The organism is Bacillus luti (assembly GCF_009739945.1).
GTDB lineage: Bacteria > Bacillota > Bacilli > Bacillales > Bacillaceae_G > Bacillus_A > Bacillus_A luti.
Genome location: NZ_CP040336.1, coordinates 5,037,501 through 5,087,500 on the forward strand (window position 1 = coordinate 5,037,501; position 50,000 = coordinate 5,087,500).

General features: G+C 36.7%; 50 protein-coding genes, 2 tRNA genes and 2 rRNA genes (1 of these 54 only partly in view). 1 reads left to right on the plus strand and 53 read right to left on the minus strand.

Annotation, left to right across the window (positions count from 1 at the left end; translation table 11 throughout):
- Positions 1–315 precede the first annotated feature (315 nt).
- From lysS to metG, 42 genes are all read right to left on the minus strand, one after another.
- Entirely contained in the window at positions 316–1,815 is a 1,500-nt protein-coding gene (gene lysS, locus EUC40_RS25485) for a lysine--tRNA ligase (RefSeq protein WP_048526409.1), read from the minus strand.
- Positions 1,816–1,974: 159 nt separating this feature from the next.
- Entirely contained in the window at positions 1,975–2,973 is a 999-nt protein-coding gene (dusB, locus tag EUC40_RS25490) for a tRNA dihydrouridine synthase DusB (protein ID WP_000912269.1), read from the minus strand.
- A gap of 23 nt (positions 2,974–2,996) precedes the next feature.
- Positions 2,997–3,200 (minus strand): helix-turn-helix domain-containing protein, encoded by a 204-nt coding sequence (locus tag EUC40_RS25495; RefSeq protein ID WP_000387027.1) that lies wholly within the window; start codon positions 3,198–3,200, stop codon positions 2,997–2,999.
- A complete protein-coding gene (gene folK / locus EUC40_RS25500) occupies positions 3,152–3,667 on the minus strand; it encodes a 2-amino-4-hydroxy-6-hydroxymethyldihydropteridine diphosphokinase (RefSeq protein ID WP_001059452.1) in 516 nt (171 codons plus the stop codon). The genes EUC40_RS25495 and folK overlap by 49 nt, the downstream gene beginning before the upstream one ends.
- A complete protein-coding gene (gene folB, locus EUC40_RS25505) occupies positions 3,664–4,026 on the minus strand; it encodes a dihydroneopterin aldolase (RefSeq protein ID WP_000358058.1) in 363 nt (120 codons plus the stop codon). Before folB ends, folK begins: the two co-directional genes overlap by 4 nt.
- On the minus strand, positions 4,027–4,887 hold the full coding sequence (gene folP / locus EUC40_RS25510) for a dihydropteroate synthase (protein WP_156576857.1): 861 nt from the start codon (positions 4,885–4,887) through the stop codon (positions 4,027–4,029).
- Positions 4,862–5,734 carry an aminodeoxychorismate lyase gene (gene pabC / locus EUC40_RS25515; protein WP_071710658.1) on the minus strand — a complete coding sequence of 291 codons (873 nt, stop codon included), beginning with the start codon at positions 5,732–5,734 and terminating at the stop codon, positions 4,862–4,864. Before pabC ends, folP begins: the two co-directional genes overlap by 26 nt.
- Positions 5,728–6,315: an aminodeoxychorismate/anthranilate synthase component II gene (pabA, locus tag EUC40_RS25520; RefSeq protein ID WP_000602302.1), complete on the minus strand. Its 588-nt coding sequence runs from the start codon at positions 6,313–6,315 to the stop codon at positions 5,728–5,730. The genes pabC and pabA overlap by 7 nt, the downstream gene beginning before the upstream one ends.
- Before the next feature lie 5 nt (positions 6,316–6,320).
- On the minus strand, positions 6,321–7,718 hold the full coding sequence (gene pabB / locus EUC40_RS25525) for an aminodeoxychorismate synthase component I (RefSeq protein ID WP_156576858.1): 1,398 nt from the start codon (positions 7,716–7,718) through the stop codon (positions 6,321–6,323).
- 222 nt (positions 7,719–7,940) lie between these two features.
- On the minus strand, positions 7,941–8,864 hold the full coding sequence (cysK, locus tag EUC40_RS25530) for a cysteine synthase A (RefSeq protein ID WP_071710661.1): 924 nt from the start codon (positions 8,862–8,864) through the stop codon (positions 7,941–7,943).
- A gap of 112 nt (positions 8,865–8,976) precedes the next feature.
- Positions 8,977–9,852 carry a redox-regulated molecular chaperone HslO gene (gene hslO / locus EUC40_RS25535; RefSeq protein WP_071710662.1) on the minus strand — a complete coding sequence of 292 codons (876 nt, stop codon included), beginning with the start codon at positions 9,850–9,852 and terminating at the stop codon, positions 8,977–8,979.
- A gap of 6 nt (positions 9,853–9,858) precedes the next feature.
- Positions 9,859–10,647: a type III pantothenate kinase gene (locus EUC40_RS25540; protein ID WP_149178472.1), complete on the minus strand. Its 789-nt coding sequence runs from the start codon at positions 10,645–10,647 to the stop codon at positions 9,859–9,861.
- A 243-nt stretch (positions 10,648–10,890) separates the two neighbouring features.
- Positions 10,891–12,792 carry an ATP-dependent zinc metalloprotease FtsH gene (ftsH, locus tag EUC40_RS25545; RefSeq protein ID WP_156576859.1) on the minus strand — a complete coding sequence of 634 codons (1,902 nt, stop codon included), beginning with the start codon at positions 12,790–12,792 and terminating at the stop codon, positions 10,891–10,893.
- An 85-nt stretch (positions 12,793–12,877) separates the two neighbouring features.
- The gene (hpt, locus tag EUC40_RS25550; protein ID WP_000981842.1) at positions 12,878–13,420 is read right to left on the minus strand and encodes a hypoxanthine phosphoribosyltransferase; all 543 of its coding nucleotides are present in this window, start codon (positions 13,418–13,420) and stop codon (positions 12,878–12,880) included.
- Positions 13,417–14,847 carry a tRNA lysidine(34) synthetase TilS gene (gene tilS / locus EUC40_RS25555; protein ID WP_071710664.1) on the minus strand — a complete coding sequence of 477 codons (1,431 nt, stop codon included), beginning with the start codon at positions 14,845–14,847 and terminating at the stop codon, positions 13,417–13,419. Before tilS ends, hpt begins: the two co-directional genes overlap by 4 nt.
- A 253-nt stretch (positions 14,848–15,100) precedes the next feature.
- Positions 15,101–17,572, minus strand: a complete 2,472-nt coding sequence (spoIIE, locus tag EUC40_RS25560; RefSeq protein WP_156576860.1) for a stage II sporulation protein E — start codon at positions 17,570–17,572, stop codon at positions 15,101–15,103.
- A gap of 259 nt (positions 17,573–17,831) precedes the next feature.
- Positions 17,832–17,903: transfer RNA gene (locus EUC40_RS25565), tRNA-Glu, on the minus strand.
- A 13-nt stretch (positions 17,904–17,916) separates the two neighbouring features.
- Positions 17,917–17,990: transfer RNA gene (locus EUC40_RS25570), tRNA-Met, on the minus strand.
- Positions 17,991–18,150: 160 nt separating this feature from the next.
- A complete protein-coding gene (locus EUC40_RS25575) occupies positions 18,151–18,636 on the minus strand; it encodes a S1 domain-containing RNA-binding protein (protein ID WP_000021451.1) in 486 nt (161 codons plus the stop codon).
- An 87-nt stretch (positions 18,637–18,723) separates the two neighbouring features.
- Entirely contained in the window at positions 18,724–19,083 is a 360-nt protein-coding gene (divIC, locus tag EUC40_RS25580; RefSeq protein ID WP_001208736.1) for a cell division protein DivIC, read from the minus strand.
- Positions 19,080–19,733: a spore cortex biosynthesis protein YabQ gene (gene yabQ / locus EUC40_RS25585; protein ID WP_151624090.1), complete on the minus strand. Its 654-nt coding sequence runs from the start codon at positions 19,731–19,733 to the stop codon at positions 19,080–19,082. The genes divIC and yabQ overlap by 4 nt, the downstream gene beginning before the upstream one ends.
- A complete protein-coding gene (yabP, locus tag EUC40_RS25590) occupies positions 19,730–20,038 on the minus strand; it encodes a sporulation protein YabP (RefSeq protein WP_001059102.1) in 309 nt (102 codons plus the stop codon). The genes yabQ and yabP overlap by 4 nt, the downstream gene beginning before the upstream one ends.
- Positions 20,039–20,096: 58 nt before the next feature.
- The gene (locus EUC40_RS25595) at positions 20,097–20,372 is read right to left on the minus strand and encodes an RNA-binding S4 domain-containing protein (protein ID WP_001234875.1); all 276 of its coding nucleotides are present in this window, start codon (positions 20,370–20,372) and stop codon (positions 20,097–20,099) included.
- 14 nt (positions 20,373–20,386) lie between these two features.
- The gene (gene yabN / locus EUC40_RS25600) at positions 20,387–21,847 is read right to left on the minus strand and encodes a bifunctional methyltransferase/pyrophosphohydrolase YabN (protein WP_156576861.1); all 1,461 of its coding nucleotides are present in this window, start codon (positions 21,845–21,847) and stop codon (positions 20,387–20,389) included.
- 12 nt (positions 21,848–21,859) lie between these two features.
- Positions 21,860–23,461, minus strand: a complete 1,602-nt coding sequence (locus tag EUC40_RS25605) for a putative polysaccharide biosynthesis protein (RefSeq protein ID WP_156576862.1) — start codon at positions 23,459–23,461, stop codon at positions 21,860–21,862.
- 231 nt (positions 23,462–23,692) lie between these two features.
- Positions 23,693–24,229, minus strand: a complete 537-nt coding sequence (gene spoVT / locus EUC40_RS25610; protein WP_000648302.1) for a stage V sporulation protein T — start codon at positions 24,227–24,229, stop codon at positions 23,693–23,695.
- 136 nt (positions 24,230–24,365) lie between these two features.
- A complete protein-coding gene (gene mfd / locus EUC40_RS25615) occupies positions 24,366–27,896 on the minus strand; it encodes a transcription-repair coupling factor (RefSeq protein WP_071710669.1) in 3,531 nt (1,176 codons plus the stop codon).
- Positions 27,897–28,001: 105 nt separating this feature from the next.
- On the minus strand, positions 28,002–28,226 hold the full coding sequence (locus tag EUC40_RS25620; RefSeq protein ID WP_000399443.1) for an anti-sigma-F factor Fin family protein: 225 nt from the start codon (positions 28,224–28,226) through the stop codon (positions 28,002–28,004).
- A gap of 70 nt (positions 28,227–28,296) precedes the next feature.
- On the minus strand, positions 28,297–28,857 hold the full coding sequence (gene pth / locus EUC40_RS25625) for an aminoacyl-tRNA hydrolase (RefSeq protein ID WP_000767701.1): 561 nt from the start codon (positions 28,855–28,857) through the stop codon (positions 28,297–28,299).
- Between the two features lie 73 nt (positions 28,858–28,930).
- On the minus strand, positions 28,931–29,884 hold the full coding sequence (locus EUC40_RS25630) for a ribose-phosphate diphosphokinase (RefSeq protein ID WP_000107420.1): 954 nt from the start codon (positions 29,882–29,884) through the stop codon (positions 28,931–28,933).
- A gap of 18 nt (positions 29,885–29,902) precedes the next feature.
- Positions 29,903–31,282 (minus strand): bifunctional UDP-N-acetylglucosamine diphosphorylase/glucosamine-1-phosphate N-acetyltransferase GlmU, encoded by a 1,380-nt coding sequence (gene glmU / locus EUC40_RS25635; RefSeq protein ID WP_000071037.1) that lies wholly within the window; start codon positions 31,280–31,282, stop codon positions 29,903–29,905.
- Positions 31,283–31,605: 323 nt separating this feature from the next.
- Complete coding sequence (gene spoVG / locus EUC40_RS25640) at positions 31,606–31,899, minus strand: septation regulator SpoVG (protein ID WP_000454042.1); 294 nt, start codon at positions 31,897–31,899, stop codon at positions 31,606–31,608.
- A gap of 137 nt (positions 31,900–32,036) precedes the next feature.
- The gene (locus EUC40_RS25645; protein ID WP_000869819.1) at positions 32,037–32,411 is read right to left on the minus strand and encodes a RidA family protein; all 375 of its coding nucleotides are present in this window, start codon (positions 32,409–32,411) and stop codon (positions 32,037–32,039) included.
- Between the two features lie 122 nt (positions 32,412–32,533).
- The gene (gene purR / locus EUC40_RS25650; protein WP_000702470.1) at positions 32,534–33,382 is read right to left on the minus strand and encodes a pur operon repressor; all 849 of its coding nucleotides are present in this window, start codon (positions 33,380–33,382) and stop codon (positions 32,534–32,536) included.
- A gap of 54 nt (positions 33,383–33,436) precedes the next feature.
- A complete protein-coding gene (ispE, locus tag EUC40_RS25655; protein ID WP_156576863.1) occupies positions 33,437–34,306 on the minus strand; it encodes a 4-(cytidine 5'-diphospho)-2-C-methyl-D-erythritol kinase in 870 nt (289 codons plus the stop codon).
- A gap of 196 nt (positions 34,307–34,502) precedes the next feature.
- Complete coding sequence (gene sspF, locus EUC40_RS25660) at positions 34,503–34,682, minus strand: acid-soluble spore protein SspF (RefSeq protein ID WP_079999435.1); 180 nt, start codon at positions 34,680–34,682, stop codon at positions 34,503–34,505.
- Between the two features lie 91 nt (positions 34,683–34,773).
- Positions 34,774–35,034, minus strand: a complete 261-nt coding sequence (veg, locus tag EUC40_RS25665) for a biofilm formation stimulator Veg (RefSeq protein ID WP_000044345.1) — start codon at positions 35,032–35,034, stop codon at positions 34,774–34,776.
- Between the two features lie 238 nt (positions 35,035–35,272).
- The gene (gene yabG / locus EUC40_RS25670; protein WP_001173739.1) at positions 35,273–36,136 is read right to left on the minus strand and encodes a sporulation peptidase YabG; all 864 of its coding nucleotides are present in this window, start codon (positions 36,134–36,136) and stop codon (positions 35,273–35,275) included.
- A 110-nt stretch (positions 36,137–36,246) separates the two neighbouring features.
- Positions 36,247–37,125 carry a 16S rRNA (adenine(1518)-N(6)/adenine(1519)-N(6))-dimethyltransferase RsmA gene (gene rsmA, locus EUC40_RS25675; protein ID WP_000651550.1) on the minus strand — a complete coding sequence of 293 codons (879 nt, stop codon included), beginning with the start codon at positions 37,123–37,125 and terminating at the stop codon, positions 36,247–36,249.
- Positions 37,122–37,679, minus strand: coding sequence for a ribonuclease M5 (gene rnmV / locus EUC40_RS25680; protein WP_000692830.1), 558 nt, complete (start codon positions 37,677–37,679; stop codon positions 37,122–37,124). Before rnmV ends, rsmA begins: the two co-directional genes overlap by 4 nt.
- Positions 37,680–37,895: 216 nt before the next feature.
- Entirely contained in the window at positions 37,896–38,663 is a 768-nt protein-coding gene (locus EUC40_RS25685) for a TatD family hydrolase (protein ID WP_156576864.1), read from the minus strand.
- Positions 38,664–38,829: 166 nt separating this feature from the next.
- A complete protein-coding gene (gene metG, locus EUC40_RS25690) occupies positions 38,830–40,812 on the minus strand; it encodes a methionine--tRNA ligase (RefSeq protein ID WP_242660448.1) in 1,983 nt (660 codons plus the stop codon).
- A gap of 520 nt (positions 40,813–41,332) precedes the next feature.
- Between metG and EUC40_RS25695 the strand changes: the two genes are divergently transcribed.
- The gene (locus EUC40_RS25695) at positions 41,333–41,617 is read left to right on the plus strand and encodes a transition state genes transcriptional regulator AbrB (RefSeq protein WP_000843036.1); all 285 of its coding nucleotides are present in this window, start codon (positions 41,333–41,335) and stop codon (positions 41,615–41,617) included.
- Positions 41,618–41,637: 20 nt separating this feature from the next.
- Here EUC40_RS25695 and rsmI read toward each other — a convergent pair whose 3' ends face one another.
- The 11 genes from rsmI to EUC40_RS25750 all read right to left on the minus strand — a co-directional run.
- Complete coding sequence (gene rsmI / locus EUC40_RS25700; RefSeq protein WP_156576865.1) at positions 41,638–42,513, minus strand: 16S rRNA (cytidine(1402)-2'-O)-methyltransferase; 876 nt, start codon at positions 42,511–42,513, stop codon at positions 41,638–41,640.
- Entirely contained in the window at positions 42,482–42,772 is a 291-nt protein-coding gene (locus tag EUC40_RS25705) for a GIY-YIG nuclease family protein (protein WP_156576974.1), read from the minus strand. The genes rsmI and EUC40_RS25705 overlap by 32 nt, the downstream gene beginning before the upstream one ends.
- Positions 42,759–43,499: a tRNA1(Val) (adenine(37)-N6)-methyltransferase gene (locus EUC40_RS25710; RefSeq protein WP_071710674.1), complete on the minus strand. Its 741-nt coding sequence runs from the start codon at positions 43,497–43,499 to the stop codon at positions 42,759–42,761. The genes EUC40_RS25705 and EUC40_RS25710 overlap by 14 nt, the downstream gene beginning before the upstream one ends.
- 120 nt (positions 43,500–43,619) lie before the next feature.
- Entirely contained in the window at positions 43,620–43,970 is a 351-nt protein-coding gene (gene yabA / locus EUC40_RS25715; RefSeq protein WP_000412062.1) for a DNA replication initiation control protein YabA, read from the minus strand.
- Between the two features lie 14 nt (positions 43,971–43,984).
- Positions 43,985–44,812 carry a PSP1 domain-containing protein gene (locus EUC40_RS25720; protein WP_000272429.1) on the minus strand — a complete coding sequence of 276 codons (828 nt, stop codon included), beginning with the start codon at positions 44,810–44,812 and terminating at the stop codon, positions 43,985–43,987.
- A 5-nt stretch (positions 44,813–44,817) separates the two neighbouring features.
- Positions 44,818–45,801: a DNA polymerase III subunit delta' gene (gene holB, locus EUC40_RS25725; RefSeq protein WP_156576866.1), complete on the minus strand. Its 984-nt coding sequence runs from the start codon at positions 45,799–45,801 to the stop codon at positions 44,818–44,820.
- A gap of 35 nt (positions 45,802–45,836) precedes the next feature.
- Positions 45,837–46,463, minus strand: coding sequence for a dTMP kinase (gene tmk / locus EUC40_RS25730; protein ID WP_071710676.1), 627 nt, complete (start codon positions 46,461–46,463; stop codon positions 45,837–45,839).
- A 1-nt stretch (position 46,464) separates the two neighbouring features.
- Complete coding sequence (locus tag EUC40_RS25735; protein WP_156576867.1) at positions 46,465–47,886, minus strand: aminotransferase class I/II-fold pyridoxal phosphate-dependent enzyme; 1,422 nt, start codon at positions 47,884–47,886, stop codon at positions 46,465–46,467.
- Between the two features lie 71 nt (positions 47,887–47,957).
- Positions 47,958–48,137 carry a sigma factor G inhibitor Gin gene (locus tag EUC40_RS25740; protein ID WP_071710678.1) on the minus strand — a complete coding sequence of 60 codons (180 nt, stop codon included), beginning with the start codon at positions 48,135–48,137 and terminating at the stop codon, positions 47,958–47,960.
- Between the two features lie 190 nt (positions 48,138–48,327).
- Positions 48,328–48,443, minus strand: a 5S ribosomal RNA gene (rrf, locus tag EUC40_RS25745).
- 48 nt (positions 48,444–48,491) lie between these two features.
- A 23S ribosomal RNA gene (locus EUC40_RS25750) occupies positions 48,492–50,000 on the minus strand; it runs 1,413 nt beyond the window's last position.

Here is a 50,000-nt window from a genome sequence, read left to right on the forward strand (position 1 = left end):
AGTTTTCAAAGAACTTCTTTGTCGCTCAGAAGCGACTTTATTAATATAACATTTTGTTATATTTTCGTCAACAACTTTTTTTAATAAGTTGTTTTTCGTTTGTTTTGCTTGTTACCTTTCGTGGCAACGAATATAAATATACCAGTTCGATTATTAAAATGCAATAGTTTTTCTAATAAAATTTTTAACTTAGTAAAAAAGTATAAAAACAGCATATTTCTTCTATATAAATATAATTTTCCACACTATCAAGATTTACTATCTCCAGGTAACTCATATTCAAATAAAAAAAAGCTTCGGAGAAATCTCCAAAGCTTAGTCTTGTTTATGACGCATAGCAGGGAATAATAATACATCACGAATAGATGGTGCATTCGTTAATAACATAACAAGACGATCAATACCAATTCCTAGTCCACCTGTAGGAGGCATACCATACTCAAGAGCTTCGATATAATCATCATCCATCATGTGAGCTTCATCATTACCTTGTTCGCGTTCTTTTAATTGCGCTTCAAAACGTTCTTTTTGATCGATTGGATCATTTAACTCAGTGAATGCATTTGCATGTTCACGTGCAACGATAAATAATTCGAAACGATCTGTGAATCGTGGATCTTCATCATTCTTTTTCGCAAGTGGCGAAATTTCTACCGGATGACCGTAAATAAATGTTGGTTGGATTAATTTATCTTCTACTTTTTGTTCGAAGAATTCATTTATAATATGACCAACTTCCATTGTATCTTTAATATCTACATTATGTTCTTTTGCAAGTTCACGCGCTTCTTCCACACTCATTGGATTCCAGAAATCTGCTCCAGAATGTTCTTTAATTGCATCTACCATATGAAGACGTGTCCATTCTGGTTCTAGATTAATTTCATAATCACCGTATTGGATTGTTGTTGTACCTAGTACTTGTTTTGCAATATGAGCAACCATATTTTCTGTTAGTTTCATAATATCTTTATAATCAGCATACGCTTCATACAATTCAATCATCGTAAACTCAGGGTTATGACGAGTTGATACACCCTCATTACGGAATACACGACCGATTTCATAAACTTTTTCTAATCCACCCACGATAAGGCGTTTTAAATGAAGTTCAATTGCGATACGCATATATAATTCCATATCTAACGCATTATGGTGCGTAATGAAAGGACGAGCAGAAGCTCCACCTGCAATTGCATGCATCATAGGTGTTTCCACTTCAAGATAACCGTTGTCATCTAAGTATCTTCTCATTTCACGAATGATCTTACTGCGAGTAACGAATGTTTCACGGCTTTCCATACTTGTAATTAAGTCTAAATAACGTTGACGGTAGCGTTGTTCAACATCTTTTAATCCGTGGTATTTATCCGGTAGTGGACGAAGAGATTTCGTTAATAGTGTAAAGCCCGTTGCTTTTACTGAAAGTTCTCCAACGTTCGTTTTGAACACTTTACCTTCAATACCTACTAAGTCACCTAAGTCTGCTGTTTTAAATAATTCGTACTCTTCATCTCCAACAGCATCTTTACGAACATAAATTTGAACTTGTCCATGTAAATCTTGAATATGTGCAAATCCGGCTTTTCCTTTACCGCGTTTTGTCATGATACGACCAGCGATAGAAACAGAGATTTCTTTCTCTTCTAATTCTTCTTTAGAGAACTCTCCATATAAGCTTAATAAGTCATTTGTTGCATTTGTACGTTCAAATCGTTTACCGAACGGATCGATTCCTTGCTCACGTAAGTTATGTAGCTTTTCACGACGAACAAGCAATTGGTCGTTTAATTCTTCGTGGTTCATGTTATCCATGGTATTGATATCACTCCAGCTCTATTAATTTTTACAATATATACAGTATAGCATTTTCTACTCAACTAGAAAAACTGCCAGCAACTAACTGGCAGTTCTTCTTTCTTTCACGTAATTATAGGAAGTGTATAGAAGAATGTCAATCTTCCCTATCTATTATTAACCAACGTGAATTGTTTGTTGTTTTGCTTCTACTTCTTCTACAAACGCACCTAATACATTCGCAAGGTCTTCACGCGTATTACAAGCATTGATACCATTACGTACAGTTGCATTACCACGAATACCTTTTAAATACCAAGCTGCATGCTTTCTCATCTCTCTTACAGCGACATTTTCGTTCTTTAAATCGATAAGACGATCTAGATGCAACATACATACGTCAATTTTCTCGCGCACTGTCGGTTCCGGCATTAATTCACCCGTCTCTAAATACTTTACCGTACGATAAATCATCCACGGATCTCCAAGAGCAGCGCGACCAATCATAACACCATCTACGCCAATTTCATCAATCATACGCTTTGCATCTTGTGGCGTTGCGACATCACCATTTCCGATAACCGGGATATTTACAGATTGCTTTACTTGTTTAATAATATCCCAATCCGCTTTTCCTTCATACATTTGTACTCGTGTACGCCCATGAACTGCTACCGCTTGTCCACCAGCACGCTCAACAGCTTTTGCATTCTCGATTGCGAAAATATGATCCTCATCCCAACCAATACGCATTTTAACTGTAACTGGTTTTTTAACAGCATCTACAACTGCCGCTACCATTTCATATATTTTATTTGGGTCTAAAAGCCACTTTGCTCCCGCATCACACTTAACGATTTTCGGTACTGGGCACCCCATATTAATATCAATGATGTCTGCTGTCGTATATTGATCTACGTATTTCGCAGCATCTACAAGAGTTTCTTTCTCTCCACCAAAAATTTGTAAACTTAATGGCTTTTCTCTCTCATCGATGTATAACATATCTAATGTTCTTTTATTGTTCAGTAGTATTGCCTTATCACTTACCATTTCGGCACAAACTAGACCTGCACCAAATTCTTTTACTGTCAAACGGAATGCAGAGTTACACACTCCCGCCATCGGTGCTAATACAACCGGATTTTTCATCTCAATATTTGCGATCTTTAACACTCGATTTACTCCTTCCTTCATGGTCACTTTGGCATTAGCTCATCTATCGAGACCTTTAACGCTTTAGCAACTTCCACTACAAAATCTTGGGAAGGCGATCGATTACCTCTCTCAACTTCACCTAAAACAGATACAGATACCCCTAATTCTTTTGCAAAACCTTCTTGCGTATAACCTTTTAGCTTTCGAAAAGCACGAATGCGTCTTCCCCATTTTTCTGCTTCCATACCGTTACTCCCTCTCGCCTTTTCATTTCTTCTACTTGTGAACGTGAAATGTCTTGTTTTATATCTTGATTAATCTCTAACAACGGAACGATAACAAAAGCTCTTTCGAACATCCGCGGATGCGGAACAATAAGATTCTCTGCTTCAATATTTTCTTGATTATATAGTAAAATGTCAAGGTCGATAGTCCTCGGGCCCCACCTGATTTCCCTTTTTCTTCCTAGGTTGTTTTCTACTTTTTGCGTTACTTTCAATAATTCTTGCGGTGATAAATTGGTAGAAATTTTTATAACTAAATTTAAAAAGCAACTTTGGTCAGTATAGCCAACCGGTTCCGTTTCATATACAGACGAAACATCCTCAACTTGGATATAAGGATTTTTATTTAGAAACTGAATCGCTTCAGTTAAATACGTATAACGCTCTCCAATATTTGAACCTAATGCAATGTACGCTATGTTATTCATGGACGTTCTCTCGTAATTTCCACTGCTACAGCGCGATAATGCCCAGGTATCGGCGGATCCGGTTTAATTACTTTAATTGTACAACGCAAAATACTCTCATATTGTTTCAATATATCTGTAGCGATATTTTCAGCAATACTCTCTACAAGCTTATACGTTCTATCTTCAACAACTTTTCTACACAGTTCGAAAAGTTCTCCATAATTGACCGAATGCTCTAAGTCATCACTTTCTCCCGCCTGTTTCAAATCCAATTCTACTGTTAAGTCGACTTTAAATCTCTGACCTAATTTATTTTCTTCTGGGAATACACCATGATAACCGTAAAACTCCATATCATGGATATAAATTTTATCCAATTACTTCGCCCCCTTACCAATCATCGCATCCATCATCTTAGCCATACGTGCCATTTCCTTCACATCATGAACACGAACAAACTCACAACCTTTTTCAATACCAAGACAAACAGTAGCTCCCGTTCCCTCAAGACGTTCCTCTACCGGTAAATCTAGCACATGCCCAATAAAGGACTTTCTTGAAGTACCTAAGAGAACTGGGTAACCTAGTATGTTTAACTGTTCTAAATTGCGCATCGCCTCTAAGTTTTGTTCAGGCGTTTTAGCAAAACCGATGCCCGGGTCTAAAATAATATTCTCATCTCGCACACCAGCATCTTTAGCAATTTTAATACTATCATGCAAATCGGCAATCATATCCGCCATTAAATTACGATAATTCATATTATCGCGGTTATGCATCAAGATGATAGGCACATTATAATGAGCTGCAACTTCAGCAATTTTCGGTTCCGCCTTCGCTCCCCAAATATCATTAATAATATGAGCGCCAGCTTCAATTGCTTGCTTTGCAACCTCAGCTTTATATGTATCGATAGATATAGGCAATTTCACCTCTTTTGAAACCGCCTGAATCATTGGAACAACTCGCTTAATTTCTTCTTCTACTGATACTTTAGCAAAACCTGGGCGAGTAGATTCTCCACCAATATCAATAATATGAGCACCTTCATCTCGCATTTCTCTGGCATGACGCACTGCAGCCTCTACCTCATTGTAACTCCCACCATCCGAAAATGAATCTGGCGTTACATTTAAAATCCCCATAATTAATGTTTTTTCATTTAAATTCAATGTATATTCACCGCAGCGTAAATCATAATCCCACTTCAAATTACACATCTCCTCTTCGTAATTCATTTCTGCTCCACAATTTCTCTCTCTGCATTTCATAAAGATTCATCAATCTTTTTGTAACCACTCCCACTTTACCCGGGAAATCTCGCCCTTCTATACGACAAAGCGGAATAACTTCTTGAATGGAGTTTGTTACGAAGATTTCATCTGCGGAAAGTAATTCATCTTTCTTAAAGAAACCTTCCTTCACTTCTATACCAAATTCCTCTGCAATCTTTATAATAAACGCACGAGTGATACCATTTAAAATCCCCGTTTTTAGCGAAGGTGTATACAAAATATTATCTTTCACAAAAAAGAGATTCGAAACAATACCCTCTGCAACATAACCTGCTTCAGTAAGGAAAATACCTTCCTTATTCACAACATTTCCAATTTCACGCTTCCCTAAAATGTTATTTAAATAATGATGAGATTTCAAGCGCAATGCCCCTTCCGGCGTATTGCGCACCTGCTTTAAAATAACCCCTTCTTTTTCCACTATATCTCCTGGGGCTGCTAAAGGTTTTATAAAAACAATAACAGACGGTTCTTCATACATTGCTGTTTGCAATCCTATTTCATCTATACCCGCCGACACATTAAAGCGTACGTACGCGTGTTCCAATCCATTCTGAACGAGTAAATTTTTCAAAATAAACATTACATCATCTTTTGTCATTGTCCATTTGATTTGCAATGTATCCAGCGCATCTATTAAACGGTTATAATGGTCATCCAACAAAAAAGGATGACCATTATAAATGCGAAACGTCTCAAAAACTCCAAGGCCATATAAATAACCATGGTCATAAGGAGAGATTTTCGCTTCACTCGCTTCTACATACTCACCATTTACGTAAATTAGCATGATGCCACACTAGGACTGTATTTACGAATAAAATTCTGTAGCAACTCTTTCCCATGAGAAGTCATAATAGATTCCGGGTGGAACTGCACACCTTCGATCGGCAATGTTGTATGACGAAGCGCCATAATTTCCCCTTCCGCCGTCCAAGATGTTACCTCTAAACAATCTGGTAACGTCTCTTTCTTAACAATTAAGGAATGGTAACGCGTCGCAGTAAACGGATTAGGAATATCCGAGAAAATCGTCTTTCCGTCATGATGCATAAGCGAAGTTTTTCCATGCATTAATCGTTCCGCACGAACAACCTCCCCACCAAACACTTGCGCAATGGATTGATGCCCAAGACAAACCCCAAAAATCGGAATCTTTCCAGCAAAGTATCGAATAACCTCCATACTAATTCCTGCTTCATTCGGACTACATGGACCTGGCGAAATCATTAAAAAGTCTGGTTTCATATTCTCAATATCTGAAATAGTCACTTCATCGTTACGTTTAACAACAAGCTCTTGTCCAAGTTCTCCAAGAAACTGCACTAAATTAAATGTAAAAGAATCATAATTATCAATCATTAATATCATTTCTCTCACCTAACCGTTTCTTCGCTACGTTCTTTTGCACGCCATAAAGCAATCGCCTTTTTTAACGACTCTTTATATTCATTCTTCGGATTCGAATCAATTACAATTCCCGCTCCTGCTTGTACATGCGCTTTTCCATCTTTAGCAAGAAGTGTCCTAATTACAATATTCAATTCTGTATCTCCAGAATAACCGATCCAACCGATTGAACCTGTATAAATCCCTCGGCGAACAGGTTCTAACTCTTCAATAATTTCCATCGTACGTATTTTCGGGGCACCAGTAATTGTCCCCCCTGGGAATACAGCCTTCACTAAATCAAAAGCATCTTTATCTTCTTCCACCTCACCACGCACATTAGAAACAATATGCATAACATGTGAGTATTTCTCAATTACCATAAATTCATCTACTTCTACAGTGCCATATTTACAAACACGTCCTAAATCATTTCGTTCTAAATCCACAAGCATGACGTGCTCTGCTCTTTCTTTTTCGTTCTCAATTAATTCTCTTGCCAATTCTTCATCCTCTTGCTCGTTCGCCCCTCTAGATCTCGTTCCAGCAATTGGTCTTGTGCTTACTTCGGTTCCTTGTTTCTTAATTAGCAACTCTGGCGATCCACTAACAATTTGAAAATCTCCAAGCTCCAAGTAACCCATATATGGAGATGGATTAATTTCACGAAGACTTGTATAAATTTCTAGCGGGTGTGTTTGTAACGTTCTTTCTTGTCTTGTCGACAAGTTAACTTGGAATACATCACCAGCACCAATATATTCTTGAATACATTCAACCGCCTTCATAAAGCTTTCTTCAGTAAAAGCAACTGCTTCACTTTTCTTTTCAGGGCACACAAACGGCATAGTCACTTCCGGCGCTTCTGTCGCCCAAAGAACCTTCCATTCATTTAATCGCTCTTTTGCCTCTTCATGCTTATCTACATAATGCGTAATAATCCATAATACTTTTTCTTCTTGATCATATACAAACACATCATCAAATAACAAAAAGAATATATCAGGTATATTAATGTCATCCTCCGCAAGAGAAGGAAGTTTTTCGATGTAACGGATACAATCATAACTAAAGTAACCAATCGCTCCACCTTGGAAAGGCGGGTACTCTGGATTATAGTCCGTTTTCCATTTCTCCATATATTCTTGCATTAAATCTAATGGATTCCCTCGCTTTATTGTTTCCTTACCACTTTCGCTTATATGTAACGTTTCATCCTTCCCTTGGATTACCGCTACCGGATTTAGCCCCACAATGTTATAACGGCCGCCACGTCCACTTTCTAACAAAATATGTTGCGGCTTATCCTGAGAAAGAAATTTATATTGTTTAAAAAAGTCTAACTGATATGGAATAGAAAGCGCTAAAGATTTTCTTCGTTGCATATCAACACCCCGTCTTCTTTTATCCCACCCTCTTAGATTAATCATTTCAAACTACATATGTTATGTATAGAGAATGATTAATCCAAGAGGGCTAGTGAAAATAAATTAATTATACTACCTCTTATTTTACATGAAGTTTTCTAGTCATTCACTCTTTTCCTATTTCCAATCCAAAAAGAAAAAAGCATCCTTTTTCAAGGATGCTTTTTCAATCACATTTAATTAGGATTCAAATTGATAAAGTGGTGTACTTAAATAACGTTCACCATTACTTGGGATAATAACAAGTACCTTTTTCCCTTCACCTAACTTTTTGGCAACTTCTGTCGCTGCATAAATAACTGCCCCTGAAGAGATACCGACTAAAATACCTTCCTCTTTAGCCACTCTTCTCGCATATTCGAACGCTTGCTCTGCCTTTACTTGAATGATTTCATCATATATTTCTACATCCAATGTCTCTGGAACAAATCCTGCTCCAATTCCTTGGATTTTATGTGGACCCGGTTTTCCACCAGATAACACTGGCGAATCCGCAGGTTCTACTGCATAAATTTTAATATCTTTATACGCTTCCTTCAGCACTTCACCAGCACCAGTAATTGTTCCACCTGTACCAATACCCGCAATAAACGCATCTAGTTGATCACCCATTTGTTCAACAATTTCTGGACCCGTTGTTAAACGATGAATTTCTGGATTCGATTGATTTTTGAACTGTTGCGGTATAAAGTAGCCATGCTCTTTCGCTAATTCAGTCGCTTGACGAATTGCTCCGCCCATTCCTTCAGGCCCTGGAGTCAATACTAATTCAGCACCGTAAGCACGTAATAAATTACGACGCTCCACACTCATTGTTTCTGGCATTACTAAAATTGCCTTATATCCTTTAGCAGCTGCTACCATCGCTAAGCCAATTCCTGTGTTACCACTTGTTGGCTCAATGATTGTATCGCCTTCTTTTAACAATCCTTTTTTTTCAGCATCTTCAATCATAGCTAATGCAATACGATCTTTAACACTGCTCCCCGGATTCATAAATTCTAATTTTAAGTATATATCTGCGCTGTTTGATTCTACGATGCGGTTCAACTTAACGATCGGCGTTTTCCCGATTAATTCTGAAACTGATTGTGCCACTCGCATTCCTGTCACTCCTAACACCGAGTATTTTTATTGGTTTTATCTATATTTAGATTTTGTCAGAAAATTCCCTGTTTGTCAATCTATTTGGAGGATCGCTCTCTTAATTCTCTTATTACAGATTCTCAATTAAATTTGTGATATCTTCTTTAGAGAACTTGTATCTCTCATTACAGAAATGACAATGAACTTCTGTCTCTTCCTCTTCTTCACGAACTTGCTCTAACTCTGTTTTACCTAAACTAATTAACACACTCTCAATACGTTCGCGCGAGCACGTGCAATTAAATTGAACATCCATCGTTTCTAATACTTTTACTTTATCTTCACCCAGCACTGCATATAGTAACTCTTCTGGAGAAAGACCTTGTTCGATCAACGTTGATACAGGAGGGATCTTTTGCAAGCGATCTTCAATGAATGAAATTGTTTCTTCCTGTGCACCTGGCATAATTTGAAGAATAAATCCACCTGCAGCTAATATGCTATCATCTCCATTTACAAGAACACCAACACCTACAGAAGAAGGCGTCTGTTCAGAAACTGCGAAATAATACGTGAAGTCTTCCCCTAATTCTCCGGAAACGATTGGGGATTGACCGATAAATGGCTCACGCATACCAATATCTTTAATTACTGTTACAAAACCTTCTGTACCTACCGCTTGATAGACACGTAATTTCCCCTGTTCTGTCCCTTCAAAATCAACATGCGGATTTGTTACATAACCACGTACATCTCCATTTGCATGAGCATCCACTAAGATAGGACCGATTGGGCCGTTACCTTCTACCTTAATCGTTAACTTTTGTTCGCCTTTTAACATCGCACCCATCATTGTACCTGCAGTCAAAGAACGACCAAGCGCCGCTGAAGCTGTTCTCCATGTATCATGACGTCTTTGCGCCTCACCTACTGTGTTTGTTGTACGTACACTATACGCACGCACTTCCCCATCAAACGCTAATGCTTTTACTAAATAATCTTTCATACGTATTTATTCACCTTTCTCATGCTGTAAATTTGCATTACGCTCATATAACATATATAAACCTTTTAACGTTAAGAATGGATCTACAACATCAATTACATTCGATTCTTCTGAAATTAATTTCGCCAATCCACCTGTTGCAATAACTTTCGGTTCTTGTTTAGCTTCCTCTTTCATACGCTTAACAATACCTTCCACTTGTCCCACATATCCATAAAGGATACCAGATTGCATCGCACTTACTGTATTCTTTCCAACAACACTACTCGGTTTTGTAATTTCAATACGAGGAAGTTTTGCAGCCCTACTATATAAAGCCTCTGCTGAAATCATAATTCCTGGCGTAATAACACCACCCATATAATGCTTCTCTTCGTTAATATAACAATATGTAGTAGCCGTACCAAAATCAACAATAATAAGCGGACTTCCATACAAATGGATTCCTGCTACTGCATTTACAATTCGATCTGCGCCTACTTCACGCGGGTTTTCATATTTAATATTTAGTCCCGTTTTTATTCCAGGTCCTACTACAAGCGGTTTAATTTTAAAATATTTTTCACACATGCGCTCTAAAGCGAACATAATTGGTGGTACGACTGAAGACACAATAATACCTTTCACATCTTCAAACGAAAGACCTTCATGCTCAAGCAACTGCTTTACAAGCATCCCATACTCATCTTCTGTTTTATGACGATCTGTTTCCATGCGCCAATGCTGACGAAGTTCCCCATCTTCAAACACACCTAACACCGCATTTGTGTTCCCTACATCCAATACAAAAATCATATTCTCACCACTTATCTTATTTAATCTATATTTGTGCAATATGTATAAAACTTATAAAAACATCATATCACACATACTTATATAATCATTTTTCTATACTCACCATTTTACAAAAAGATTGCTCTCCATTTCAATTTTTAATACTAGTTTTACTGAAATTACTTTATCCCATAAACCTTCAATGGTAATTAGATAAAATTTTAACAAACAAAAAAGGAGTGACCATCGTCACTCCTTCATTTCTTACTTATCTTCTGATTCTTCATCGTCTTTCTTCATGTTGATGTTTACTTTCACATCAGCTGAAGATGTTGGACGTTCTGGCAATCTGCCGTAATCACATAAATGATTGATCTGCTCTGCATCTAACGTTTCTACTTCAAGTAACGTTTTCGCAATAAGATCTAGTTTATCACGATTTTCAGTAAGAATTTGTTTTGCACGAGCATAACAATCTTTCATAATCGTTTGCATTTCCACATCGATTTCGTGTGCAATTGCATCACTATAGTTTTGTTCTGAATGGAAGTCTCTTCCTAAGAACACTTGACCACCTTGTGAGCTACCGAATTGCATTGGTCCAAGCTTGTCACTCATACCAAATTCTGTAACCATACGTCTTGCAATACCAGTCGCACGTTGGAAGTCGTTGTGAGCACCTGTACTTACTTCACCAAATACAATCTCCTCAGCTACTCGACCACCAAGTAAACCAGTGATTTTATCAAGTAACTCCGGTTTTGTCATGAAGTAACGATCTTCTTTCGGAAGCATTACTGCGTATCCACCAGCTTGACCACGAGGGACAATTGTTACTTTATGAACGACATCGGCTTCATCAAGAACGACACCAATTACAGTGTGGCCCGCTTCATGGAAAGCAACGATATTACGTTCTTTTTCAGAGATAACACGACTTTTCTTAGCCGGACCTGCAATAACACGATCCGTTGCTTCATCAATGTCACTCATATCAATTTTCTTCTTATCTTGACGCGCAGCTACTAAAGCAGCTTCGTTTAATAAGTTTTCAAGATCGGCACCAGAGAATCCTGGCGTACGAGTTGCAATTGCTCTTAAGTTGATATTCTCATCAAGCGGTTTATTACGAGCATGTACTTTCAGTACAGCTTCACGGCCATTTACATCTGGACGATCTACTGTAATTTGACGGTCAAAACGACCTGGACGTAATAATGCTGGATCAAGGATATCAGGACGGTTTGTCGCAGCGATGATAATAATACCTTCGTTTGCACCGAATCCATCCATTTCAACAAGTAATTGGTTCAACGTTTGTTCACGCTCATCATGGCCACCACCAAGACCAGCGCCACGTTGACGCCCTACTGCATCAATTTCATCAATGAAAATGATACAAGGAGCATTTTTCTTTGCATTTTCGAATAAATCACGTACACGGGATGCACCGACACCGACGAACATCTCTACGAAGTCAGAACCACTAATAGAGAAGAACGGAACGCCAGCTTCACCTGCAACAGCACGTGCTAGTAAAGTTTTACCTGTACCTGGAGGTCCCACTAATAGAACACCCTTCGGAATACGAGCACCAACTTCAGCGAACTTACGAGGATCTTTCAAGAATTCAACTACCTCAACAAGCTCTTGTTTCTCTTCATCCGCTCCAGCAACATCTCTGAAACGAACTTTTTTCTTTTCGTCATTATATAACTTCGCCTTACTTTTTCCGAAGTTCATAACACGGCTACCGCCGCCCTGAGCTTGGTTTAATAAGAAGAAGAATAAAATGAAGATAATGACAAACGGAATGATAGAAGTAAAGAACGTTACCCAAGCACTTGTTTCTTCTGCTGGTTGATACTTAACTTCAGCACCCTGCGCTTTATCATTAATTTTCTTTTGTAATTCCTCAGTATTTGGTGCATAAGTAACAAATTGTTCTCCTTGACTAGAAGTATTAAATTGTCCTTTTACTTCAAACACACCATTTTTCGGTTGAAGTTGCACATTGCGCACTTCACCTTTTTCTAGTTTAGTAATGAATTTATCGTAGCTAACTGGTGTCGTTTTTTGTGTCGAACCATTAAAATAACTCACGATTCCAATTACTACTAGGAATATCAGTAAATAAAAGATGGTATTACGGAAGATACGATTCATTCCTAACCTCCTCTCACGGCATAAACACTATAGTAAATCGTAACATAGAAAAACTTTCCTATACAATTGTAACGCCTGTATTTAATTAATTTGAGTAAACACTTGGTTTTAATACTCCCACATAAGGAAGATTACGGTACTGCTCTTTATAATCTAATCCATATCCTACAACGAATTCATGTGGAACAGTAAATCCAACGTAATCTGCTTTCAGATCAACCTTGCGGCCTGTTGGTTTATCTAATAGCGTAACAATTTTTACAGATTTCGCTTTACGATATTTGAATAGGTCTACTAAATAGCTTAGCGTAAGACCGCTATCAATAATATCTTCAACGATTAAAATATCGCGACCTTCTACAGAAGTATCAAGGTCTTTTAAAATTTTCACTTCACCTGTTGAAACTGTAGAGTGACCGTAGCTAGATACAGCCATAAAATCCATTTCAAGATATGTATCTGTTCGCTTTAATAAATCTGCCATAAATGGCATTGCGCCCTTTAATACACCAATTGCAAGAGGTACTGTATTTTTGTAATCCTCTGCAATAATTGCACCTAATTCGCGCACCTTTTCTTGTATTTGTTCTTCAGAAATTAATACTTTTTCGATATCTTGATTCATCATTTCATTATCCTCCCGGAAGACTCCTTGCTTTTGTAGTGAATAATCATATATTTATCCTTCTTTGCCATTTCTTTCGAAACAGCAAATGCAGATCGCTTCAACAAGGGTACCCAAATAATATTTCCACTTGCATCACAAACGACCGGCCATTCTTCCCTTTTTTCTTTTGGTACTTTCGCTTCGATAAAAATAGCTTTTATCTTTTTGGTGCCATTCATACCTTGTATTGACATGCGATCTCCATTTTCTCTAGAGCGAATACGAAGTGGATATGATATATCATTATACTTAGCAACAAATACTGTTTCATTCATGTTACTTGGTATATCTTCGCTCACCTCTGTTACAAGTTTATCACCGTTCGATAATGTAATTATCCCTGGTACTGATAAATCTTGCGAAAAAGGAGAAACAATTTCTTGTTTAAATCTAAAGCTACACTCCTCATATGTTCGGACAATTTTTAAATCACCTGGGAAATCAAGTGAACCCGAAGGTTGTGTCCGCTTAAAAAACTCAATCACTTTGTCAATATGTATAGAAGAAAGAGAAGACGGAATCTTATATTCATAAAGATAGTTTAATATTAGTTGAATCCCTCTCCTTTGTAAAGGCAAAGACATGGATTCGAAGGCAGGAATTGATAAGCTAATTTGTTTATCACTTTTTTTTGTAATTACTTTATTCATTTTCTCAAAAGCTAATTCCTGCAAATAAGCCTCATCCTCTTGCATCTGCACGCTAAATTTTTGAAATTTCTCATGCACTTGTGGATTTTCTTCTTTCAAATGAGGAAGGACATATTTACGTAATCGATTCCTTGTATATACTTCCTTTTTATTACTCGGATCTATACGGGGAATTACATTTAGCTTATTACAGTAATTAATAATTTCTTCCTTCGTTACTCCAAGTAACGGCCTAATTAAATATCCATTATGAAAAGGACGCTTCACTGCAATTCCTGCATACCCTTTTGGAGTACTCCCTCGCATAAGGCGCATTAAAATTGTCTCTACTTGATCATCTCCATGATGCCCAAGAGCTACATATCTCGCATCATATTTCTTCATTATTCTTTCCAAAAATGCATATCTGCATTCTCTAGCAGCAACCTGCGCATTCATCCCGTATTGCTGTTGATATTGTGACACGTTAATCCTTATCGTTTCACAAATAACTCCCAGCTCTTTACAAAGATTCTGCACAAACTGTAGGTCCTCATGAGATTCATCTCCTCTAAACATATGGTCTACATGCGCTACTACAATTTCCAACCGCTTTGCCTCTCTTTTTTCTAACAAATAATATAAAAGAGCCAAAGAGTCAGGACCACCAGAAACTCCTACAACAATTGTTGAACGTTCCTTTAATACATCGTGCTGCTTTACAAAGTCATCTACCTTTTCAACAAATGTATCTTTCAACTTCGTAATCACCTTTCATTAAACAAGAACAGCAACGTTAGTTGCCTTGTCTATAATGGTACAACTTTTACAAACATTGTGCAAAAAAAGATATACAAAAATTACATTTTTATCTTACATCCTTCGTGCATATTCATAAAAATAATACCATTACCTTTTAAGGCAAAAAAAACCTAGGCATTTACCTAGGTTTTTTGTAAATAGACTATATTAATCGGTAGTGACCAAACACCCCACCAAATAAAGTAACACTTTATTGCGCCTGCATTCCTACAATTGGAATCGTAGCCCACTTCGGCATATTTTTCTTCACTTTCGCCACAACAATGGTCATATCGTCGTTTATATAACCATCACAAGATCGAATTACTTCTTCCATAATGATATCAGCAATTTCTTGTGGGTCTTCGGTTTGCAATTCTTTAATTTTTCGCTTCATCCATAGTTCATGGTTTTCCACATGTTGTGCTCCCTCAAAAATACCATCGCTCATCATAATAAGGATATCGCCTGTTTTTAATTGCTCACCTACCACATCAACTTCAACATCTTCAATAATTCCCATCGGTAAATTACTTGCTTCAATTTTCAAAATATTATTTGCGCGCTTAACAAAACTCGGCGTTGACCCAATCTTTAAAAACTTTGCACTCGCATCCCGTAAATCTACCATAGCTAAATCCAACGTCGTAAACATTTCTTCTGTTGTTCTTAAAGAAAGAATTGAATTAATAGACTTAATTGCTATTTCCTCATCAATACCTGATTGAAGTATTTTTTGTAATAATTTTACCGTTTCCTTACTCTCCATATGAGCTCTTTGCCCATTTCCCATACCATCACTAATCGCAAGTGCATACTTACCAACACTTAAATCCATCATCGCATAAGAATCACCCGAAACGAACCCACCACCTTTTGCAGCTGTAGCCAATCCCGTATCAAGGGAATACGTCTTTGCTGAACCAAATGATATTAAACTGTGCCCATTTGGATAAGAAGATTTTTCTTCATGCTTAACAACAATATTTTCTTTTAAGATATCAGAAAGCATCGGTGCAACTAATTTTTCACACTCTCCGTGTTCATTAGATGCGGCTGGAATCAACATTTCAATATCAATACTTCCTCTATCCAAACAATAAATGTCAACATGCTCCACTTCGACACCGAAATCACGGAACGCTTGCAAAATCTGCTCTTCCTGTACTTGATGATTTTCTCGCTCTTTTTGTATTTCTTTAGCAAAATCCTCCATAACTTTTGATACACCTAATAATTGTTCCGCTACTATTCTACGATTTTCTTTCATTTGCTTGCGTAATTTCTGTCCTTCATAGAAGTGATCTAATTCACCCGCTACTAAATCCGTCACTTTTTTTCCTCTCACACAATGCTTGTCCCATTCACGAACTAACTTCCGATTATGTTGCAACGTCCCTTCTTCCGTTTCACTCATGATCTGTTTCATATAGTCATATGTTTTATCAAAATTAACTACCCAGCATTGATCTTTTTTAAAACACGTTTGACATGTTTTTGCGGTAATTGTACTTAAGAACAAATCTGCCTCCGTCTCTTTATCTTCCTCCTCCACATACCCATATACAGAAAAGCTATTAGATAAAGCAGCAAACACATTTGCAAATTGATTAATTTTGTTCGCTGTAACATCACGCATCCTTCTTAAATATTGTTGTTGATCCTGCGAATGTTCCTGTGTACCTGGCATAAATTTAGCAATACGGTCCATAACAAGTTTTGGTGTTAATAAGAAGAACACAATCGCCACACCAGATTCAATTAAAGTTGTCACAATGTTTGTTTGCTTGTCTACATATAACGTAATCAAGCTCGTCCCAATTAATAAACCTAAACTAACACCCAAACGCTTCCCTTCTTTTAATAAACCACCAAGCAATCCAGAAAAGGCTAACAGACTAAGTTGAGATAAGCTGGAGACATTGGCTAAACTTAATATTAATCCAGTTACAACCCCCACTGTAGATCCTGTAGCGGCCCCCGCAATAAATGCAAACACGAGCACTAAATACCTAGTAAAAATATGTTGAATAGAAGCATCGTATACAAACCAATCTGTTGTACCTGTTAAAACAGATGCTAGTAATATAATTAAACAAACGATTTCTTCTGTCTCTAACGCTTGCTGTTTACCTTTTCTTTCTACTAAAAGCGGAACACTTTGTAAAAATATCATAGTTAATACGAAGCTAAGCCCTGCCTCAATCGTACTAACAAGTAAATCGTACATGGTGACAGTCTGTTGCGCGAAATAAACAACAACTAAGTGTGCGGTTAATGCGGAGATAAATACTTGGAACGGAACAAGTCCAACAGTTTTGCGTGTAAATCGACTAAAGAAGATATTATAAATGAAGAAAGTAAAAATAGATGCAAAGGTAAAAAATAAATTATCTATCGAAACTGAAAGTGCGCCTCCCATTAGAGCCAAGAACGCGAGCGGCATTTTATCCCGCTTCATAACATAAACAGCAGCAAAAAACGGCAGTGCAAACGGTAAAATGTTTGTTAATATATATGCTCGTCCCAAAAGAAAACCGATAACAACAATAATAAATCCCCATCTAAAGAAAACTTGCTCAAACTTCATTCGCAACTTACTCGTCCACTTTGCTGCTCCAAGCTGACTCTCATTCATTGCCAATGCACTTGTATTCATAGTATTCCTTCCTGCTTTAGGCATATTTTTAACACCACCTGCATAGTTTAATTACTGTCATTATAAAAGATGATTATTGGGATTTTTGTCAAAACAACAGTTTTCACTTTTATAATCGTTCGACTTTTTATTTGAAATAATTCTACATATATACATAGTATGTAACTTATCTCCGGCATTTTGACGGAACTTTCAGAAAATATAGGGTGATTTTGTAGAAGTATTGTATATCTTAATTTATTTAACAAAAAAAGATCATGCATATTTGCATGATCTTTTTAGATGACCCGTACGGGATTCGAACCCGTGTTACCGCCGTGAAAGGGCGGTGTCTTAACCACTTGACCAACGGGCCGTTAAAATAAATATAGCGGCGGAGGGGATCGAACCCCCGACCTCACGGGTATGAACCGTACGCTCTAGCCAGCTGAGCTACACCGCCATGTCGTCTTATTTAACGGACAATTAGTATCTTACATCAGATATAATTTAAAGTCAACACATCTTGAAAACTTTTTTAAAAATATATTTTTACATATAAAAAAGCACCCCGAGCAATTGCCCTGGGCACCTCTCTATATGCTAAGAATTAAACGTTCTGATTATCCGCGACGTGCGCCACGGCCACCACGTTTAGATTCTGTGTTACGTTTTAAAGAAGTTAAGCGATCTTCGCTATCCTTTAAGAAACGTGCCATTTTTTGCTCGAATGTTTCTTTTGGAGCTCGGTCGTTACCACCGCCACGGTTATCTCTGTTGAAAGAACGATTATTACGTTGTGGACGTCCAGAACGTTGTTGATCGCCACCGCGTTGGTATTCACCACGTGGACGATCTCCTTCTGTTTTTTCACGCTCTTTCGCTTTTTTAATAGATAGACCAATCTTGCCATCTTTTTCAACATTAATAACTTTTACTTCTACTTGGTCGCCCACTTTTAAGTGATCGTTAATATCTTTCACATAATTATCAGCAACTTCACTAATATGAACAAGACCCGTTAAGCCTTCTGGCAGCTCCACAAAAGCCCCAAAATTTGTAATACCTGTTACTTTACCCTGTAACTTGCTGCCTACCTCGATTGACATAAAAAAAATGCTCCTCCTTAGTGGTTAAAAAGTCAAATTTTACTTTATTATATATAATCCTAAAATATAGTGTCAATAAGACATACTCTACTTAGAAACAGGAAAAATTATCTCCCCTTTTCCAGAGAAGAAATAATCCCTTCTAGCAATCTTTAATACGTACTCTTCATCATTTAACTTTTGAACTTCGTCTTTTAGACTTTTTTCTTTATTCGTTAATGAATCCAGTTCTTTTTTCATGTCCTTAACTTTTGCTTCTTTTGCTTTAATGGAACTGTTTTGTTGATAAAACGTTACACTAATACTCGCAATAATTGTAAAAGCAAAGACAAGAAAAACCGCTAAACGGCGATAAAGTCGCTTCCTGTTCTCATCCGTTTGTATTATATGCTCTTTAACAGGATTTGGACTCTGTTTTTCGATTGTTCTTTGTCTCAGTTCCCTCATTTCCGAGGTCCCCCTAACTTCTTTTTTATACGCTCCCACAATTGGAAGATATGTCCCTTCAATTTTGCTATATATTGCAGGAACCCTACATGCTTCATTATAAAAAGTTTAACACGATTAGGGAGAAGTTTCCATATGAGCGAAGCAATAAATCGAACAGGCCAGAAAAAAACTTTCCATATGAAAAGTAATATCCAAATCACCATTTTCCATAACACATGTCCAATTGAAAGCAGTATACGAAATAAGAATAATATAAATGCAATAAATAGCTGCGCTATAATAATAACAGGTTTTATCATGAGTAGCTGTATAATTCGAACAAAAAAATGTGTTGTTTGTACAAAAATATAGATGAGAAAATTTAACAGTTTCATGTATAGTGCTTTCAACATGCTTTGATATGCCGCAAAACCACATAATAATGCCAAAAATACATATATACGTAGTTCAGCCTCATTTACAAGAAGCAATACATAAAAAACAAATAATGCTTGGACAATCCAAAATAGTATATCATGTATAAATACAAGCCAACGTTTACGTTCTGGACGCTTTAAAAACCGTTGATATGTATCTAAAGATGCCCCAATCCAAGCACCCATTCCAATCATTGAAAGCATTGTATACAGCTGAATTGTTAGACTCATTTAAACAACTTACTAAAGAAACCTTTAGTTTTCTCCCCTTGATTCTCATCAATATACAGCATCTCATGAACTTTCCCTTTAATCGATACAACACCTTTTTCTACATCTAAATTTTTCATTTGTAAATTTTGACCACGAATCGTTAAAAAACCCATTACGGTCTCGAGTAAAAACTCTTCGCTATCAAAACTCTCTACCTGCTTTACACCCGTAATATCGATTACACGCCTGCCACGCATAACAATATCATGCTCTACAGAAACGTTTTGTTGATTAGAAGACATAGGTGAGTAACCATTATTCACGTAAATCCCCCCATAGATTTATACTAGCTAATAGTAATGTATGAAGGGGGAATCAACTTTAGAACAAGCCTTCTTCCGCTTTTACTTTTTCCTCGCGAACTAAGCTATACATGTTTGCTGCATCTTCTTTTTTAGTCGTTTCTTTTAATTCATTTATTTTTACAGTTACTATTTTTTGACCAAAACGAATTGTTAATTCATCAGCCACTTTCACATCTGAACTTGCTTTTGCCACTTGACCATTAATTGCTATTCTTCCTTGGTCAGCTACTTCTTTCGCTAATGTTCTTCTTTTAATTAAACGTGATACTTTCAAAAACTTATCTAGACGCATATCAAATCCCCCTATTAACGCTCTGTTTGTTTTGCCTCTTCCCATAAAACATCTAACTGTTCTAATGATAAATCTTGCATTTCTTTATTCATTTCAGCTACTTTTGCTTCCATGTATAAAAAACGACCGCTAAATTTCTCATTAGTTGAACGTAAAGCCTCTTCTGGGTCTATTTTATAATGACGAGCTATATTGACAAACGCAAATAATAAATCGCCAAATTCACCTAACATCTTTTCATCATCCATGTTTACAACTTCTTGTTGGAATTCTTGCCATTCTTCTACAGCTTTCTCTATCATCGGCTGTACATCAGCCCAATCGAACCCTACTTTCCCAGCTTTCTTCTGAATTTCATAGGCGCGTAGTAACTGCGGCAAACTTTTTGGAACTCCATTTAAAACGGATTCTTTCACAGATCCCTTTTCTTGTTTTTTAATCTCTTCCCAATTAGCAATCACTTCATCAGCATTGTTTACATCCGTATTCCCAAATACATGTGGATGGCGACGAACCATTTTCTCAGATAAAGTTCGAATGATATCATCTATAGAGAACCAACCTTCGTCCTCCCCGATTTGAGCATGAAGCATAACTTGTAATAATACATCACCTAGTTCTTCTACTAAATGTTCATCGTCCTCTTCATCAATTGCTTCCAACGCTTCATACGCTTCCTCAATTAAGTACTTCTTTAAAGATTGATGTGTTTGTTTTTTATCCCACGGACAACCATTTGGTCCACGAAGGTCTGCAATAATTTCTCTAAGTACGTCAAACTGTTGATACAAGGACGCACGTTCCTGAACTGGTGGCACATACACACTCGTTAAATTATCCAATTCTGTTTCATGATCTAGCATGTACAACGGTACTTTTTTGACTTGTTCGAACGAAGTCCCCGCAGCTGTTACGATATATACTTCATAATCATCCGGTAACATTTCCATTAATGTTAACTTCACATCTGAAGCAACGAACGCATCATACACTTGACAAAAGATTAAGTGTTGACGTAATTCTAATTGCCCTCTTTCAAATGACGTAGCGTCAATTAATTGGAATCCTTCAATTGGATCGATTTTTAGGCTTGCGAACATTGGATCAAGGAAACTTTGTCCACCTTCAATTCGCACTTCAATATTTTCTATTTTTCCTTTTTCCAACAGTAGCTGAACTGTTCTTTCCGCTACAAGTGGATGCCCTGGAACAGCGTAGATGATTTCTGCACCTTCAGCTTGTTCTAGCAATGTATTCGCAATTGTTTCATATACAATTTCAAATGTATCATGTGCTTCATACACATTGTCAAAAGCCGTATATTGTATACCTTCTTTCTCCAACTCTTCTATAACTGGATGTTCCTTCGTTCTAACAAACATATGGTCTGCTTCTTTTATCTTTCGATATACACCCATCGTTAGCTGATCTAATTCACCAGCACCTAATCCTAAAATAGTAATGATTCCACTCACAACCTGCCACCTCTATCCACTCTTCTTCAATGAACCTTCTTTTTTCTCTTGTTTCATAACGGTTCCTAGCTCTTTTTTTGTAAATACACGTAATTTTAAAATAAAAAACACATATGTTAATCCGCCGATGGCTACACCTAACAGCGCTTCAAGTGTTGCAATTCCTCTATGCTCCGTATCAATTACTAATCCGGACATTTGCAACACACGTATAAACATTATTAATACAAATCCCATACCAATACCACTAATAACTACACCTAACATATTCCGCTTATCGATAAGCGATTCCGATACAGCTCGCATAAGTAACACACTATTTAGCATTGAAATTACAATTAGCGCAACTAAGGTCGCAATTGCAGCTCCCTTTACACCAAAATACGGCATTAGTATATAGTTTAAAGCTAACTTTAAACAACCTCCAAATACAACAAATATTGCTGGTTTTAACATTTGTCCCAAACCTTGTAAAATAGAAGCGGTTGTAATTGACAATGAACTAAATAAAATAGATAAAGATAAAATGGATAAAACATCTGATCCATCACTATTTTCAAACAACATAATATTCGTAGGTTGAATAATACAAGTTAATCCAATCGCAGCTGCAAATCCAATTACGAATGTTATTTTCATTGCTAACCTTACCTTTTCTTGAATAAAGGCAAGATCTCCTCTTTCCTTAGCTGCTGTAATAATTGGAATAAGTGACAACGAGAAAGAAGTTGTCACAACAGTGCCTAATTGCATAAGCGGGATACTTCTGTCATAGACACCTTTTAGTACCTTTGCACTTTCAGCTTGTTCTCCCGCCCCAATAAGTAAAGAATAGAAAGAAACAGAATCAGCCATTTGTATAAAAATAAGCACTAAGTTACTAACACAAATTGCTAACCCCTGCCAAAAAAGGATTTTAATTATCCTTCCTTTCCCCCTAATATTTTTCAAACTTGTGAAGAATATAGAACGAAAATCACGACGCATATAAAGTACAAGTATGATAATCCCAATCAGTCCACCTGCGATTGAACCTAACATAGCACCTGCACCAACTGTATATAAATCAAATCCGTGAGCAATTAGAAATAGGGATAAAAACACAATAATAGAAACCCGAATGGTTTGTTCTATCACTTGCGAAACAGCCGTTGGCATCATATTATTAAACCCTTGAAAATATCCTCTTGCTACAGATAAAAATGGCATCAATATGAATGAAAACGAAATAACACGTAATAATTTATCTAAGTGTATATCGCCCATAGCTATTGCAATTGTTTCAGCGCCAAAGAACAATGTAAAAAATCCTACGAAACCAATCCCTAATAAAAACCAAAAAGATACACAAATAATTTCTTCTGCTTCTTTTTGCTTTCCTCGCTCTAATCGTTCTGCGACCATTTTTGAAATTATAATAGGGAACCCATAAGTAGCTAAAATTAAACAAAATCCATAAAATGGATAAATTTGTTGGTAAATATAAAATCCAATATCACCCGCTATATTTTGATATGGAATACGGTAAAAAGCGCTTAATACTTTCGTAATAAAACTTGCGATTGTTAATATAATAGCCCCACGCCAAAAGGCTTGATACTTCTTCGCTTCCATACAAGAAAACTCCTTTTTCTATTCTCACCCCTCGTATTATATCATAAAGAAAAAGACAAGCTCCCTTACCTCCACGAGTGATAATAAGTTCGTGCGACATTAGAAAATGTTCAACGAAAAAAGGTAGCAAAGCGCTACCTTCATTCAATATACATGTATCTCCAAATAATTGATTTCTCAAAAAGAAATATCATAATTAGGAAAAATTGCTACTTCTAAAATTATATATTCTTACTGTTCCATTTGTTTCGCTAAGAAACTTGCTGCAGTATTGACCGCTTTATGCTCTATTTCGCTTATAATAGCTTCTTTTGAAAAAATAATGACAGCTCCAATTGGGTCTCCATTTGCAACGATTGGTCCAACTGTATAAGAATGAACCTTTTCTGTTACACCATCGATAATGGAAATATCACTTTCATCCGTCATAATAACAGACTTTCGTTCTTCCATCGTTTTTTCAATTAGATCCCCAACACTTTTATTTAAGTATTCTTTTTTGGATACACCTGATACTGCGATAATAGAATCTCGATCGCACACAAGCACATTATGTCCTAAACTATCATATAAAGCATCTGCATATTCTTTTGCAAAGTCACCTAATTCACTAATTGGAGAATATTTCTTCAAAATTACTTCTCCATCGCGATCAACAAATATTTCTAGTGGGTCTCCTTCTCGAATACGTAAAGTTCTACGAATTTCCTTCGGGATTACTACCCTGCCTAAATCATCAATTCGACGTACGATTCCAGTTGCTTTCATTCTAATGCTGCCTCACTTTCTACTGATGATCAAAGTGGTGAATTTACCTGTTCATGTAAAAATCACCAACTGTTAGACATAGTATTTTACACATTAGTTCTTCTATGCACGTCGAATTGTATTTTTTTATCTTATATTAGGCATTTATTACTTCTTTTTTTACATCTGGTAAGCCTTTTAATAAATTTTCAGCAATTGTTAACCACTTCGATGTCTCTAATCCATTCGTTTTCATAACGATTTTCAATTGTGATCCTTCCATTCCAAGACCAATCATACGACCAAAACTATTTCCAAGCATGAATAATTTTCCACCATCAATATTTTGGCTGGCTTGTTCAGAGAATAGGATTGTTACTTCAAATTTATTTTGCTTAATCAACTCAATTTGTTCTTTCATTGCCAATACTTTAATATTTGCGATTTGTAATAAATAACCAACCTCTTGTGGGTAATCACCAAATCTATCGATCATTTCTTCCTGTAATTCTTCAATATCCTCGATTGTAGAAACACCTCTAAATTGTTTATACATCATAATTTTTTGCTTACTATCTGAAATATAAGCATCTGGTAAATATGCATCTACTTCCAAGTCAATTTCAACATTAACTGTATTTTCAACCCCATCTGTCCCTCTGCGCTGTTCAATTGCATCTTTTAACATTTGAGAATACAGGTCAAATCCGACAGAATCAATAAATCCATGTTGTTCTGCCCCTAATAAGTTACCAGCACCACGAATAGATAAGTCCCTCATCGCGATTTTGAAACCAGATCCTAGTTCTGTAAACTCTTTAATTGCTTGCAAACGCTTCTCTGCAACTTCTGATAACACTTTATCTCGTTTATATGCAAAGTATGCATACGCGACACGATTAGAACGTCCAACACGCCCACGAAGCTGATACAACTGCGATAAGCCCATACGATCTGCATCAAATACAATTAATGTATTTACATTCGGAATATCTACACCTGTCTCGATAATTGTTGTACTTACAAGAACATCATGCTGCCCCTCTAAAAACGATAGCATGACAGACTCTAATTCACTTTCGTTCATTTTTCCATGCGCATATGTTACACGAGCATCTGGAACTAACATCGAAATTTCATCTGCTTTTCTTTCGATATCCTCCACACGGTTATACAGGAAGTAAATCTGACCACCTCTTGCAAGTTCTCGCTCTATCGCTTCTCGCATTAATGCCGGATTATACTCTACTACATACGTTTGGACTGGGAAACGATTTTCTGGCGGCGTCTCAATAACAGACAAGTCACGCACACCAAGCATAGACATATGGAGTGTACGCGGAATCGGAGTTGCCGTTAATGTTAATACGTCAACATTCGCCTTCAATTGTTTAATCTTTTCTTTATGCGTCACACCAAATCTTTGTTCTTCATCAATAATAAGAAGACCTAAATCTTTATAAGTAACGTCTTTAGATAAAATACGATGCGTTCCGATTACAATATCTACCGTACCATCTTTTAAGCCTTTAATCGTTTCGTTTTGCTGTTTTCTCGTACGGAACCTACTTAATAATCCTATATTAATTGGATAATCTTGAAAACGCTCTCGAATTGTTTCATAGTGTTGTTGAGCCAGGATTGTTGTCGGTACTAAAATCGCAACTTGCTTTTCATCCATAATTGCTTTAAATGCAGCACGAATAGCTACTTCCGTCTTTCCATATCCTACATCACCACAAAGAAGCCTATCCATCGGACGTCCGCGTTCCATATCTTTCTTAATTTCTTCAATAGAACGTAACTGATCCTCTGTCTCTTGATACGGGAAAGAAGATTCAAATTCTTGTTGTTCTGCCGTATCTGGTGTATACGCATAACCTTTTGAAGCCTCGCGCTCCGCATATAGTTTAATTAGGTCGTCCGCTATGTCTTGTACAGACTTTTCGACTTTTGTTTTGACTTTCTTCCAATCATTTCCGCCCAATTTATAAACTTTTGGATCCTTACCTTCAGATCCTACATATTTTTGCACTTGGTCAATTTGTTCAATCGGAACATATAACTTATCATTACCTTGATATTTGATATTCAAATAATCTTTATGAACACCATTAATCTCTAATGTCTCAATACCTAAAAATTTACCTATACCATGATTTACATGAACTACATAGTCCCCAACTTTTAATTCTGAATAACTTTTAATACGTTCAGCGTTAGATAACTTTTGCTTACGTTGTGATTTCTTAACTTTCTTATGAAAAAGCTCCTTTTCAGTAATGACAACGAACTTTTGCATCGGCATTTCAAATCCTGCATGTAAATCACCTACCGCAATTTGTAACCTTCCAGGCAATAAGATATCTGTGCCCTCTACAATATCTGCTTCAATATCATAATCACTTAAAATATGTTGTAGTTTTTTTACACGTTCATCATCTGTTCCAAGCACAACGGTCGTAAAGTGTCCTTCATTCCATCTATCAATTTCAGTTTTTAACAACTGCATCTGCCCATGGAAATCTTGCATCGTTTTACATGTCACATTCACAATGTTTTGCGGATGTGTGTGTGCTATATGGCGTAAGAATAACGTTAAATATACAAAACTTCTTTTTTTATGATGAAGAAACCCCTCAAATGAGTGAGAGAAAGATAAATCTTGAATAATTGTTCCTTCGCCAAGAAGTGATATATACCATTCCGCCTCTTCTGTTTCAAGGTGTGATGCTGTTTCTTGAATGCGGGAAATCTCATCTAAAATGACAACACCGTCTTCTGGTAAATAATCTATCAGACTAGCAGGTTCTTTATAGAAAATAGATAAATATTTAAACATTTGTTCTATACTTTGCCCGTTTTTCAACATTTCAATTTCATGACTTACCGTCTCAAGCACTGTAGTCTTTAATTTATCATCAGAAAGTTTTTGCATCGTCTTAGTTAAACCTTCTTCAAGATGCTTAATTCCCGATTTCAATTCTTCCTGTGAAAATAAAAACTCTGTTGCTGGACCGAATCTAATACTTTCCTTTTTATCTTGAGAGCGCTGTTCATCCACGTCAAATAATCGAATAGAATCGACTTCTGTGTCGAAAAATTCAATACGAAATGGTAATTCTTCGGTTAATGGATAAATATCTAATATCCCCCCACGTAAACTGAACTCCCCTGGAGCTTCTACCATCGACTTACGCTCATAGCCGATATGATGTAAAGTGTGCAAGAATGCATCTAAATCAATCTCTTGCCCTAGATTGATTTCAATTTGTCTTTGCTTCCACAATTCTTTTATTGGTAAAAACCTACGCAAACCTGCAACTGGCGCTACAATAATTCCATTCTCTCCCGCTGCTAAGCGATTTAGCACCTCAATGCGCTGCGCCTTCAATTCTGGACTTGCAACCCCAACTTCTGATGCTATTAATTCATTTACTGGATATAGCCACACATCTTTTTCACCAAGTAACGCCACTAAATCTTCATGTACTTTTTGTGCTTGGTATAAATTGTGTGTCACAATCAGTTGTGATTTTTTTGTTTTTTTATATAAAGCTGCCATTAATAATGAACGAGAAGATGTTGCCATACCTGATACAAGTTGCTCTTTTAAACCATCTTCTAACCCATTAATAACCGATTGTATCTCTTCATTTTTATAAAACTGCTCTAATAAACCTATCATTTTCAAAACTCCTCTCAACATAAAGAGCAAGCCACTATATTTTATGCAAATATTTCGGAAAAAGAAAACAGAAAAATGCTTTGGACATGCCAAAGCGACAACATTTTATTGTAGAAATTTTTCATATTCATAATACTCTGGATAAGATGCGAGCGTTTCTTGACACGATTCACAAATCGTTTTTATATATATATTTCCATTCTCATGAAAACGAATCATCTCTACTACTTCTTGCTCTGTTAGTTGAAATAAAACGTCGCTATATACTTTTTCTGCGGTAACGGAGCCTACATTGCTCCCACAATGTCTGCAATAATAATACCCTTCCATACTAGCCTCCTAAATATCCAATTACTACTAGTATGGGTGAAAATAAAATAAAATATTCCCAATCATGCCCTTAACTATTGAAAGTATTCATAATTTGAAGAAAGGGTTTTTTTAACCATTCTTCACATGCATCCGCTGCTTTTTCAATAGAATGATTAACATCTGGGATTTCTTCAGATGTAAAACGTGCTAATACGTAATCTACTACCTTCATTCCATTTTTCGGACGATCAATTCCCATACGGATACGTTGAAATTCTTGTGTTCCTAAATGTGAAATTGTTGATTTCACACCATTATGTCCACCAGCACTTCCTTTCATACGAAGACGTAATTTACCTACAGGGATATCTAAATCATCGTACAACACAACGAAGTCCTCAACGTCAATCTTGTAGTAATCCATGAGTGGTCGAATGCTTTCCCCAGATAAATTCATATATGTAAGCGGCTTTAATAATATTACTTTTTCTCCATTAACAAATCCTGCACCAAATACCCCTTTAAATTTTTGTTCATTTAAAGAAATATTCCAACGCTTTGCAAGTTCATCAATCGCCATAAATCCAATATTATGCCTTGTTAATTCATATTCTCTACCTGGGTTCCCAAGTCCTACTATCAATTTCATTCTTGTACCAACTACTTTCTTTTTTCGATACGAAAAGACGTAACCAAGCTTGGTTACGTCTCATTCTATCCAATTAATTGAATAATACACTTACAGATTCTTCTTCGTATACACGAATGATTGCTTCTCCGATTAATGGAGCAACTGAAAGTTCATGTACTTTGTCGATTTTCTTCTCTTCTGGTAATACGATAGAGTTTGTTACAACTAACTCTTTAATATTTGAATTTTGAATACGCTCAATTGCTGGACCAGATAATACTGGGTGCGTACAGCAAGCATATACTTCAGAAGCACCGTTCTCTACAAGAGCGTTTGCTGCTAATGTAATTGTACCAGCTGTATCAATGATGTCATCAATTAAAATCGCTGTTTTACCTTCAATATTACCGATAATGTTCATTACCTCTGATACGTTCGGGCGAGGACGACGCTTATCAATAATAGCAATTGGTGCTTTTAGGCGATCTGCCATTTTTCGAGCACGAGTTACACCACCGTGGTCAGGAGACACGATTACGATATCTTTAAGACCTTTTGTTTCAAAGTAATCCGAAAGAATCGGTACACCCATTAAGTGGTCGATTGGGATATCAAAGAACCCTTGAATTTGTGGAGCATGTAAATCTAGAGTGATTACACGAGTTGCACCTGCTGTTTCAAGCAAGTTTGCTACAAGTTTCGATGTAATTGGTTCACGAGAACGCGCTTTACGGTCTTGACGCGCATAACCATAGTAAGGAATAACAATATTAATTGTTTTTGCAGATGCACGTTTTAATGCATCGATCATAATAAGTAATTCCATGATATGTTCGTTTACTGGGAAGCTTGTAGATTGAATAATGAATACATCGCAACCACGGATACTTTCTTCAATGTTAATTTGAACTTCTCCATCACTAAAACGATCAACAGAACATTTTCCTAGTCCTACTCCAATATGCTTTGCGATTTGCTCAGCAAGTTCCTTATTAGAGTTTAAAGAGAATACTTTCAAATTAGAATTTAGATATTGAGTCGACATCTAGATTAACCCTCCACATTATGATTTTTTCTTATTCAGCAATTGATCAACATAGTCTTCTTTGTTAACTTGACGTGCACGTGCTACTGATAATGCTTTTGATGGAACATTCTCTGTAATTGTAGAGCCTGCCGCTACATAAGCACCATCTTCAACTGTTACTGGCGCAACTAGATTTGAATTACATCCAATAAATACCCCGTTACCAATCACAGTTTTGAATTTATTCTTGCCGTCATAGTTCACCGTAATTGAACCACAACCAAGATTCACGTCTTCTCCAACTTGTGCATCCCCGATATAACTTAAGTGTGAAGCTTTACTTCTATTACCAAAAACAGTTTTTTTGATTTCCACGAAGTTTCCAACGCGTACTTCATCTCCAATAACTGAATCTGGGCGAATATGTGCAAATGGACCAACCGCTACTTCTGTACCAAGTTTACTATCATGTACAGTAGATTGACGAATTGTCGTACGATCTCCAATTTCACTATCGCGAATTACTGTATGCGGTCCAATTTCACAATCAGAACCAATTACAGTATTACCCTCAATAACTGTTCCTGGATGAAGAACTGTATCACTACCGATAATTGCGTCGGCAGAAATATATGTGTTACTTGGATCGATAATTGTAACACCATTCACCATATTTTTTCGGTTGATACGGTTTTTCATAATAACTTCCGCTTGCGATAGAGCGACTCTGTCGTTAACACCTAACGTTTCATCGAAGTGCTCTGTTTGATAAGCTGATACGATATGACCTTCATTTTTTAGAATCTCAATAACATCTGGAAGGTAATATTCACCTTGTACGTTATCATTTGAAACCTTAGAAAGTGAAGCGAATAAAGCTTTATTATCAAAACAATACGTACCTGTATTGATTTCTTTAATAGCTAATTCTTTTTCATTTGCATCCTTATGCTCAACAATCTTTTCAACATGACCATTCTCATTACGAACGATACGACCATATCCAGCAGGTTCTTCTATGTACGCTGTTAGCACCGTTGCCATTGCCCCTGCTTCTTTATGTTGCTGAAGCAATGCTTCCATCGTTTCAGCAGTTATTAGCGGCGTATCACCACAAATAACTAAAGTTGTTCCTTCTTCATTTGCAAGTACACTTGCAGCTTGATCTACAGCATGCGCTGTACCCAGTTGTTCTGCTTGTAATGCAAACTCACTTACGTTTCCTAGCTGTTCTTGTACCATTTCAGCACCATGTCCCACGACTGTTACAAGTTTCTGCAATCCTAATTGAGATACTTGGTCGACAACATGTTGTACCATAGGTTTTCCACATACAGGATGAAGCACTTTGTATAGCTTAGACTTCATACGTGTGCCTTTACCTGCAGCTAGAATCACTGCAAATCTGTTTGACATATAGACCCTCCATCGCAACCTATTTATCCATTAACGATATTATCCTAAATCATCATATATTTCAAGAAACACATTTTAACTATTAAATTTTACCATAATTCTTATAAGATGTTTTACTCTTTAGTATCTTTTTTAAGAAATAAGCTATACTATTTAAAATGATTTTGAAAAAATTAGAAGTTTCTCTTCTTCGTTCGAATAGATTTAGAATTTTCCGAATAAATATTATATAAAATCACAAAAAAACAAACCCCTGTAAATGCTTACAGGGGTTTGCTACAAAATTATAAGGCTTTCTTTCAAAAGCCCTTTTCATTCGAATTTTACGAAGCGCCTGCTTCTTCAAACTCAACCTCTTCTAACTCGCCTAAACGATGATACTCTGTTAAAACCGCATCTTGAATTTTAGAGCGTGTATTAGAATTAATTGGATGTGCAATGTCACGGAATTCTCCATCTGGAGTACGTTTACTTGGCATTGCTACAAATAATCCATTATTACCATCAATTACACGAATATCATGAACAACAAATTCATGGTCTAGAGTAATAGAGGCAATTGCTCTCATGCGGCCTTCTGTGTTTACGCGGCGTAATCTTACGTCAGTTACTTCCATCCTGTGTTCACCACCCTTTTCTAAATAAGCGATATATTTGTATAAATTCCACAAAATTTCTATTTTCCCTTTAATTTTTTAAAAATTTTTAGCACAGTTGAATATAAGGATTAATAGAGGTTATCGCTTACAAAGACTTACTTAACTAGGGCAATTACTTCGATTTCAACCGAAACATCTTTCGGCAATTTTGCTACTTGTACACAAGAACGTGCTGGTTTATGAGTAGAAAAATAAGAGCCGTACACTTCATTAACAGCGTTAAAATCGTCCATATCTTTTAAAAATACTGTTGTTTTTACTACTGTATCAAATGAAGCACCCGCTTCTGCTAATACAGCTTGTAAATTTTCAAATACTTGCTCTGTTTGTACTGTCACATCTCCCGTTACAAGTTCTCCACTTGCTGTTAACGGAATTTGTCCTGAACTATAAAACATATTATTTACAATAATCCCTTGTGAATATGGTCCGATTGCTTGTGGTGCTTTGCTTGTTTGAACAACTTTCATATTTTTTCACCCTTTATTATTTATTTTTACTCTTTAAAAATAGTGCACGAAAAGCAGTTTGTCCATCTATTTTATAATTTATAAATAGAATAAAAAAAGATAAAGCTATCCGCTTTATCTTTTTATTCAGCCTCTACAAGCCCCTCATCAAATGGTGCCAGTGAATAATTTCCCTTTTCCACCTGAATTGCTTTTTCTTTCACATCAACTTCTGACAGACGAATTAATGATACAAAATTATTAATCAGTCGTTCTTCGATGTCCGTAGATTCTACTAATACTCCAATACCGACAACATTAGCCTTAAACTCTTCTAACATGCTCATCATACCTTGAATTGTTCCGCCGGCTTTCATGAAGTCATCAATAATTAAAACATTTGATCCCTCTGGAAGGCTACGCTTTGCTAATGTCATTGTTTGAATTCTCTTAGAAGAACCTGATACATAGTTAATACTAACAGTAGGTCCCTCTGTTACCTTATTATCTTTTCTCGCAATTACTACTGGTACATCTAAGTAGTTTGCTACCGCATAAGCAAGTGGAATCCCTTTTGTCGCTACCGTCATAACTGCGTCAATTGGTTGCCTAGCAAAAACAGAAGCAAACAAACGACCTGCGCCATTAATATAGCGAGGATTGCTTAAAAGATCTGTCATATATAAGTAACCGCCAGGCAAGATACGACCCGGATTTTCAAATAAGTTACAAAGCTCACCAATAATTAGGTCTGCCTCTTCTTCACTTATATATGGTATATATTTCACTCCTCCTGCTGCTCCTGGTATCGTTTGCAATGTGCCGACCCCTTGTTGTTCAAACGTTTGCTTAATAATAACTAAATCCTCACTAATGGAAGACTTAGCTGATTGATACCTTTCAGCAAAAAAAGTGAGAGAAACTAGCTGACGAGGATTTTGTAACAAGTAATACGTCATATCGACCAATCTTGTACTTCGTCTAATTTTCATACCCTCACCTCAAATCACGAATATTTTAAACAAATCATAACGTATTATACGTCTTTATTCAAGCGTTTCTCGCTCTCCTAATAAACGTACGGCATATACTTGTTCGCAAAATCCCTTTAATCCGTTATAAATCCGATGCATTCGCGAATCATGGTGTACAAGGCCGAATACAGTTGGACCACTTCCACTCATTAATACAGCATCTGCTCCAAATCGCTTCATCTGTGCTTTAATACGAGCAACTTCAGGATGCATCTTAAATGTTACATCTTCTAAAACATTGCCAACAGTATCACAAATTCCTTTGTAATCCCCAGCATTTATAACATCCACCATTTTATCTACATTTGGATGTGTAACTCGATTTAATTTTAAATTTCCATACACATCAGCAGTAGATACACCAATATGTGGCTTCGCCAAAATAACCCAACAAGAAGGCGGAGTCTTTATATGCTCAATTTGCTCTCCTCTTCCAGTGGCAAGTGCTGTCCCGCCATATACACAGAACGATACATCTGATCCAATTTCTGATCCAAGCTTTGCTAATTCGTCAATTGTAAGCCCTAAATTCCATAATTTATTAAGGCCACGTAATGTCGCTGCTGCATCACTACTTCCACCTGCTAATCCAGCCGCAACTGGAATCGTTTTTTCAATAGTAATAGATACACCTTTTTTCACATTAAACTTCTCTTTTAATAATCTCGCTGCTTGATAAGCTAAATTTCGTTGGTCGTCTGGGACATACCGATTATGGGATAAAATTTCAATACGGTCTTCTGCTAATTCCGTTAGTTCTAAACGATCCGCTAAATCAATTGTTGTCATAATCATTTTCACTTCATGATATCCGTCTTGTCTTTTTCCCAGTACATCTAACGACAGATTAATCTTTGCTGGTGCTTTCACTAGTAGCTTCAATCTATTCACCCACTCTATGTACTCAATCTTTTATCGTTTATTTTACCATAAATTTATAGTAAGACGATGACACTTCCCTAATTATAACGAAAAGCATTAAGAATGAAACTATTTATGTAAAATGATGGCACCTTTTAGAGTACAAAAAGCCGAGGAATCACTCCTCGGCTACCGTAACATAGAAAGTATCTTACAACTACTGGTTTTGTTTCATCAATTGCTGTTCTGCAATTTCTATAGCACGTTTCACCATGTTACCAGCATCTTTCGCACGAATTCCGCCCCATCCTTCTTTCTGAACAACATCATAAAAACCTAGCTCTTTTGCTAGCTCTTCTTTAAAATGATTTGACATGACACCTCTTCGTCTACTCAATGCAGAGTCCCTCCTTATTTTGCTACGGTATAGTTAGTATGCAAAATAATATAGCTTTTCATTTGTGGGAATATATGTAACGATACATGAATTATAAAATGACTTCATTATGTGGTTCATCATAAAATGTTAACTCCACTGTCTCTGTTAAAACATCTGCATAACTATAAGATACACGTTGCAGCGCATCTTCTTGTTGATCTAACTGTACAACAAACACAGAACGGTATGTTTCTGCAAGTACACCCGATTGCTCCACAGTTTTTCTTCTTCCACTATTAGCCTTTAACATAAGTCTCTGTCCAAGATGGTGATCTAATTCGCTTTTAATTTCATCTAAACGTTTTGACATATACCTTGCTACACCTCGCTGTAATTTAGATTGAACACTTAAAACACGATATATCTATCCCAATGATTAACTGCAATTCATAGACAATATCATTATAAAAGCATCATGCGTTCGAATAGATAGAAGAAATACTATATTGTAAAAGTATCATTATGTAGTCTTTACGCTCTTACCACTTTTTATCCAAATTCATTTCATTCCCTTTCACATAAAAAAGCAAGATACATATGTACCTTGCTTACTCTTCATAGTGTTGAAAAGGTAATCCAGTTCGTAAAATCCCCCTCGTTTCAATCCCACCTAGTCCCTTTTCACCAGTAATCGTATTACGTACAACATCCCATACATTGACTCTCTCCATAAATGAGGTAAAACTAATTTTACCAACCACATATACAGGATCTAGTGCATGAATATTAATCCTGGACGGGGAACTAGCGAAGTTAGCACCTGCTCGAATTAACGCCTCGAAATGCGATTGACACGCCCCCGCAAAAATAACGAGTTGATCCAATGATGGATATTTTTTTCGCACTTCTCTAACAGCCTGTACAAAATGTCTTGAGTGCCTATATGCTGCTAAATCTCCCTTTACCCCTTTTGACTTTGTATAAGCATCATGCCCTGTAATAACTAAAATATCTGGACGAAAATGATCGATTAAGTCTACTACCTTTTCGTGCATCTCCGTTTCCTTACAATGAATACCCTGTACAGGAACACCGATTTTATTATATAAGTCTAAGCACTTACGTAAATATAAAGGATCCCCATCTATATGCAATACACGCCCTGGCATTTGAAAATAATTCACTTCACTTGTGTACCCACCAGTTGAAGTGTGTTCATGCCTTTGTTTCATCAATACATAATCTTGTTGGAATAAACGGTACGTACGCTCCATTGTCTCTTTTTCACGCTTCACTCTTTTTTTATGTTCTCGTTGATCTATACTAATTAAATCTTCAAGCGGCGCATCTGCCACGAGTCTAATTTCCTCTCCAAACAATATAGCTATCTCGCCTTTTATTTCTATAATACGAAAAAGGATATCCCTATTATGAGAATATCGTTCCACTAATTCTCCAACATGTAAAGCCATTCTCCTACCTCCAAACTCGTTAGGCCATCTTACCTGTTTTTAAAGTATGAATGTAGGAGAGAAAAGGTGACAAAAGGGACAGTTCAAGTTGAACTGTCCCTTTTATATTCTTATGATAATTTATGAAGAACTAATGCATTACTTAATGTTGCAAACTCCTCAATAGATAACGTTTCGCCTCTTCGCTTTGGATCAATTCCTACTTCTGTTAAAATTTGATTCAACAGCTCTTTATCTTTCGGGAAACCATTTAAATTATTTGATAAGTTATTCATTAAAGTTTTACGACGTTGCGCGAAGCTTGCTCGTACTACTTCAAAGAAGAACGTCTCATCCGCCACCTCTACAACTGGTTTCGGACGCTTTAGAAGACGAATAATTGCAGAATCAACATTTGGTTGTGGCACAAACACTGTACGTGGCACAGTCATGACTGTTTCTACCTCTGTATAATACTGAATAGCGATTGATAAAGAACCATACTCTTTCGTTCCAGGTTTAGCTGCTAAACGATCCCCAACTTCTTTTTGCATCATAACAACAAATCCACGAACAGGTAATTTCTCTTCCAGCAATTTAAATAAAATTGGCGTTGTAATATAGTATGGTAAGTTAGCTACTACCATTACATCTTGCCCTTCTTCAAATTGCTCACTAAACACCTCATGTACATCTGCCTTTAGTACATCTTTATTGATAACTGTAACGTTGCCATATGGAGCTAATGTCTCATCTAAAATCGGTAATAACCTTTGATCAATTTCAAAAGCCACTACTTTTTTAGCACGCTTCGCTAATTGTTCTGTTAATGCACCGATACCTGGTCCAATTTCAATTGCACCACTTTCTGAACCAATTTCAGCGTGATCAACGATACGATTTAATACATTCGTATCAATTAAAAAATTTTGCCCTAAACTTTTTTTGAATGAAAATCCATACTTTTCAACAATGTCTTTCGTACGATTTGGTGTTGCGATATCCTTCATTTTCTTTCCTCCTGTATGACTTGCTTGTAAGCTTCTGCAAATGATTCTTTTGAAACTTGAAACATTTGTAAACGTTTATGTAACTGTTTTGCATTTGTATAACCAATCTTTAATAGCTTACCCATTCTTTCTCTGCGACTCTTTGCCATTTCTCCGCCCACTAAACCTGCATCGACTAGATCGCTCCAACTAATTTCACTTGTGTAAGCTTCCATTTCTTCATGTATATTCTCTAAAGCACGGCGAATTGATTCATTAGAAGCATGTTCAATTCCGACACCTTTTTTCCTCTTAGCAAGTGCTTCTTCCTTCGGTAAAAAAGCATGTTTACATCCAGGCACCTTATCAGAAATAATTTTTCGAATACGCTCTCCAGGATAATCCGGATCTGTGAAAATAATAACGCCTCGTTTTTGCAGCGCTAATTTAACTTGCTCAATAACATGATCACCGATTGCTGAACCGTTCGTTTCAATTGTATCCGCATCAACAGCACGCTTAATCGCAACTGTATCATCTTTACCTTCTACAACGATAATCTCTTTAATTTTCATGCTTGCCTCCACACTCGTTTCGTCTCTACTTAGTAAAACAAAAAAATGACGACTTTTCCATTATTATTTTCCCCATTCTTGCATTTTAAAAAATAGAATGGCAAAAAATTTGTTCTCTCTCCTTATTGTAACACTTCCTCATTCGCCTTCGTTTTCTCTACCACTTCTACTACTCCATTTCTCAAAAAATAAAAAGAATGGGCTCCCCCATTCTTTTTATTCAACACCAAATAAAGCTTTTGCATTCTTAGTTGTTACTTCCGCTACCTCTTCATAAGAAATTCCTTTTAAATTCGCAATTTCTTCTGCTACGAGTTTTACATAGCTCGGTTCATTTCGTTTTCCGCGAAATGGATGTGGTGTTAAATATGGACAATCTGTCTCAATTAACAATTTCTCTAGTGGAATCTCCACAGCAACTTCTTTTGGTTTCTTAGCGTTTTTAAATGTAACTGGCCCGCCCAACGAAATTAAAAAGTTCATATCAACGCATCGCTGCGCTACTTCAACACTACCGCTAAAGCAATGCATAATGCCTCCTACTTCAGCTGCATTCTCTTCCTCTAGAATATCAACAATATCTTGAGTTGCATCGCGGTTATGTATAATAATTGGTAATTTCACCTTTTTGGCTAATGCAATTTGTTTACGGAATACTTCCTTCTGTATTTCCTTCGGTGACTTATCCCAGTGATAATCTAAGCCCATTTCTCCAAGTGCAACGACTTTAGGATGGGAAGCAAGTTCTTCTAACCAAGCTAAATGTTCTTCTGTCATGTCGATTGCATCCACAGGATGCCATCCAACCGCAGCATAAATAAAATCATAAGCTTCCGCTAATTCAATCGCCTTTTTTATCGTTACTTCATCAAATCCAACAACAACTGTATATGTAACTCCCGCTTCTTTCATTCGTGCAATAACTTCTTGTAAATCTTCTTCAAATTGCTCTGCGTTCAAATGTGAATGTGTATCAAACAACATAATACATAACTCCTTTTATATTGAAATCAAGTTTATTCTACAAAAATAAGCTTTTTAATAACTTAACGATAACAATACTACAATTTTAATGCAAAAATAGAGAGTGTAAAAAGAAAAAAGACGCTTCACACATGTTACACGTGAAACATCTCTTTTCTTGTCTTAATTACTTGATTTTTGTACCATTAGGCAGATTTTGATCGATTGATGCTAATGACAATACGCCATTCTCTTCACCTGCTAAAATCATACCTTGTGATAATTCACCGCGTAATTTTACAGGCTTTAAGTTCGTTACACAAATAACCTTTTTACCTTTTAGTTCTTCCGGAGAATAGAATTTTGCAATCCCAGAAACAACTTGACGCTTTTCTGTACCTAAATCAAGCTGAATTTTTAATAACTTATCTGCTTTTTTCACAGGTTCAGCCGATATTACTTCTGCTACTCGTAATTCTACTTTGAAGAAATCATCAATTGTAATTTCTTCTGCTTTCGGTTCTTCTTCTTTTTTCTCCTCAACTTTAGGAGCAGAACCTTTCATTTGTTCTTTAATATACTCTACTTCTACTTCCATTTCTAAACGTGGGAAGATTGGTTGTCCTTTTTCTACTTTTGTTCCAGCTGGAATACAGCCAATTGCAGATAGACTTTCCCAAGATTTATGCGCTTCATCAGTAAGGCCAAGTTGAGCAAACATTTTGCTCGGTGCCACTGTTAGGAATGGCATAAGCATAATACCTGTTTGACGAAGTACTTCCGCTAAATGAGCCATTACAGAAGCCAATTTCTCACGATCACTCTCATCTTTCGCTAGTACCCATGGTTGTGTTTCATCAATATATTTATTCGTGCGGCTAACCAATTGCCAAATTGAGCTTAAAGCTACAGAGAACTCCATATTCTCCATTGCTTCTTCTACTTTTTTCAATGTATCTTTTGCAAACGTTACTAATGTTTCATCAAACTCCGTTACATTTGCTTTATATGCAGGAATCTCTCCGTTAAAGTACTTATCAATCATAGCTACTGTACGATTTAATAAGTTACCTAAGTCATTTGCTAAATCGAAATTGATACGTTCAACAAATCCTTCTGGTGTGAACACCCCGTCAGATCCGAATGGAACTTCGCGAAGTAGGTAGTAACGTAATGCGTCTAATCCGTAACGATCAATTAATGTAACTGGATCTACTACGTTTCCTTTTGATTTACTCATTTTTCCGTCTTTCATTAAAATCCAACCATGAGCAAATACTTTTTTCGGAAGAGGTAAATCTAATGCCATTAAAATGATTGGCCAATAAATTGTATGGAAACGAACAATTTCTTTTCCAACTAAATGCACATCTGCTGGCCAGAATTTCTTATACTTCTCTTCATTTGCTGTTCCATAACCTAGTGCTGTAATGTAGTTAGATAATGCGTCAACCCATACGTAAATAACGTGTTTCGGGTTACCTGGAACACGAACTCCCCAGTCAAATGACGTACGAGAAACTGCTAAATCTTCTAATCCTGGTTTAATGAAGTTATTAATCATTTCATTTTTACGAGACTCTGGCTGAATGAAATGTGGGTTATCTTCATAGAACTTTAATAGTCTGTCGACATATTTACCCATTCTAAAGAAATATGATTCTTCACGAACAAGTTCTACATCGTGACCACTATCTGGACTTTTTCCTCCAACTACTTTATCGCCTTCCATAATTGGATCTACTAATTGATGCGCTGTATAGAATGTTTCATCTTGTACAGAATACCAACCTTCATATTCATCCAGATAAATATCACCTTGATCTACTAACTGCTTGAAGATTTTTTCGACAACATCTTTATGACGATCTTCAGTTGTACGAATAAAATCATCATAAGATATATCCATTTTTCCCCATAGTTCTTTAATTCCTGAAACAATGTTATCCACATACGCTTGTGGTGTAACATTTAATTCTTCTGCTTTCTTTTGGATCTTCTGCCCATGTTCATCAGTTCCTGTTAAATAATGAACATTGTATCCTTGCATACGCTTATAGCGCGCCATCGCATCTCCTGCTACTGTCGTATAAGCATGTCCAATGTGTAATTTTCCACTTGGATAATAAATTGGGGTAGTAATATAAAAGGACTTATTTTCCTCTGTCATTGTTTTGGACCTCCCGAATAACCTCATATGTATTTATAAACAGTATATCAAAAACTCATATATAAAGTGAAACTTTAATCAGTAAGGGGCTTGTTCATCTCCCGCTAATCATTTCCTTTCACCAAATGGACTTTTACCAACGGCCCGGCACTCACTTAACTTCTTTGTCCCAGCCTAATGTTGGGGTGGAAGTCTTACTATTCAAAAGTAATGGGATAGAAATGAGTTAATACTCAATATCCTTATCATCTATTACTCATATTTCAAAAAAATATACACCTTTCACACATAATATATAAACTTTTCAGAAAATAAAGTGAAATATGTGTAGAAATTACTCCCATTCTATTATATATAAGAAGTAAGAAATCTATAAATCTTTTTAAAAAATATAGAATTAAAGAATTGACGGAAATGTAAATGATTGGTATCATATGTCCATAGGGTATTTTGTCGAAAAATGACGAATCAAAAAATAGACTCGAAACTTATAAACTATTTATTTAGGAGGAAAAGAATTATGAAATCTACTGGTATCGTTCGTAAAGTTGATGAATTAGGTCGTGTGGTAATTCCAATCGAATTACGCCGTACTTTAGGTATTGCAGAAAAGGATGCTCTTGAAATCTACGTTGATGACGAGAAAATCATCTTAAAAAAATATAAGCCAAACATGACTTGCCAAGTAACTGGTGAAGTATCTGATGGTAACCTATCTTTAGCTGAAGGTAAAATTATCTTAAGCAAAGAAGGCGCTGAGCAAATCTTAAACGAACTTCAAGATTATATCGAAACAGCAAAATAAGCTTCTCAATTATGAGAAGCTTATTTTTTATCAACATGATAGGTTTGATATACGTCGCGTTTCGACAAATCTCGATCTTTAGCGACTGTTTTTATCGCCTCTTTTGAATTCATACCTTTTTCATTTATATAATGTTCAATATGATCATATACCGAAATAGGTTCCCACCATTGTTCTTCTGGGGCAGGTTCTTCCGTTGAACCAGCTACTAAAATACAAAACTCACCACGAACTTCATTTTGCTTTGTCCATTCAATCGCTTCCTCAACTGTCCCTCTAATAAATTCTTCAAATTTCTTCGTTAACTCTCGACATAATACAATTTCTCTGTTCCCCAATACTTCTTGCATTGAGATTAAAGTATCATCCAGACGGTGAGGTGCCTCATAAAACATCATTGTAGTTTGTACATATCGAAGTTTTTCTAATTCCAGTTTTCTTTCCTTTTTATTTCTTTGTAAAAACCCATAGAAATAAAATTGTTTTGTCTCAAGACCTGATGCAATTAATGCTGTAAGAGCCGCATTTGCCCCAGGAAGCGGAATTACGTGATATTGTTCAGCTACTGCCTCGACAACAATATCATAGCCTGGATCGGAAATACACGGCATACCAGCATCGCTTACGATGGCTACAGTCTTGCCTTCTTCTAACTTATCTAAAATTTTACGTCCACTTACTTCCTTATTATGCTCATGATAACTCATAACCGGTGTTTCGATTTCAAAATAATTACAAAGCTTCTTCGTTTGCCTTGTATCTTCCGCTGCAATAACATCTGCCTCTTTTAAAATGCGGATCGCACGAAATGTCATATCTTCTAAATTTCCAATTGGAGTCGGTACTAAATATAACATTCCTTTTTCAGTTTGCTGAAAGCTTTTTTGTTGCCACATATGGTTCTCCTTTTTGCATGTATTCTTCTTTTTGTTTTCTATTTAATTGCTTAAAATAATACTCTGCCTGCATAGCTGTACGCTTATCTTCATGAAATTCTATATACTTTAAAACAACAGGAAGTCTAGCACGCGTATACCTAGCCCCTTTTCCGCTATTATGCGTTTGAACCCGCTTCTCTATATGATTTGTATATCCAGCATAATAACTTCCATCAGAGCACTCTACTACATAAAAACAATGCTTATTCTTCTCCATATAAAATTGAACGAATCTCCTTTGTATATTCATTATTTTCTTCATATACAAAAAGAGGTGGCAATATTTTTAAATCTGCGTTTCCGTCCTTAATTCCTTCAATTAACAATGTATTCGCTTCTTTCCCTGCCTTAGGATAAACAAATCGTACACGCTTTGGTTCAATTTTATATTTACGCATTAATGTAACAATGTCTAGTAAACGACCTGGACGATGTACAAATGCTACTTTCCCACCCTGTTTTACTAGCTGACTGCTTGCAGATACAACATCCTCTAATGTACACATAATTTCATGACGAGCTATCGCCAAATGTTCATTCATATTTTTTTCAGAAGTTGCAGGTGTTTGGAAGTAAGGCGGATTACATGTGACAACATCATATTGATGACGGCCCAGTTTCTCCGGCATATCTTTTAAATCCCCATGTATTAAGTGAATTCTTTCTTCTAATTTATTATATTGAACGCTTCTTATTCCCATATCATATAAACGTTCTTGAATTTCCACACCTGTAATATTCCCTTTTGTTCTTGTACTTAATAGCAGAGGTACAACTGCGTTACCTGTACACAGATCGAGTAAATTACCTTTTTGAATTGGCACCCAAGCAAAGTCTGCAAGTAAAACAGCATCTAAAGAAAAATTAAATACCGATGGACTTTGTATAATTTTCATTTCTTGCGCTAATAAGTAATCTAAACGTTCATCTTCATATAAATTCATATACTACTCCTTTTCTTACCCTTAACCTACCCTATTGGATCTTCTACTAATATAAAACACATTTCGTTCTATTCCCATGTATAAAAAATTACCTTTCCAATTATAATTGGAAAGGTAATTTCACTTTTTATTTAAAAATGACAGACAGAATAAACAATCTCCCTCTTTACGTACACTTCCATAATGTAGATTACAAATATGAAAACCCTCTTGATACAGTCTTGCTAAATTATCGTAGCCTTCACCAATATCTGTCTTTGGCTTCACTTCTTTACGTTTTTGAGTTTTTTGTTTTTCTTTAATCTGCACTTCTTCAAAACGTTGTCGCAAATTTTCATTTTCCATTTTTATATGTTGGTTTTCTTCCAATAACTCTGCAAGATGTTGTTTTAATTCTCCCAACTGTTTATATAAATGTCCAATTTGCTCTTCCATACTAGAAACCGATGCAAAAATATCCTTTTTCTCCACAAGCACCCACCTCATTAATCTGTGGTTTGACTCGAAACGACCCCTTTATTCACTAATTCATCTAACGTATATTCTACTATCCGTTCCTTGTCTACTAGTTCCACTTGAATTAATCTTTCTAAAATATTTAATCCGATAACACGGCCAGTACCATGCGGGGTTTGTATACGTTGATCTAAATCAGGAAGTTGTTCCTTTGCTGCCTCATATTCATCATTCTCATATTTTAAGCAACACATTAAGCGACCACATAAACCAGAGATTTTTGCAGGATTTAATGATAAATTTTGATCCTTAGCCATTTTAATGGATACAGGTTCAAAATCTCCTAAAAAAGTAGAACAACAAAGCATACGACCACATGGACCAATACCACCAAGCATCTTCGCTTCATCACGAACACCAATTTGTCTTAGTTCAATTCTTGTCCTAAAAATTGCCGCTAAGTCCTTAACTAGTTCGCGGAAATCAATCCGACCATCCGCAGTAAAGTAGAAAATAATCTTATTACGATCGAACGTATACTCTACATCTACCAGTTTCATATCAAGATTATGCTCTACTACCTTTTGTTGACAAACTTGATATGCTTCTTTCGCAGCATGTTTGTTCTCTTCAACAATGGTACGATCATTTTCATTTGCAATACGAATAACTTTTTTCAGCGGTAATACAACGTCGTTTTCATCAACTTGCTTTTTGGTAATAACTACTTTTCCGTATTCAATACCTCTTACCGTTTCTACAATTACGAACTCATTTTCAGAGATATCGAACTGATTCGGATCAAAGTAATATACCTTTCCGGCCTTCTTAAAGCGAACACCTACTACATCATACAAAACGGTCATCCCTCCTGCAACCGCAACACTAACTGTTCGAACACAAGCTGCGCATTTACATTAGCGTTGATTCTATTTTTTGCCTCTAATATATTAAAGAGAGCTGATACAATGCGCTTCTGAGCATAGGAGAAAGATTCAAATATCTCTTTCTGCTCATGAAAAACAAGACGATCTTCTTCTCCAAGTTGAACATATAATAAATCCTTATAAATAAGGAGTAACATATCTAAACCTTGCTGTAATTGTTCTTTCTCTCCAAAGTGTTTTCCCCATTTTTCTTGTACAAAAAAAATAGAGGTTTTATCTTTTTCGAGCGCTTCACATAATTTTATCACTAAAGCTCGTCCTTGTGCAAACCATTCATCATCACACAAAGCTAAAGCTTCTTCAAAACTATTCGTAAGTTGTGCAGCAAGGGTCGCTAAAGGTGCTGTAATACCTTCATCCTGTAATCTTTTAATTAAAGATTCAGTAGGTAATGGTCTAAATGTAACAACTTGACAGCGAGATAAAATCGTATTTAAAATTTGATGACTTTGTTCAGTAAGTAAAATAGCTGTTGTATCACTACTTGGTTCTTCTAAAAATTTTAAGAGTGTATTCGCTGCGTTTGCTGTCATACGATCTGCATGCTCAATAATGTATACTTTTTTATTTGCCTCTAATCCTGTTTTTGAAAACTCTTCTTGTAAATCGTGAATTTGCTGCTTCTTAATAGATAATCCGTCTGGTTTAACAATATGTAAGTTAGGGTGGTTACCTGAATCAATTCGCTTACAATTTGTACATACGTGACAGGGCTCTACCCCATTCCTTTGGGAACAGAGAAAACTCTTTGCCATCTGAATTGCTGTCGCAAACTTCCCTGTTCCTTTCCCTCCCTCTAACAAATAAGCGTGGGATATACGCTCTTTTGCAATGCTATTCATCAACATTTTTACACCGATGGGCTGTATACCAGAAAGCTGCTCCCACGTCACCGTCATAATGCATACCTCACTTATTTCATTCTTTCCTTCTATTATAACAATTTCTCTTCTATAATCTGAACAACTTCTTCTATAAGTTGTTCCATTGGTTGATCAGCATTTACCACTACAATACGATCTGAGAAACGTTCTACAACTTGTAAATATCCTTCACGCACTCGTTTATGGAAAGAGATATCTTCCATGTCTAATCGATTCACTTCGCGTCCCGCATCTTTTTCAATTCTAGCTAAACCAACCTCGGGTTCAATGTCTAGGTAAATTGTTAAACTAGGCATGCAGTCTTCTGTTGCGAAACGATTGATTTCAAATACTTTATCCATACCTAATCCTCTTGCATAGCCTTGATAAGCTAAAGAGCTATCTATAAAACGATCACATAGCACAAGATAGTTTTCATTAAGCGCTGGCATAACCTTTTCCACTAAATGTTGTCTACGTGCAGCGGCATATAGAAGTGCCTCTGTACGTGCTTCCATCATCGTATATTCTTGTTTATGTAAAATCGTTCTAATATCCTCAGAAATTGCAATACCACCTGGTTCTCTCGTCGCCATTACCTTTTGTTCTTTTTGCTCAAAATATGGTAATAATCTTTTAATTAACGTTGTTTTACCCGAACCTTCTGGCCCCTCAATTGTTACAAATAATCCCTTCATCCTAAAACCTACTTTCTATATCATACACTTTCATATCTTTCGTGCTTCCTTGAAAACGAGCTCCTGTTTTCTCTAAATACATAATTTGCTCTTTATGTTCTGAAGTAATTCTTTCACCATACATAATCAATGGAATTCCAGGTGGATACGGAATTACCATTTCCGCCGCTATCATCCCAACCGCTTCTTCTATCGGTACTACTTTTGTTTTGTATCCTTCTAGTTGCTTATACGTATACGGTAAAGGAGTGAATTCTCTTTTATAAGTATAACGAATAGATTCGTTCTTGTCTTTCCTCTCATAATGTTCCAATGCTACTCGAATTATCTCTATAGCCTTCATGTACTCCTGACTTACTTGCAGAGGTAAAATAAATAGGACATTATATGGATCTGCCATTTCTGTATATATTCCGACCTTTTCAAACAAAGACTGTAATTCATATCCGGATAGCTGACAACGAGTTTGTACAGTAACCTTTAAATCATCTTGCAACGGATATTGTAAAACAGCTATTTGTGGAATAGAGTACAATCCTTTTTTAAATCCCCGTAAAAACCCAATAATTTCATCGTGACCTTTTTCTTTTATACTCGCTAGGGTAAAGCGCGCTATATCAAGAGAAGCCATAATTGGATATGACGGACTACTAGATTGTAGCATACTCAAATAAGTAGAAACTTTTTCTTTATCGACTAAATGACTATTTATATGTAAATAGGATCCCATTGTCATCGCAGGTAATGTTTTATGTGCAGAATGAACTACAATATCTGCACCATATTCTAATGCTGACTTTGGAAATGGGTCTCCTAAGCAAAAGTGTGCTCCGTGAGCCTCGTCCACTAAAACAGGGATTTTATGTGCATGTGCATAAGCAATACTTGCCTCTAAATCTATTCCCATACCATAATAATTAGGATGCGTTAAAATGAGAGCTTTAGCATTAGGATATTTTTCAATTGCTTCTATAATAACTTCATCATGAATTCCCACTGGCACGTTATACGCCTCATCAATCCATGGGTCTAGAAAAATCGGATTCGCACCCGCTAGTTTCAACCCATTAATGATTGATTTATGACAGTTTCTTTGCACAAGGACAATGTCATGCTCACCGCAGCAAGACAAAATCATTGCTAAATTTCCCACTGTTGAACCATTAATTAAAAAATAACTTTTTTTTGCACCATATACATCAGTTAACAATTGTTGCGCTTCATTTATACATTCAAACGGACTATGTAAATCATCTAATCCTGTTAACTCTGTTACATCAATGGATAGTATATCTTTAAACTCTCCAATAGCTTCCTGTGGGAAGTTTAAACCATTCTTATGACCTGGAACATGAAGAGATAGCGGCTCTCTTCCTTTAAACTCTATTAAAGCCTCATATAAAGGCATACGATTTTGATTCATATATACCTCTTCCTTATTATTCATTCTTTATCTATTATACAGAACAAAAAAAATAATAGGCATACGCCTATTTAAAAATATGATACTTCTAATTTTCGAAGTTGTTTTAAATAATGTATATATTTCGGATCATTCGTCTCGGTATTCACCATATCCTTTTCACATTCATGACATATCAAATTATTATAAACATATATACCTTCTTTTCTTTTTGTCTCACACACGATGCAAATTTCACTTTGTAATTTCATATCCTTTCCTCCCCTATTTTAATACACATATTTTGTACTACTATTCCTTAACAATTTACAGAAAAATATACATCAATCTCTTATATAATATGATTTACTCTTGGGCAACGTGTTTGTATTACCTTTACTTCTTTCACATATTGTTTAACAACATAAAAAAACACGAGTCAAATGACTCGTGTTTTAAGTTGCTTGGCGACGTCCTACTCTCACAGGGACAAGGTCCCAACTACCATCGGCGCTAGAGAGCTTAACTTCCGTGTTCGGTATGGGAACGGGTGTGACCTCTCTGCCATCATCACCAAACTATGAAGGCATATTCCTTCAAAACTAGATAACATTGCTACATATTATATGGTTAAGTCCTCGATCTATTAGTATTCGTCAGCTCCACATGTCACCATGCTTCCACCTCGAACCTATCAACCTGATCATCTTTCAGGGATCTTACTAGCTTACGCTATGGGAAATCTCATCTTGAGGGGGGCTTCATGCTTAGATGCTTTCAGCACTTATCCCTTCCGCACATAGCTACCCAGCTATGCCCTTGGCAGAACAACTGGTACACCAGCGGTGCGTCCATCCCGGTCCTCTCGTACTAAGGACAGCTCCTCTCAAATTTCCTACGCCCACGACGGATAGGGACCGAACTGTCTCACGACGTTCTGAACCCAGCTCGCGTACCGCTTTAATGGGCGAACAGCCCAACCCTTGGGACCGACTACAGCCCCAGGATGCGATGAGCCGACATCGAGGTGCCAAACCTCCCCGTCGATGTGGACTCTTGGGGGAGATAAGCCTGTTATCCCCGGGGTAGCTTTTATCCGTTGAGCGATGGCCCTTCCATGCGGAACCACCGGATCACTAAGCCCGACTTTCGTCCCTGCTCGACTTGTAGGTCTCGCAGTCAAGCTCCCTTATGCCTTTGCACTCTACGAATGATTTCCAACCATTCTGAGGGAACCTTTGGGCGCCTCCGTTACACTTTAGGAGGCGACCGCCCCAGTCAAACTGCCCACCTGACACTGTCTCCCGGGTCGATAAGACCCGTAGGTTAGAATTTCAATACAGTCAGGGCGGTATCCCACCAGCGCCTCCACCGAAGCTAGCGCTCCGGTTTCAATGGCTCCCGCCTATCCTGTACAAACTGTACCAAAATTCAATATCAGGCTACAGTAAAGCTCCACGGGGTCTTTCCGTCCTGTCGCGGGTAACCTGCATCTTCACAGGTACTATAATTTCACCGAGTCTCTGGTTGAGACAGTGCCCAAATCGTTACACCTTTCGTGCGGGTCGGAACTTACCCGACAAGGAATTTCGCTACCTTAGGACCGTTATAGTTACGGCCGCCGTTTACTGGGGCTTCAGTTCAGAGCTTCGCTTACGCTAACCCCTCTCCTTAACCTTCCAGCACCGGGCAGGTGTCACCCCCTATACTTCGCCTTACGGCTTCGCAGAGAGCTGTGTTTTTGCTAAACAGTCGCTTGGGCCTATTCACTGCGGCTTTCCGTTAAGAAAGCACCCCTTCTCCCGAAGTTACGGGGTCATTTTGCCGAGTTCCTTAACCAGAGTTCTCTCGCACACCTTAGGATTCTCTCCTCGCCTACCTGTGTCGGTTTGCGGTACAGGCACCTTTTATCTCGCTAGAAGCTTTTCTTGGCAGCGGGGAATCAAAGACTTCGCTCCATAAGGAGCTTCCCCATCACAACTCAGCCTTCACGATAAGCGGATTTGCCTACTTATCAGCCTAATTGCTTGGACGTGCACAACCAATCGCACGCTTCTTCTATCCTTCTGCGTCCCTCCATTGCTCAAACGATAAAGAGGTGGTACAGGAATATCAACCTGTTGTCCATCGCCTAC

What these genes read in the sequence shown, in the direction of transcription:
- EUC40_RS25645 (WP_000869819.1), bottom strand. Translation starts at nt 32,411, where the DNA reads ATGAAAGTTGTTCAAACAAGCAAAGCACCACAAGCAATCGGACCATAT.
- spoIIE (WP_156576860.1), bottom strand. Translation starts at nt 17,572, where the DNA reads ATGCCTAAAGCAGGAAGGAATACTATGAATACAAGTGCATTGGCAATG.
- folP (WP_156576857.1), bottom strand. Translation starts at nt 4,887, where the DNA reads ATGAATTACGAAGAGGAGATGTGTAATTTGAAGTGGGATTATGATTTA.
- EUC40_RS25705 (WP_156576974.1), bottom strand. Translation starts at nt 42,772, where the DNA reads ATGGAGAAGAATAAGCATTGTTTTTATGTAGTAGAGTGCTCTGATGGA.
- veg (WP_000044345.1), bottom strand. Translation starts at nt 35,034, where the DNA reads ATGTCAAAACGTTTAGATGAAATTAAAAGCGAATTAGATCACCATCTT.
- metG (WP_242660448.1), bottom strand. Translation starts at nt 40,812, where the DNA reads ATGACAGAGGAAAATAAGTCCTTTTATATTACTACCCCAATTTATTAT.
- EUC40_RS25575 (WP_000021451.1), bottom strand. Translation starts at nt 18,636, where the DNA reads ATGTCAATCGAGGTAGGCAGCAAGTTACAGGGTAAAGTAACAGGTATT.
- ftsH (WP_156576859.1), bottom strand. Translation starts at nt 12,792, where the DNA reads ATGAATCGTATCTTCCGTAATACCATCTTTTATTTACTGATATTCCTA.
- spoVT (WP_000648302.1), bottom strand. Translation starts at nt 24,229, where the DNA reads ATGAAAGCAACTGGAATCGTACGTCGAATTGATGATTTAGGCAGGGTA.
- EUC40_RS25740 (WP_071710678.1), bottom strand. Translation starts at nt 48,137, where the DNA reads ATGAAATTACAAAGTGAAATTTGCATCGTGTGTGAGACAAAAAGAAAA.
- hslO (WP_071710662.1), bottom strand. Translation starts at nt 9,852, where the DNA reads ATGAAAGATTATTTAGTAAAAGCATTAGCGTTTGATGGGGAAGTGCGT.
- EUC40_RS25540 (WP_149178472.1), bottom strand. Translation starts at nt 10,647, where the DNA reads ATGATTTTTGTATTGGATGTAGGGAACACAAATGCGGTGTTAGGTGTG.
- hpt (WP_000981842.1), bottom strand. Translation starts at nt 13,420, where the DNA reads ATGATGAATCAAGATATCGAAAAAGTATTAATTTCTGAAGAACAAATA.
- folK (WP_001059452.1), bottom strand. Translation starts at nt 3,667, where the DNA reads ATGAATAACATAGCGTACATTGCATTAGGTTCAAATATTGGAGAGCGT.
- EUC40_RS25685 (WP_156576864.1), bottom strand. Translation starts at nt 38,663, where the DNA reads ATGTTGTTTGATACACATTCACATTTGAACGCAGAGCAATTTGAAGAA.
- EUC40_RS25620 (WP_000399443.1), bottom strand. Translation starts at nt 28,226, where the DNA reads ATGGAAGGGTATTATTATTGCAGACATTGTGGGAGCAATGTAGGCTCC.
- rsmI (WP_156576865.1), bottom strand. Translation starts at nt 42,513, where the DNA reads ATGTGGCAACAAAAAAGCTTTCAGCAAACTGAAAAAGGAATGTTATAT.
- EUC40_RS25710 (WP_071710674.1), bottom strand. Translation starts at nt 43,499, where the DNA reads ATGAATTTATATGAAGATGAACGTTTAGATTACTTATTAGCGCAAGAA.
- yabQ (WP_151624090.1), bottom strand. Translation starts at nt 19,733, where the DNA reads ATGAGTCTAACAATTCAGCTGTATACAATGCTTTCAATGATTGGAATG.
- EUC40_RS25605 (WP_156576862.1), bottom strand. Translation starts at nt 23,461, where the DNA reads ATGGAAGCGAAGAAGTATCAAGCCTTTTGGCGTGGGGCTATTATATTA.
- EUC40_RS25630 (WP_000107420.1), bottom strand. Translation starts at nt 29,884, where the DNA reads ATGTCGACTCAATATCTAAATTCTAATTTGAAAGTATTCTCTTTAAAC.
- holB (WP_156576866.1), bottom strand. Translation starts at nt 45,801, where the DNA reads ATGACGGTGACGTGGGAGCAGCTTTCTGGTATACAGCCCATCGGTGTA.
- rnmV (WP_000692830.1), bottom strand. Translation starts at nt 37,679, where the DNA reads ATGAAAATTAAAGAGATTATCGTTGTAGAAGGTAAAGATGATACAGTT.
- lysS (WP_048526409.1), bottom strand. Translation starts at nt 1,815, where the DNA reads ATGGATAACATGAACCACGAAGAATTAAACGACCAATTGCTTGTTCGT.
- mfd (WP_071710669.1), bottom strand. Translation starts at nt 27,896, where the DNA reads ATGATAGGTTTATTAGAGCAGTTTTATAAAAATGAAGAGATACAATCG.
- purR (WP_000702470.1), bottom strand. Translation starts at nt 33,382, where the DNA reads ATGAAAATTAGACGAAGTACAAGATTGGTCGATATGACGTATTACTTG.
- yabG (WP_001173739.1), bottom strand. Translation starts at nt 36,136, where the DNA reads ATGGCTTTACATGTTGGAGAATTAGTGGAACGATATTCTCATAATAGG.
- pth (WP_000767701.1), bottom strand. Translation starts at nt 28,857, where the DNA reads ATGAAATTGATAGTAGGACTTGGGAACCCAGGTAGAGAATATGAATTA.
- EUC40_RS25595 (WP_001234875.1), bottom strand. Translation starts at nt 20,372, where the DNA reads ATGCGTCTAGATAAGTTTTTGAAAGTATCACGTTTAATTAAAAGAAGA.
- EUC40_RS25695 (WP_000843036.1), top strand. Translation starts at nt 41,333, where the DNA reads ATGAAATCTACTGGTATCGTTCGTAAAGTTGATGAATTAGGTCGTGTG.
- EUC40_RS25735 (WP_156576867.1), bottom strand. Translation starts at nt 47,886, where the DNA reads ATGAATCAAAATCGTATGCCTTTATATGAGGCTTTAATAGAGTTTAAA.
- glmU (WP_000071037.1), bottom strand. Translation starts at nt 31,282, where the DNA reads ATGTCAAACAGATTTGCAGTGATTCTAGCTGCAGGTAAAGGCACACGT.
- spoVG (WP_000454042.1), bottom strand. Translation starts at nt 31,899, where the DNA reads ATGGAAGTAACTGACGTAAGATTACGCCGCGTAAACACAGAAGGCCGC.
- pabB (WP_156576858.1), bottom strand. Translation starts at nt 7,718, where the DNA reads ATGCAACGAAGAAAATCTTTAGCGCTTTCTATTCCATATCAGTTAGAC.
- EUC40_RS25495 (WP_000387027.1), bottom strand. Translation starts at nt 3,200, where the DNA reads ATGGAAGCAGAAAAATGGGGAAGACGCATTCGTGCTTTTCGAAAGCTA.
- tmk (WP_071710676.1), bottom strand. Translation starts at nt 46,463, where the DNA reads ATGAAGGGATTATTTGTAACAATTGAGGGGCCAGAAGGTTCGGGTAAA.
- cysK (WP_071710661.1), bottom strand. Translation starts at nt 8,864, where the DNA reads ATGCGAGTGGCACAATCAGTTTCAGAATTAATCGGGAAAACGCCGATC.
- pabC (WP_071710658.1), bottom strand. Translation starts at nt 5,734, where the DNA reads ATGCTAATTTACGTAAATGGTGAGTATGTAGAAGCGAGTGAAGCGAAA.
- pabA (WP_000602302.1), bottom strand. Translation starts at nt 6,315, where the DNA reads ATGATATTAATGATTGATAATTATGATTCTTTTACATTTAATTTAGTG.
- rsmA (WP_000651550.1), bottom strand. Translation starts at nt 37,125, where the DNA reads ATGAAGGATATCGCAACACCAAATCGTACGAAAGACATTGTTGAAAAG.
- divIC (WP_001208736.1), bottom strand. Translation starts at nt 19,083, where the DNA reads ATGAGGGAACTGAGACAAAGAACAATCGAAAAACAGAGTCCAAATCCT.